Annotated in this window: 36 protein-coding genes and 1 riboswitch; of the genes, 9 read left to right on the top strand and 27 right to left on the bottom strand. The window is 47.6% G+C overall.

Annotated elements, in window-relative coordinates; all coding sequences use genetic code 11:
• Positions 1-507: 507 nt before the first annotated feature.
• From chrA to chrS, 3 genes are read right to left on the bottom strand one after another with little or no spacing between them, the layout of a single operon-like run.
• Entirely contained in the window at positions 508-1,050 is a 543-nt protein-coding gene (gene chrA / locus GBH70_RS04745; protein WP_151679957.1) for a chromate efflux transporter ChrA, read from the bottom strand.
• Positions 1,047-1,640, bottom strand: a complete 594-nt coding sequence (gene chrB, locus GBH70_RS04740) for a chromate efflux transporter ChrB (RefSeq protein WP_151679956.1) — start codon at positions 1,638-1,640, stop codon at positions 1,047-1,049. Before chrB ends, chrA begins: the two co-directional genes overlap by 4 nt.
• An 18-nt stretch (positions 1,641-1,658) precedes the next feature.
• A complete protein-coding gene (gene chrS / locus GBH70_RS04735) occupies positions 1,659-2,114 on the bottom strand; it encodes a chromate efflux transcriptional regulator ChrS (RefSeq protein WP_151679962.1) in 456 nt (151 codons plus the stop codon).
• 354 nt (positions 2,115-2,468) lie between these two features.
• Here chrS and GBH70_RS04730 point away from each other — a divergent pair, with 354 nt between their 5' ends.
• Both GBH70_RS04730 and ggt read left to right on the top strand, forming a co-directional pair.
• Positions 2,469-3,713, top strand: a complete 1,245-nt coding sequence (locus tag GBH70_RS04730) for an MFS transporter (RefSeq protein ID WP_151679955.1) — start codon at positions 2,469-2,471, stop codon at positions 3,711-3,713.
• A 42-nt stretch (positions 3,714-3,755) separates the two neighbouring features.
• A complete protein-coding gene (ggt, locus tag GBH70_RS04725; RefSeq protein ID WP_151679954.1) occupies positions 3,756-5,339 on the top strand; it encodes a gamma-glutamyltransferase in 1,584 nt (527 codons plus the stop codon).
• Positions 5,340-6,376: 1,037 nt separating this feature from the next.
• Here the strand turns inward: ggt and GBH70_RS04720 are convergent.
• The 6 genes from GBH70_RS04720 to tatA all read right to left on the bottom strand — a co-directional run bounded on the left by GBH70_RS04720 (position 6,377) and on the right by tatA (position 11,161).
• Complete coding sequence (locus GBH70_RS04720) at positions 6,377-7,084, bottom strand: amino acid ABC transporter permease (RefSeq protein WP_151679953.1); 708 nt, start codon at positions 7,082-7,084, stop codon at positions 6,377-6,379.
• 22 nt (positions 7,085-7,106) lie between these two features.
• Complete coding sequence (locus tag GBH70_RS04715; RefSeq protein ID WP_151679952.1) at positions 7,107-7,760, bottom strand: amino acid ABC transporter permease; 654 nt, start codon at positions 7,758-7,760, stop codon at positions 7,107-7,109.
• Between the two features lie 69 nt (positions 7,761-7,829).
• On the bottom strand, positions 7,830-8,633 hold the full coding sequence (locus tag GBH70_RS04710) for a transporter substrate-binding domain-containing protein (protein WP_151679951.1): 804 nt from the start codon (positions 8,631-8,633) through the stop codon (positions 7,830-7,832).
• Positions 8,634-8,656: 23 nt separating this feature from the next.
• Positions 8,657-9,385, bottom strand: coding sequence for an amino acid ABC transporter ATP-binding protein (locus GBH70_RS04705; RefSeq protein ID WP_151679950.1), 729 nt, complete (start codon positions 9,383-9,385; stop codon positions 8,657-8,659).
• Positions 9,386-9,821: 436 nt separating this feature from the next.
• Positions 9,822-10,844 carry an AI-2E family transporter gene (locus GBH70_RS04700; RefSeq protein ID WP_151679949.1) on the bottom strand — a complete coding sequence of 341 codons (1,023 nt, stop codon included), beginning with the start codon at positions 10,842-10,844 and terminating at the stop codon, positions 9,822-9,824.
• A 131-nt stretch (positions 10,845-10,975) separates the two neighbouring features.
• Positions 10,976-11,161 carry a twin-arginine translocase TatA/TatE family subunit gene (gene tatA / locus GBH70_RS04695; protein WP_151679948.1) on the bottom strand — a complete coding sequence of 62 codons (186 nt, stop codon included), beginning with the start codon at positions 11,159-11,161 and terminating at the stop codon, positions 10,976-10,978.
• A gap of 294 nt (positions 11,162-11,455) precedes the next feature.
• Here tatA and GBH70_RS04690 point away from each other — a divergent pair, with 294 nt between their 5' ends.
• Positions 11,456-12,292: an undecaprenyl-diphosphate phosphatase gene (locus GBH70_RS04690; RefSeq protein ID WP_151679947.1), complete on the top strand. Its 837-nt coding sequence runs from the start codon at positions 11,456-11,458 to the stop codon at positions 12,290-12,292.
• Between the two features lie 334 nt (positions 12,293-12,626).
• Here GBH70_RS04690 and kimA read toward each other — a convergent pair whose 3' ends face one another.
• The 4 genes from kimA to GBH70_RS04670 all read right to left on the bottom strand — a co-directional run bounded on the left by kimA (position 12,627) and on the right by GBH70_RS04670 (position 19,585).
• Positions 12,627-14,447, bottom strand: coding sequence for a potassium transporter KimA (gene kimA / locus GBH70_RS04685; RefSeq protein WP_151679946.1), 1,821 nt, complete (start codon positions 14,445-14,447; stop codon positions 12,627-12,629).
• Between the two features lie 99 nt (positions 14,448-14,546).
• Positions 14,547-14,690, bottom strand: a riboswitch (cyclic di-AMP (ydaO/yuaA leader).
• A gap of 1,153 nt (positions 14,691-15,843) precedes the next feature.
• Positions 15,844-17,226 carry a glycine--tRNA ligase gene (locus GBH70_RS04680; RefSeq protein ID WP_151679945.1) on the bottom strand — a complete coding sequence of 461 codons (1,383 nt, stop codon included), beginning with the start codon at positions 17,224-17,226 and terminating at the stop codon, positions 15,844-15,846.
• 766 nt (positions 17,227-17,992) lie between these two features.
• Positions 17,993-19,015 carry an HD-GYP domain-containing protein gene (locus GBH70_RS04675; RefSeq protein WP_151679944.1) on the bottom strand — a complete coding sequence of 341 codons (1,023 nt, stop codon included), beginning with the start codon at positions 19,013-19,015 and terminating at the stop codon, positions 17,993-17,995.
• Positions 19,016-19,117: 102 nt separating this feature from the next.
• The gene (locus tag GBH70_RS04670) at positions 19,118-19,585 is read right to left on the bottom strand and encodes a hypothetical protein (protein ID WP_253693483.1); all 468 of its coding nucleotides are present in this window, start codon (positions 19,583-19,585) and stop codon (positions 19,118-19,120) included.
• 364 nt (positions 19,586-19,949) lie between these two features.
• On the opposite strand from GBH70_RS04670, the gene GBH70_RS04665 reads away from it, so the two are divergent.
• The 3 genes from GBH70_RS04665 (at position 19,950) to ric (ending at position 22,799) form a co-directional block, all read left to right on the top strand.
• Positions 19,950-21,068: an NADH-dependent flavin oxidoreductase gene (locus tag GBH70_RS04665; protein WP_151679943.1), complete on the top strand. Its 1,119-nt coding sequence runs from the start codon at positions 19,950-19,952 to the stop codon at positions 21,066-21,068.
• 167 nt (positions 21,069-21,235) lie between these two features.
• The gene (locus GBH70_RS04660) at positions 21,236-21,772 is read left to right on the top strand and encodes a YceI family protein (protein ID WP_151679942.1); all 537 of its coding nucleotides are present in this window, start codon (positions 21,236-21,238) and stop codon (positions 21,770-21,772) included.
• Between the two features lie 322 nt (positions 21,773-22,094).
• Complete coding sequence (gene ric / locus GBH70_RS04655) at positions 22,095-22,799, top strand: iron-sulfur cluster repair di-iron protein (RefSeq protein ID WP_151679941.1); 705 nt, start codon at positions 22,095-22,097, stop codon at positions 22,797-22,799.
• A gap of 483 nt (positions 22,800-23,282) precedes the next feature.
• Here the strand turns inward: ric and GBH70_RS04650 are convergent, their stop codons facing one another.
• The 9 genes from GBH70_RS04650 to helD all read right to left on the bottom strand — a co-directional run bounded on the left by GBH70_RS04650 (position 23,283) and on the right by helD (position 34,937).
• Complete coding sequence (locus tag GBH70_RS04650; RefSeq protein ID WP_253693479.1) at positions 23,283-23,975, bottom strand: Crp/Fnr family transcriptional regulator; 693 nt, start codon at positions 23,973-23,975, stop codon at positions 23,283-23,285.
• A gap of 23 nt (positions 23,976-23,998) precedes the next feature.
• On the bottom strand, positions 23,999-24,949 hold the full coding sequence (locus tag GBH70_RS04645) for a methyl-accepting chemotaxis protein (RefSeq protein ID WP_172967542.1): 951 nt from the start codon (positions 24,947-24,949) through the stop codon (positions 23,999-24,001).
• A gap of 190 nt (positions 24,950-25,139) precedes the next feature.
• Positions 25,140-26,408: a C4-dicarboxylate transporter DctA gene (gene dctA / locus GBH70_RS04640; protein ID WP_151679939.1), complete on the bottom strand. Its 1,269-nt coding sequence runs from the start codon at positions 26,406-26,408 to the stop codon at positions 25,140-25,142.
• Between the two features lie 243 nt (positions 26,409-26,651).
• The gene (locus tag GBH70_RS04635) at positions 26,652-27,008 is read right to left on the bottom strand and encodes a hypothetical protein (protein WP_151679938.1); all 357 of its coding nucleotides are present in this window, start codon (positions 27,006-27,008) and stop codon (positions 26,652-26,654) included.
• A gap of 474 nt (positions 27,009-27,482) precedes the next feature.
• Positions 27,483-29,108 (bottom strand): glycerol-3-phosphate dehydrogenase/oxidase, encoded by a 1,626-nt coding sequence (locus GBH70_RS04630; RefSeq protein ID WP_151679937.1) that lies wholly within the window; start codon positions 29,106-29,108, stop codon positions 27,483-27,485.
• Between the two features lie 236 nt (positions 29,109-29,344).
• Complete coding sequence (glpK, locus tag GBH70_RS04625; protein ID WP_151679936.1) at positions 29,345-30,835, bottom strand: glycerol kinase GlpK; 1,491 nt, start codon at positions 30,833-30,835, stop codon at positions 29,345-29,347.
• A gap of 12 nt (positions 30,836-30,847) precedes the next feature.
• A complete protein-coding gene (locus GBH70_RS04620) occupies positions 30,848-31,648 on the bottom strand; it encodes an MIP/aquaporin family protein (protein WP_151679935.1) in 801 nt (266 codons plus the stop codon).
• Between the two features lie 247 nt (positions 31,649-31,895).
• Entirely contained in the window at positions 31,896-32,456 is a 561-nt protein-coding gene (locus GBH70_RS04615; protein ID WP_151679934.1) for a glycerol-3-phosphate responsive antiterminator, read from the bottom strand.
• A 189-nt stretch (positions 32,457-32,645) separates the two neighbouring features.
• Positions 32,646-34,937 carry an RNA polymerase recycling motor HelD gene (gene helD, locus GBH70_RS04610; protein WP_151679933.1) on the bottom strand — a complete coding sequence of 764 codons (2,292 nt, stop codon included), beginning with the start codon at positions 34,935-34,937 and terminating at the stop codon, positions 32,646-32,648.
• Positions 34,938-35,169: 232 nt separating this feature from the next.
• Between helD and GBH70_RS04605 the strand changes: the two genes are divergently transcribed.
• Both GBH70_RS04605 and GBH70_RS04600 read left to right on the top strand, forming a co-directional pair.
• Entirely contained in the window at positions 35,170-36,177 is a 1,008-nt protein-coding gene (locus GBH70_RS04605) for a glycosyltransferase family 2 protein (RefSeq protein WP_151679932.1), read from the top strand.
• Between the two features lie 22 nt (positions 36,178-36,199).
• Positions 36,200-37,096, top strand: coding sequence for a cation diffusion facilitator family transporter (locus GBH70_RS04600; protein WP_151679931.1), 897 nt, complete (start codon positions 36,200-36,202; stop codon positions 37,094-37,096).
• Positions 37,097-37,617: 521 nt separating this feature from the next.
• Here GBH70_RS04600 and GBH70_RS04595 read toward each other — a convergent pair.
• Complete coding sequence (locus GBH70_RS04595; RefSeq protein ID WP_151679930.1) at positions 37,618-38,919, bottom strand: CitMHS family transporter; 1,302 nt, start codon at positions 38,917-38,919, stop codon at positions 37,618-37,620.
• Between the two features lie 129 nt (positions 38,920-39,048).
• On the opposite strand from GBH70_RS04595, the gene GBH70_RS04590 reads away from it, so the two are divergent.
• Positions 39,049-39,390, top strand: a complete 342-nt coding sequence (locus tag GBH70_RS04590; protein ID WP_151679929.1) for a hypothetical protein — start codon at positions 39,049-39,051, stop codon at positions 39,388-39,390.
• Positions 39,391-40,107: 717 nt separating this feature from the next.
• Here the strand turns inward: GBH70_RS04590 and GBH70_RS04585 are convergent.
• The 4 genes from GBH70_RS04585 to GBH70_RS04570 form a co-directional block, all read right to left on the bottom strand.
• Positions 40,108-40,788: a response regulator gene (locus tag GBH70_RS04585; RefSeq protein ID WP_151679928.1), complete on the bottom strand. Its 681-nt coding sequence runs from the start codon at positions 40,786-40,788 to the stop codon at positions 40,108-40,110.
• A 6-nt stretch (positions 40,789-40,794) separates the two neighbouring features.
• On the bottom strand, positions 40,795-42,387 hold the full coding sequence (locus GBH70_RS04580) for an ATP-binding protein (RefSeq protein ID WP_151679927.1): 1,593 nt from the start codon (positions 42,385-42,387) through the stop codon (positions 40,795-40,797).
• A gap of 325 nt (positions 42,388-42,712) precedes the next feature.
• Complete coding sequence (locus GBH70_RS04575) at positions 42,713-43,966, bottom strand: ammonium transporter (protein ID WP_151679926.1); 1,254 nt, start codon at positions 43,964-43,966, stop codon at positions 42,713-42,715.
• 360 nt (positions 43,967-44,326) lie between these two features.
• A complete protein-coding gene (locus GBH70_RS04570) occupies positions 44,327-44,950 on the bottom strand; it encodes an NUDIX hydrolase (RefSeq protein ID WP_151679925.1) in 624 nt (207 codons plus the stop codon).
• Between the last annotated feature and the right edge of the window lie 46 nt (positions 44,951-44,996).

Raw genomic sequence — 44,996 nt, 5'->3', positions numbered from 1 at the left:
AAAATCAGCGGGAATACTTAACATATCAGCGGGAAGACCCAAAGAATCAGCGAAGCTAACAAATTGAATGAAATTGAAACGTTAGAGGATCGGTCAAATTACAGATAAACAGCTCTGGACTCAGAAATTTTGACCCACCGCCCCACTCTGTACCGTGGAATCAGCGGAAACCGGGGAGAAATCGGCGGACTTCTCCTAGAAATCAGCGGGAATACTTAACATATCAGCAGGAAGGCCCAAAGAATCAGCGTTGACATGAAAAACAGAGGAATAAGATGTGTACCCTTTGCTTAATTTCCAAATAATGGGTCCGAACTTAGAATTTTTGGAACCACCGCCCCACTCTGTACCGCGGAATCAGCGGAAACCGGGGAGAAATCGGCGGACTTCTCCTAGAAATCAGCGGGAATACTTAATATATCAGCGAAAAGGTCTAATAAATCAGTTTTGTATGGAACGCACTCCCGCGAAAAAATAATGCGGGGTTGCCTTTGACAACCCCGTTCTTTATACAACATGGCTGAGGACGATGCCGCCGTATGCAAATGCCGCGACAATTACAAGAGCGGGGTGGATTTTGCGGATTTGCATGGCCCAAAAGGCGACAGCGGCAATGCCGAGCGCCTGCCATATGCCGATTTGCGCAATGGAGTTTTTCGCCATCTGCCACGTCAGGACGGCCATCATGATGGCGATCACCGGCTGCACCAAAAGGGACATGCCTTTTACAACCGGAGACTGGCGGTACTTATGTAAAACTTTTAATAACAAGATGAGCGCAACGGCTGACGGGAGGATCGTGCCGGCCAAAGCAGCAAACAGGCCAACCCATCCGCCTGCACCGTAGCCGACAAAAGCTGCAATTTTTGTGGCGATCGGGCCCGGGAGTGCATTGCCGAGCGCCAGCATATTGGAAAATTCGCTGTCATTGAGCCAATGGTAATGAGAAACAATTTCATTATACATCAACGGAATCGATGACGGCCCCCCGCCGTATCCGAGCACATTTGCAATAAAAAAACCAACCATTAACTGAATCCATACCCTCATCCTGCGACATCCCTTTCTTTTTCACGATTTTCCCGCTTCCCAGCCAGCCGGAAGTGGACACTCCCATATGCCAAAAAAATCATAATGACAATCGCCGGATGGATATGGACGGTTTCCAGCAGGAGAAAAGAAACCGCAAACATCGCAATCCCAAATACAGTTCCCAAGCCTTTAACCGTTTTTTCTCCAAAATTGTAAGCCATCTCGCCCAGCATCACCGCAACGACGGGCATGACACCGGCGATCATCCCGATAACAACCTTGGAATGGCTTAAGACGGTGACAAGCGACAATAAAGCAATCATAGCGATACTACTTGGAAAAATATGAAATAAAACGGCCACCACCGCACCGCTTGTTTTTTTCAATTTATAGCCCAAGTATGCCGCCATTTTTGTGGCAATGGGCCCCGGCAAAGCGTTCGCAATCGCCAATATTTCCCCAAATTCTTCATCATCTGTCCATTTGTAGCGCGTAACCGCTTCATATCGGAACAGCGGCATAACGGACGGGCCGCCGCCGTATCCGAGAATGCCGGTACGGAGCATGGCCATCGCCAGCTGGACATACGCGTTTTGTTTCTTTTCCAAAACATAACCTCCTCGAAATTACAGTTTCATGCCGATCCTGCTTTTGTAGCGTTTGATTAAAATTTGGCAATCCACGCTCGTGATCCCCGGCAGCGGATACAGTTTTTCTTCCAAAAACGCCTCCATTTCCCGGTTGTCTTTGAACAAGCCGTGCATATGGAGCTTGCTTGGGCCTGTCATGTGATAAAGGCTTGAAACTGCCGGTTCTTCGGCCAAAATGGCGGCGACTTCCTGCAGATGTTTCGGTTCGACTTCGACATTAAAAAAGGCAGAAACGGTGATGCCCGTTTTCTCCGGGTTAATCACAGCGGTGAACCGTTCTATAACGCCGTTTTCAATAAGCGTATTGATGCGTGCCTGCACGGCAACCCGTGACAAATTCACTTCTTTCGCCAAATTCGTGTAAGAAATTCTCCCATTTTGGATCAAAATCTGGATAATTTGGCGGTCAATATCGTCCATACAATCCGACATCCGAATCCCCCATTTCCCATTACGATTTGCAATCAAAATGCAACTCCTGCTTTCTATATGACTAAATATATATAAATTTATTTGTACGTTCAACTAAAAAATAATAAAAATATTTTAATTACTTCAAAATTTATTGTGGTTTCGTTTTCATTTCTTTGTTAGATTACAGTTTGCAGCAAAAATGCCCTCTTTCTCTTACAAAAAGAAAGGAAAGTGTATGGTGAAGGAATCGTTTTAAAACAGGCATTCATTGACAATTTTTTGATGTGATATTACATTACGTGAAAAAAGGAAAAACGTTTCTTTTTGGATTTTATGTTACATAATTTTACACAAAAAAAGAGGAGGAAAATCATGAAGAAAAACCATCCAATTTTATTAATTATCCTTTTTTCACTGGGCTGGGCTTTTATGTATGCTGACCGCAATATTTTATCCCCGGTTATGGGTACGATCCAAAGTGAATGGGGGCTGTCAAAAAGCGAACTCGGATTGATGTCAACCGTATTTTTTATTACCTATGCTTTTATGCAAATTCCTGCAGGCTTTCTGGCCGACCGGTTTGGAAGATTAAAAATCTTGGTCAGTGGATATGTATTATTTGGCATCGGTACTTTTTTAAGCGGCCTGGCTCCCGGTTTTCTTGTATTTCTTTTGGTGAGGGCATTGACCGGCTTAGGTGAAGGGACTTATTACGGACCGCAATACGGCATCTCTTCCAACAGCATTCCTAAAAAATACCGGGGGATTTCATCCGCAATGATTAACAGCGGAATGGCGTTGGGGATTTCCTTAGGCTTTATCGCATCCAGTTACTTTACCTTTACATTAAAAAAAGATTGGCAGTTTTCCTTCTATTTGTTTGGGATTTTAACAGTTTTCGTTGCAGCGCTTATCGGCATCTTTATAAAAGATACTAAAAACCATACGACACATTTGCAAGAACCGTCAAATTTTCATGAAATCCAAAATATAAGAGTACTCTTCAGCCGCAATCACATTTTGACTTATATCTTAATTTTCTGCTCGCTATACGGTTTTTTCAGTATGATGACCTGGCTTCCATACTACTTGCAGACAGCAAGAGGAATCGATGCTTCTAAAACGGGGATTATTGCATCGCTTGTACCATGGGCGTCTATCCCTGGTGCTATTTTCTTCGGTCATCTTTCGGACCAGGTTAAAAATAAGAAGCCGCTCATTCTCGTTCTTGCATTGTGTGGTGCTATTTGCCAATTTATGATTCCGTATGTCCATAGTTATTTTTTGATGCTGGCAGGTCTAGTGATTTACGGCCTTATTGGAAAACTTGCGCTTGATCCTGTTTTAATCTCCTTTGTGGCGGACAATACACCTGCGCATATGTATGCCCGTGCTTACGGCATCTTTAATTTCGCGGGGATGTTATCCTCTATTTTCGCGCCATATATTACAGGATATTTTGCGGAATTAACCGGCAAAATCGAAATTGGGTTTTACATATCCGGCATATTGCTACTGGCAGGTAGCTTCTTATTCTTATTGGCCCAAACAAAATACTCCATGTCTGCTATGCGCGTTAAAAATATAGAATTAGACTATACTGATATTTCCAAATGATTTAAAATTTATTACAAGATGATTCGAGAAAGGAGTAAAAAAATGGGGAGTAAACCGGTCATTGGCACGAAAACGATGGTTGTCAGCCCGCATTATTTGGCTTCCATGGCAGGGGCAAAAATATTGGAAAAGGGGGGAAATGCTTTTGACGCAGCGGTTGCTGTGAGCGCGTGTTTGGCTGTTGTCTATCCGCATATGACAGGGCTTGGCGGTGATTCTTTTTGGCTGATCTGGAATGAAGCTGAACAGCGTCTCAATGCCTTTAACGGGAGCGGACGCAGCGGTTATCAGGTAAACTTATCGTGTTACGAAGGGGAACAGTCGATCCCGTTGAGGGGAACAAGGAGCTGTATCACGGTGCCCGGTATGGTGGACAGCTGGGATGCAATTTTAAAAACTTACGGGCGGCTGCAGCTAGGGGACGTGCTGGAGCCGGCGATCGGTTATGCTTTAAACGGCTTTCCCTTGTCCACGCACCAGGCGAAAAACACCCGGACTGCTTACGGGGCATTGGCAGGCAGCCGGCCGGGATGCGACATCTATCTTCCAAGCGGGCAAATCCCTGCGCCGGGTTCCCGGTTCGTCCAAAAAGAGCTCGGCCGGTCTTTGCAGCAAATCGCCGAACTGGGGCGCGATGCATTTTATAAAGGCGGTATCGCAAAGGAAATCGTTTCTTATTTAAAAGAAAACGGCGGTTACTTAACAATCGATGATTTTGCCGACCATCACGGGGACTGGGTGGATCCGATTTCGACCGATTACCGCGGTTATACCATTTACCAGTTACCGCCGAATTCGCAAGGTTTTTCCGCGTTGATGGCGCTTAATATATTGGAACATTTTGATTTTTCTTCCATACATCCGCGCTCGTTTGATTATTTTCATTTGCTGGCGGAAGCTTTGAAAAAAAGTTTCCGCGACCGCGACCAAGTGCTGACGGATCCGGAATTTTATGATATTCCGTTAGATCAATTGCTGAGCAAAGCATACGGGGCCCAGCTTGCCGCAGCAATTGACCGGAACCGGGCAGCTGAAGCGGAATCTGAGCCGCTCGGGCGCGATACCGCTTATGCAGCGGTGGTTGATGAAGATGGAAATGCCGTTTCGTTTATCCAAAGTCTTTATTTTGAGTTCGGCTCCGGAGTGGTGGCCGGCAGCACCGGCATCCTGCTGCAAAACAGGGGGTCTTATTTTTCTTTAGATCCGCAGCATGTGAACCGTCTTGAGCCGCACAAACGGACATTCCATACGCTGATGCCTGCGATGGCCTTTTTGGACGGAAAACCTGCAATTTTGTACGGGACACAGGGAGGCGAAGGCCAGCCGCAGACACAGACGGCTGTGATTACAAGAATGATTGATTACGGGATGGATCCGCAGCAGGCCGTCAGTGAACCGCGTTTTGTGTGGGGACGGACCTGGGGGGAAGCTTCCAATGATTTAAAAGTGGAAGCGCGTGTGGGCGACGAAGTTTTGAAGCAATTGGCCGATGCTGGACATTCTGTAAAAAAAGTCAAAGATTTTGACGGTGTGATGGGCCAGGCGCATGCCATTCAAATTGATGAAAACGAGTTCCGGATCGGGGGAACCGACCCAAGAAGCGATGGAGCTCCGATCGGGTGGTAATGAGTTTGGTGCTGCCCCGGCGATACAGGCTGGGGCAGTTTACTTTTTTCAAGACCGCTTTGGGTTGGTTCGAGTTGGTTTTTGGGCTTTTATAATGACATGTTCGCTGGTGGCTTTGCTGCGAAATGGCCTTTTCGGGCGTTGTCAAGACCATTTTGTGAATTTCCACATTATTTCAGATTGTGATATTCAAATTATTCCAGATGTATAATATTCAATACACGGCTTGATATGGAGTGGTGAACATGGTAGGCTAGTTAGCTTTGGCGATTTTCTTTTTTCTCCTAACCCCATCGCATCGCCATCAAGCCATGCCCACAGAGGCTCCATGTCAAGCCACCAAAGAGCATCATTATTCGTAATATACAGTGCATATGCTTAATTTTTCGTGAAAAATCTGGAGTAATTTGAAAAAAACCGACTGTTTTTTGCCGAAATAATGTGCCCATTTACAGCTGTTTCAATGTCGGTTTTGACCCGAAATGGACCTTAGATGGCTTATAAGGGACGTTCGAAGCTTATTTCTTCCTCCCAATGGTCCTTAGCTTGCTTATAAGGGGACGTTCGAAGCTTATTTCTTCCTCCCAATGGTCCTTAGCTTGCTCCTAAGGTACGTTCGAAGCTTATTTCTTCCTCCCAATGGTCCTTAGCTTGCTCCTAAGGTACGTTCGAAGCTTATTTCTTCCTCTCAATGAACCTTAGATGGCTTATAAGGTACGTTCGAAGCTTATTTCTTCCTCCCAATGGTCCTTAGCTTGCTTATAAGGGACGTTCGAAGCTTATTTTTTCTTCTCAATAGACCTTAGATGGCTTATAAGGTACGTTCACACTTATTTTTTGCCTCGTTATGAACCTTAGCAAGCTTCTAAAGGCTGTTTTGAAAAATTTACACATTGAAATATTCTATTGCGCCCCTGTAAAAGGCCTGGTTTTGCACGGTGGGTTTGCTCCGAAGCGGGTTGTAACTGCAAGTGCTTGAGAAGGCCTTGTTCAAGATGTCCAAAACCAAAAAGGGTATCCCAAAAGCCGGGATACCGTTAAAGCAAGTTTTCGGTTGTGTTGGCGAGCTGTTTGGCGGCGGAGCGGTCCGGATCGAGGCGTTTTTCCAACCTCCGCGCCAAAATCGACAACAGGTAGTTGACAATAAAATACATAAATCCGGCGAGCAGCAGGATCGGGATGATGTATTTCGCACCGCTTTCCCCGCTGTAGACGCCTTTTGCATTATGCAACAGTTCCGGCAGCGAGATGATGATTGCAAGCGAAGTGTCTTTTAACAGTGAGATGAACTGGCTCACGAGCGGCGGGATCATTTTTTTCAAAGCCTGCGGCAAGATAATGTACCACAGCGTTTGGATATAACTGAGGCCTGACGAACGGGCGGCTTCGATCTGCCCCTTTGGGATCGAGTTCAAACCGCCGCGTACAATTTCGGCAATCATCGCCGATTCAAACACGGTCAAAGCCGCAATTGCAGCCATCGTGACACTCATTTTGATGCCGATTTCCGGCAGGGCAAAATATGTAAAAAATATAATTAAAATAAGCGGCAGGTTCCGGATTACTTCGACCACAAGCGCCACCACGTGAGATACCACCGGGATTTTTGCGTAGCGCAAAATGCCGAGTATGCAGCCGAAAATGAAGCTTAACACAATCGCGACAATGGCAACTTTCAAAGTAACCGCAAAGCCCTGCAGCAAATAAATCAAATTACTGCTTGAATATGCTCCGGCAAAGTCCATGATGTTCCCCCTCCTTGTAAGATTAATCGGTCTTTGCCAGCCGGCGTTCCAAGAAATTCACGAGCAGGCTGAGCGGAATGGTCAGGACAAGGTAAAACATACCGACAAAAATATACGTATCAAACGTAACCCAAGTTTTTTCGTGGATAATATCGGCGTAGTACATAAGGTCGAGACCGGCGAAAACCCCGAGGATGGAGGAGTTTTTGACCAGGTTCAGGAATTGGTTGCCAATCGGCGGGATGACGATTTTGATCGCTTGCGGCAGGATCACATAGCGCATCGCCTGGATATACGTCAGGCCCGTGGAACGCGCTGCTTCGAGCTGGCCCTTGTCCACCGATTGGATACCGGCGCGCACGGCTTCTGCGATAAAGGCGGCGGTATAAATGGAAAGCGCAATGGTGCCTGCGGTAAATCCGCTGAAGTTAATGTGGAAATAACTGAGCCCGTTGTAGAAAAAGAAACCGGTCAGGATTAATGGAATGTTGCGGATAACTTCCACGTAGACGGTACCGATCAAATTCAGCAGCTTGACAGGGGCAAGGCGGAAAACGGCAATGATGTTGCCGAGGATGAAACTGGCGATGAGGCCGATAATGCTGATTTTAATCGTGTTGACGAAACCCTGCATGTATAGGTCGAAATTGTCGGTGAGGATCGAAAAATCAAGCATACCTGTTTCACTCCTTTAATGTTCCATTAGCGGAAAGGGATGGGCGATTTTGCCCACCCCTTATCCTGATCATTGTTCTTTGATCCATTTGTTTTTGATTTTGTCGTATTCCCCGCTGTCTTTCAGTTCTTTCAACGCTTTGTTGACGGCTTTCACGAGTTTCGTATTGCCTTTTTTCATCGCGATGCCATACGGTTCATTTGTGAATGTCCCGCCAACAACCTGATAGTTCGGATCCTGGGCAGCCATGCCGTAAAGGATCGAGTTGTCGGTTGTCAGCGCATCCCCTTTTCCGGATTTCAAAGCCGTGAACGCCTCCTGATAGTTTTCATATTCCAGCACTTGCGTATCCGGTGCGGCTTTCTTGACGTTGTCCCCGGAAGTTGCACCTTTTACCGTCAATACTTTTGTGCCTTTTGTCAAATCTTTGACGCTTTTAATCTTGCTGCCTTTTTTCACAAGGAGCGACTGTCCGGCATCAAAGTAAACATCCGAGAAGTCCACCACTTTTTTCCGGTCCGGCGTGATCGTCATGGTCGCGACAACCATGTCGACATCGCCGTTTTGAAGCATCGGAATCCGCGTTTTGGACGTGACTTCCTTCAGTTGCACTTTTACCTTGTCGCCGAAAATTTTCTTGGAGATCGCTTTGGCAATGTCCACGTCAAAGCCTTCCACTTTTCCGGTTTTCGGATCTTTGTAGCCAAATAGATATGTATCATATTTGACCCCAACAACCACTTTTCCCCTTTTCTTGATTTGCTGGACCGGATCGCTGCTGCTTGTCGTTTTTGACTTGCCGCAGCCCGCCATCAAAGCAGCCGCCAAAACAAAAACCAAGCCCACTGTGAACCATTTCTTTAATTTTCCCATGCTAATCCCCCTTATATATTTATTTAATGATTGAGAACACGATTTAAAAAGGTGCGCGCCCGTTCTTCACGCGGGTTTTTGAAAAATGCTTCCGGCGTATTGTCTTCGATGATTTTCCCCTGGTCCATAAAGATGACGCGGTCTGCCACTTCGCGGGCGAATCCCATTTCGTGCGTGACGACCACCATTGTCATGCCGTCTTTTGCAAGTGACTTCATAACATCGAGCACTTCCCCGATCATTTCCGGGTCGAGCGCGGAAGTCGGTTCGTCAAACAGCATGATGCTCGGTTCCATCGCAAGCCCCCGGGCAATCGCGACACGCTGCTGCTGACCGCCCGATAATTGCGAAGGGTACGCATTCGCCTTATCCGGGATGCCGACCCTTTCAAGGTAATGCATGGCCTTTTTCTCCGCTTCCTCTTTGCTCATGCCGAGCACTTTGACCGGCGCCAGCGTAATGTTTTGCAAAACGGTCCGGTGCGGATACAGATTGAAATGCTGGAAGACCATGCCGATATTTTTACGCAGTTCGTTGATGTTGGTTTTTTTGTCGTTGACTTTGATATTCCTGACGAAAAGCTCGCCGTCGGTAATCTCTTCCAACCGGTTGATGCAGCGGAGCATCGTGCTTTTCCCAGACCCGGAAGGACCGATGATCACGACAACTTCCCCTTCATCGACTTCGAGATTGATATCTTTTAAAACATGGAAATTTCCGTAATACTTGTTCACATGACGGAATGAGATCACATCATCACCTCCCCGGCTGTTTTCCTTCATGATGCGCTTCCATTTTTTAGAAACATGACACTACTCTCTATTTTAGAGTATATCAGTCTATTTGAATAACATCAATATTTTTATAAATGGAATTTTTCTGTTGGCTGGTGCCGGTTTATAGGAGCAAAATACTTTTTCAGAAAAATGTTGGGTTGCATTTTATTGTTTCACGATCATCCGTATTTTCAATAGTGGATGTCTCATCCTGGAATTTGCAGAACAGCGGTCCTGTAAGCTGCAGGAAGCTGTCCAGAAATCTCTTTTTCCTCTGACGGTCATGATAAAACTTCACAGTGCCGGTTCCTCAGGGGAAATTTGTTTTAAATGAAAAAACCCGTTGAGAAAAATGATTATCTCAACAGGTTTTCTTGTTTTAATGGAGCTTTTGGGCAGCTCCCAATGGTGTTTATTTTCTTTTCTGCTGCGCATCCTGGCCGGTAACTTCCAGCACGTCGAGGAAGAACATAACAATCGGGATGCCGAGGATCAGCCCCCACACGCCGAAGAAATGTTCGCAAAAGATTAAGATCAGAAATGTAAAGAAGACAGGCAGATTCGTCTTCGATGACATCAACTGCGGATTTAGAACATACGCTTCAACCGCGTGCACGATTACAACCAGGATGAGGACGTACAGTACTTTCATCCCTCCGCCGATGCTGTAGGCAATGACGCAAAGCGGAATAAGTGAAATGAATACGCCGGCAACAGGGATCAGACCGAACCCAAAAATAAGAATCGCCAGGCCGAACAGCTGAGGGAAGCCGAGAATCCACAGCCCGATCGTAGTGAGCAGGCAATTGACGATCGCGATAATGAACTGCGCTTCGATCACTTTCCCAAATGTTCCCACAAATTTGATGCCGAAATACTCCATTTCATCGTAAAACGCCGCAAGCTTGCTTGTTTTAAACTGCTTCGTAAAGCGGATAATCCGGTCTTTTTCGAGCAGGAAAAACAGGCTGAGGATAATCGCCATCAACACTTGCAGGCTGACTTTGCTGACGCTTGTGAAATAGTCGAGCAGGATGGAAACGCCCTGCTGCATGTAATCCATAACTTTCTTTTCCTGGATATTTTTTACCAAGTAATTTAAAATTTCGTTGTGCTGAGGCTTCGTGTAGAAGTCGGAGATTTGCATGACAAGCTGGGTTATTTCATTGATTAAAATCGGCAAGTATTTGACGATCCCAAATGCGAGTCCGCCGACGATCAAAATGTACAAAATGAGAACCGCCAGTCTGCGGTTCATCGGGAACCATTTGGTCACGATTTTTTGCAGTCTGTTCACCAAATAGGAAAAAATAAAGGTAAGCAAGATCAAGTCCATCATGCTACGCAAAAGATAAAGCACCAGCGCGATCAGCACAAAGATGGTGATCCTTCTTACCCCTTTTCTTTGGAAAAAAGAAAACAAACGATCCTCCATAATATTGATTTTGCCCCCTTCAGCATTCAGACAACCGCTTCTCTTTTATTCTTATCTTAACATATTTAAAGCCCGCTAAAATATTTTTTTCAAACAGCAAAACAGCCGCTGCCCGGGACAGCGGCTCATGTTTATGATTCGCTCTTTTTCACCTTCGTTTTTTCTTCATCTTCCATGACCTCATGGACACCTTTTTTGAATTCGCGCAGCGTCTGGCCGGCTGCCCTGCCGAGTTGCGGGAGTTTTGATGGGCCGAAAATTAACAATGCCACCACAAGAATAACCAAGACTTCGCCAAAACTGAGATTCCCGAGCATTTTTTCCCCTCCCTGAACTTCTTTGTATTCATCTTATAGTGTATTGTAAACATTTTCAACTTATAATTGCAGAAATCAATTTATTTTCTGGAAAATCTGTCCGTATAATTTTTCAAAGATCGCGTGGGTACTTGCTGAACGAGTATCCGGCCGTGAAATTATTGTGGGGTATGCACAGCACCCATCCCGATATTTCTAAAAATGCCCGCTTGTACATATAATCGTTTTGTGAAAAAATTTTATTCGCTTTGTCCGGTGTACATGGTAGAATAAAAAAGTCTGGAGGTGACGCATTTGCATTTATGGAACATGTTTGTCGCCGCAATCCTCGGGCTTGTGGAAGGGTTGACGGAATTTGCCCCGGTTTCTTCCACCGGCCATATGATTATTGTGGACGACCTGATTTTGAAATCGAACCATCTTTATGGTGTTGAAGCTGCGAATGTATTTAAAGTTGTCATCCAAATGGGCTCCATTTTGGCGGCGGTTGTCGTATTTTGGGACAGGTTCCTGAATTTGCTCGGGCTGAAGAAAAATATAACGAAAGAGCAGTTGTACGGCGAACGGCTGAAATTGACCCAGGTCATTGTCGGGCTGCTTCCGGCGGCGGTGCTCGGGTTTTTGTTCGAGAATTATATTGATTCCCACTTGTTTTCGATCAAAACAGTGCTCTTTGCCCTTGTCGCCGGCGCGATTTTAATGATTGCCGCTGATTTGCTGCGCCCGCGCAGGCCGAAGACGGAGACAGTTGATCAGATTACGTATACGCAGGCGTTTTTGATCGGGCTTTTCCAATGCCTGTCCTTATGGCCGGGGTTTTCCCGCTCCGGCTCCACGATCTCGGGCGGCGTCCTGCTCGGATTGAGCCACCGGGCCGCATCGGATTTCACGTTTATTATGGCAGTGCCGATCATGTTCGGCGCCAGCTTTCTTTCGCTTGTGAAGCACTGGGATGCTGTGACGGCGCAAACAATCCCGTTTTTTATTGTCGGGTTCATCAGTGCCTTTATTTTCGCGCTGCTTGCGATCCGCTTCTTCCTGAAACTGATCAACAAGGTGAAGCTGATCCCGTTTGCGGTCTACCGTATCATCGTAGCGGTCGTTTTGTTTGTTTTGTTTGTCTATCAATAAGGTTTGGGCTGCGCACCGTTGCGCAGCTTTTTTTGTGGAATGCCGGCGGGCTTGTGGATAGTACAAGCTGGTCATGCCGCTAAGAGACATTTCCCGTATGATTCCCGGCATTTTGTCTTGTTGAAAACTGCCAATTAGACATTTCGCACCGCTCTCTGGGGTCTTTTGTCTTTTTGAGACTTTCAATTAGACATTTCCCGTATGATTCCTCGGCATTTTGTCTATTTGAACGCACCAACAGACAAATCCCGCCGTAAGATCTCAGCATCTTTACAGTCCCAGCTAAAGTTTGCCCGTAAAGAAAGGGGCTGCCCGAGATGACAGCCCCCTTCTTTTACTTTTTAAAATGATACGGCAAAGTTGCGACGACGATGTCTTTTTCCCAAAGGAGGCGCATCCGGATGAGGAGCGCGGATTGGTTGTGCAAAATGTTCTGCCAGCGTTTTTTCGGGATAAATTGCGGGATCAAAACCATAACCTGGTATTTGTTTTCCTTTGCTTTCCGCTCAATAATTTCCAAAAATTTCGAGAGTGGCTGGATAATGCTCCGGTATGAAGAATGCAAAGTAACAAGGCGGACACCGTTATTCCACTTTTCCCATTTTTCTTCCATTCTCTTTTCATCTTCGTGGTCAAAAGCGACATAAACTGCGATGACCTGGTCAGATAAAGATTTTGCATAGTTAATCGTCCGTTCCACCACTGTCGTAATGCCGGCTACCGGAACAATGATGACATTGTCGCGGATTTCTTCCTGGAACATGCCTTCAGTCCGGAGCTGCTCGCCGACATCCTGGTAGTGCCGGTTCACTTTCTTGAAAACACTCATGACAATCGGTAAAAAAATGAGCACCGGCCAAACTTGGGTGAATTTTGTAATAAATAAAATCACCAAAACGCTGAATGTAATAAAGGCACCGACACAGTTCACGGACATCCTTCCGATCCACCCTTTTGGTTTTTGGCGGACCCATTTCACTATCATACCGCATTGCGCGAGCGTAAACGGAATGAAAACACCGACCGCGTATAACGGAATAAGGCGTTCCGTATTGCCTCTGAACGCAATGATCAAAAGTATCGAAGCCACGCCGAGAAAGATAATCCCGTTCGAATAACCAAGCCGGTCGCCGCGGATCGTAAACATGCGCGGCATGAATTTATCCCTTGCCAGGTTAAAAGCAAGCTGCGGGAATGCCGAAAACCCGGTATTTGCCGCCAGAACAAGGATCAATGCAGTTGTTGCCTGGACAAAATAATACAATATCCCGTTCCCGAATGTCTTGTGGGCCATTTGCGATACAACGGTTTGTTTTTCTTCCGGTGCAATCCCGAACCAGTAGGCAAGGAAACTGATCCCCGCCAAAAGGCTTGCCAGGATGATCCCCATCATGAAAAGCGTACGGGCCGCGTTTTTCGGCGCCGGTTCCCGGAAGTTCGGGATCGCGTTGGAGATTGCTTCAACCCCTGTTAAAGCCGAACACCCGGACGAGAAAGCTTTTAACAAAATAAACAGCGAAATGCCTGCTACCGGCGTGCCGATTTGCGGATGCAGATCAGGCGGAATTTGCCCTGTTACGATTTTATACAAGCCGACGACAATGACGAGGAAAAGCGCCAGCACAAATAAGTAAACCGGATAAGCGAGAACATTGGCCGATTCCGTCAATCCGCGCAAATTTAAAATGGTAATGACAAGGACAAGAAAAACGGCAATGTACACATTGTACGGGTGCAGACTTTGGAACGCGGAAGTAATGGCATCCGTGCCGGCCGATATGGAAACGGCCACGGTTAAAATATAGTCGACCAGCAGGGATCCGCCTGCAAGAAGGCCGGGACTGACCCCAAGGTTTTCTTTAGAGACGAGGTATGCCCCGCCGCCCTGAGGGTAAGAAAAAATAACCTGACGATAAGATACGATAAGTGCTGCCAATAAAATTAAAATCCCGACTGTAATGGGAATCGAGTACCAAAAAGCCAATGCCCCCACTGTTGCCAGTACGATTAAAACCTGCTCAGGACCGTATGCGACAGATGAAAGCGCATCGGATGAAAGGATCGCCAAAGCCTTTAATTTGGTAAGTTTCTGCCCTTCGAGTTCATTCGAACGCAACGGCCTCCCAATTAAAAATCGTTTAATAGTGGTGAACATTTGAATAGTCTCCTTTTATCTCATATGTTTCATATTGTAGCAAACAGAAAAACCACAAGAGAATTATTCCCCTGTGGTCAAAAGCCCGATCACAGTTTCACATCCTCTCTTATCACGCTGACGAGGTTAGCTGTCGGGTTCGGACATAAGAGTGGCCCTACCTTCGAAAGGATTCACCCCAAAGCGGCGCAGTGCCGCAACATGGTTCCCCCGCTCCGTTTCCGGACTAAGCGGTCCAGTTATGAAACATATTTTTACGTACGACATCCTATCTTACTCCCGTTGCCGCGGTTTGTAAAGACTATTTCGCTTTGCTTATCGGGCTTTCTCCAATTTTTTGCGGGACTATAAAAAATATTTACCCGGCGCGCTCCCGGTCAAACGCACCCTGCCCGCCCTTCTTTTTATTTATTGATGGCCGGGCATAATTCGTCTTGCGGGCCCTGCTCCGGGTTGCTCAATGTACGGCCGCATCATTATCTTAAATCAAACGATGATGATTTCGTAAGTGATAAAACCGCTCCTTTTTGTATCATAACCGAACTTGCCGGAAAGAATCAGGAAATCAGCGATAACATGAAAAAGAAAAGCTTCCCTTTGTAAAATAACTGGCTTCGGAGACCCTGTCTTCGGCTGAACACCCGACCCTTTTCCACCGAATCAGCGGAATCTCCCGGGATATCGGCGGAAAGAATCAGGAAATCGGCGAAACAAAAAAATACAGGGAGAAGAGCTGCTGTTCCTTCGTAAAAAATTTCTAAACAAGCGGTGCCGGGCTCTTAACTTTGGACAGCTGCCTACCTTGTTCTACCGAATCAGCGGAAACCGCGGGGAAATCAGCGGACTTTCCAGGGATATCGGCGGAAAGAATCAGGAAATCGGCGAAACAAAAAAATACAGGGAGAAGAGCTGCTGTTCCTTCGTAAAAAATTTCTAAACAAGCGGTGCCGGGCTCTTAACTTTGGACAGCTGCCTACCTTGTTCTACCGAATCAGCGGAAACCGCGGGGAAATCAGCGGACTTTCTAGGGATATCGGCGGAAAGGTCAAAAATATCGGCGGAAAGAACCAGAAAATCGGCGAATCGAAAAAATACAGGGAGAAGAGCTGCTGTTCCTTCGTAAAAAATTTCTAAACAAGCGGTGCCGGACTCTTAACTTTGGCCAGCTGCCCACTTTGTTCTGCCGAATCAGCGGAAACCGCGGGGAAATCAGCGGACTTTCCAGGGATATCGGCGGAAAGGTCAAAAATATCGGCGGAAAGAATCAGGAAATCGGCGAAACAAAAAACAGAGAAGTCCGGGAAACCGTACCCCCCCCTCTGCATGTTTGGTAAAAATTGGATCCTTTTACAGTGGCAAAACCCGCAGAAAACAATTTTCCTGCGGGTTTGCATCATTAAAATTGGACTTTTTCCTCCAAAAATGCTTTCAGTTCGGTGATCGGCAGGCGGGTTTGCTCCATCGTGTCGCGGTCGCGGACGGTTACCATGTGGTCGTCGCGCGAATCGAAGTCGAACGTGATGCAGAACGGTGTGCCGATTTCGTCCTGGCGGCGGTACCGTTTCCCGATCGAGCCGGTTTCGTCAAAGTCGACCATAAATGATTTCGACAAATCAGTGAAAATTTCGCGCGCTTCACCGGAAAGTTTTTTCGACAGCGGCAGAACGGCGGCTTTGTACGGCGCGAGTGCCGGGTGCAGGTGCATCACCGTGCGGCTTGTGCCGTCTTCGAGTTTCTCTTCGTCGTACGCATCAATCATAAAGGCAAGCGCCACGCGGTCTGCGCCAAGCGACGGCTCAATGCAGTACGGAATGAAGCGTTCGTTCGTTTCCTGATCAAGGTACGTGAAGTCTTCGCCCGAATATTCCATATGCCGCCGCAAGTCATAATCGGTGCGGGATGCGATGCCCCACAGTTCGCCCCAGCCGAACGGGAATTTGTATTCAAAGTCGGTCGTCGCGTTCGAGTAGTGGGACAATTCTTCTTTTTCATGGTCGCGCAGACGCAGGTTTTCTTCCTTCATGCCGAGGTTCAGCAAAAATTCGCGTGCATACTGCTTCCAATAGTCGAACCATTTCAGCTCTTCGCCCGGCTTGCAGAAAAATTCAAGTTCCATCTGTTCGAATTCACGCGTGCGGAAAGTAAAGTTCCCCGGTGTGATTTCGTTCCGGAAGCTTTTGCCGATCTGCGCAATCCCGAACGGTAGTTTTTTTCGCATCGTCCGCTGTACATTTTTAAAATTGACGAAGATCCCCTGGGCGGTTTCCGGGCGTAAGTAAAGCTCGTTGGCGCTGTCTTCGGTTACACCCTGGTACGTTTTAAACATGAGGTTGAACTGGCGGATGCCGGTCCAGTTTTTGCTGCCGCAGTCCGGGCAAGCAATGTCATGTTCTTTGATGAGTTCTTCCATTTTTTCAAACGGCAGGCCGTCGACGATCATTTCGATCCCCTTTTCCTGGAGGGCGTTTTCGATCAGTTTGTCGGCGCGGTGCCGGGATTTACAGTTTTTGCAGTCGATCATCGGGTCGTTGAAGTTGCCGAGGTGGCCGCTCGCTTCCCATGTGCGCGGGTTCATCAAAATTGCGGCGTCGAGCCCAACATTGTATGGCGACTCCTGGATGAATTTTTTCCACCACGCCTTTTTGATATTGTTTTTAAATTCGACGCCAAGCGGGCCGTAATCCCATGTGTTCGCAAGTCCCCCGTAAATTTCCGAACCCGGGAAGATAAACCCGCGATGTTTGGCGTGCGACACAATCTGTTCCATTGTTACGCTCATTGTAAAAATCTCTCCTTTTTTCATTGAAATGGTTTCCCTGGGGACGGGAATTTTTCCAATATAAAAAGCTCCCGGCTCCAGGCAACAGCCTGGGGACGAGAGCTTGTATTCCCGCGGTTCCACCCCAGTTGATGCAGATTTTCCGCACCCACTTTCCATGAAAAAATAACTCCGGACTGCCGTTTCGCCGGTTTCCTTGCCGGGCTTCCACCATCCCCGGCTCGCTTTGAAAAGGAGCCCTCCGGTTACTATTGATCCTTCATCGTCGCGTATTGAATTAAATTTACTATATCAAAGATTAGAGACGCAAGTCAATGGGCGCAGAAGTTGGATCTGTTTTTCAAATTCGATAAGGCTGTTTGTATCTTTTAATAGCTCACCAATTTTTGACATCATATTTCCCATGGGAAGACCTATCTCTAAATGTACTCGCCTGCAAGCGTACATTTTTCCACACTTTGACCTCCGGAAAGTATTTTGCTTTGTTTTTAAATTTTCAGGACTGCATTGGGCAGGAAATATCATGGTCAAGAAAAGCATCCTCCTTAAAATGGCGCTTCTGTTTTCACAACTTATATCATCTGCCCGCTGAAAAAACGGATGGAACAGGCACGCTCAGCCTCACGGAAGGGGCGGCCGGCTTGACGGGAACCCAAAACAAACTTACAGCGGATGGCCGATGCCTTGAAAAAAGCGGCTGCCCAGTTTAAAACTTCATAAAAATTGCGGGCGGCCCCGGCTCCCGTTTTTATACGGGGCCGGACGATTATTGCATGTTTGCAATTTGAAACAGGGTCAGTTTTTGTTCCTTGAGGTTTAACAACGGATAACCTTCTATTTTAAGGATGGGCTGATTCGGATAGAGGGGATGAATATGGACAATTTTTCCTCTGGCACCATTTCGCATGGTGATCGGCTGATTCCGGTAATTTTCCATCAGGAAGTTGGCAAAAGGAAGGACGACCTCGGAATCCAGGCGGCCGGCTTTTGCATCGGCCATCAATTCGTCAATCGCATAGAATACCGGTTGCCTCCGGCGGTATGCGCGGTTGGAACAGATCGCATCAAACGTATCTGCCACGGACAAGATTCTGACAAGAAAAGGGATATTTTTCCTGCCTTCCGGGTAACCCGAACCGTCCAACCGTTCATGGTGCATCAGCGCACCTTTTAAAATCATCGGATCCAAAGAAGTATTTTCAAGCAGCCGGTATCCCGCCGCAGGATGCGTTTTTATCACCGCGAACTCTTCATTCGTCAATTTTCCAGGCTTATTGAGGATGCGCGGATCAATGGTGAATTTTCCGATATCGTGGAAAAGCCCCATTTGAGCCAATAGATTTTGCTTCTCGTGCGGCAATTTCAGCATTTTTCCGATGCTGGCGGCAATCAGGCCGACATGGATACAATGCTTGAACAAATATTCATCCGATGAAAAATGTTCCATCAATTCCAAAAAAGAGGTATGGGTGGCGAGCACTTCTTTGTACAGCCTGTGGAAATTTTTCTCCATATCCTGGATTTCGGCATCGCACAGTTCCGCTTTGACTCGAATCGTTTGCTGCAGTTCTTCCATGGAACGGTAAATATTTTCATATAAAACATCATGGAAAATGCCCGTCACTTCCGCGGCAATCCTTCTCCCTTTGAGCGAAGGATCCGGTACGACTTCATATTTATTTAAAATGGAAGCCAGTTTTGCAGTGAGAAACGTTCCTTTCCGCAACAGCAGGATGCCGGTATTGGAGTATAAATCTTCCTTTAGCCTTGCACCTTTCTGAAACTTCATCGAAAAGAGATCCCCCTTCCTTTTTGGAGAACAGGACAGGAAAAAATTTCTTTTCTCTATTTTAACATAGGAAAGGGGAAATGGAAGTCTTTTCCACAAAATTCACTTTTCCGCTTTCGCTTTCAAAAACCGTACCACTTCCGCATAATTGCTTGTGACCAGGGACGGGTTTTCCAATGTTTCATCTATTCTTTTTGTGTCATCCGTTTCCACTAAAATAAAGCCGGGCAGCTCCTGCAGCTGAATCTGCGGGTTGATGCCGCGGATATCGTCATATTGGTAATGCAATTCCAAAGAAACGCTATCCATTTCAAAAAAAGGTGCGTCCTCCTCATCATCCCAAACTTCATCGCTCACGACAATCAGGGTGTACCAGCGTCGATCGCTTTCCGGCCCACTGCATTTTTCTTTGATGATCCGGCCAATGCAGAGCAAACATCCCGCAATGATCAGCGCAATGACGGTATACAGCCATAAATGGGACAACAACAACAGCACTGCCGCAAAAAGCGAAAGGACACTCAACCTTTTTGCCACCATTTGAAGCAGTAGAAGGACATCACTCATCATACACGTCCCCCAATCTAAGATGTAAAGCGTGCTTTCCTCTATGATATGCGCATTTTTTGTCCGTTGTGCCGCTTCGTTTTTTGCAGTTTTATTACGAAATCGGATTTTTGCAAAAAAGCGCCGGGGCATTTGCTTCGATTTTTAATGAAATGGGACTATTCGGTACGAAATCTCCCTGGTGCGTTTCGTTTTCATTTTTCATCAACAGGGAATGTTGTATGAGAAAACCGCAGCATATTTCATTCGCATTGAATTGCGAACCGGAGCGTTTTCCGAAAAAGGTCCTGGTGCGTTTCGTTTCAATTTTTTTACAAATTGGACCATAATAAAAAAGAACGAAATTACAGGAAAGGAGCATCACAAGTTGGACAAATACAGCAAATTGTTTGAACCGATGACGTTTAAAAGCGGCGTAAAGACGGACAACCGCATTGTGATGGCGCCGATGACCCACTATTCCTCCAACGATGACGGAACGGTTTCCGAGGCCGAACTCCGCTATTATGCGGAACGTTCCAATGGGCCGGGTGTCGTGATTACAGCATGCGCCAACGTAACGGCCAACGGGAAAGCTTTCCCGGGGCAGCCCGGCGCCCATGTTGACAGCATGATCGAAGGAATGAGGAAACTTGCGGAAACCATTCAAAAGAACGGATCAAAAGCCGTGCTGCAAATCCATCATGGCGGCCGCGAATGCCCGCCAGAGCTCGTTCCGGACGGGGATGTCGTCAGCGCAAGCGCAGTGGACTCTTCAAACGGCAATGTGCATGCACGCGCATTGACGGACGAAGAAACCGCGGAAATTGTGCGGGCGTACGGAGAAGCTACCCGGCGCGCGATTGAAGCGGGCTTTGACGGGGTGGAAATCCACGGTGCGAACGGCTATCTCATTCAGCAATTTTTCTCCCCGTTTACAAACCGGCGTGATGATCGCTGGGGCGGCAGCCTGGAAAAACGGCTCGCTTTTCCGCTCGCCGTTGTCGATGCAGTGAAAAAAGCGGTCTCCGAACATACCAGGCGGCCGTTTTTAGTCGGGTATAGGCTTTCTCCGGAAGAACCGTACGAACCGGGCATTACAATGGACGAAACTTTTGCGCTTTTGGATGCCCTCGTTGAAAAAGATCTCGACTATCTGCATATTTCACTGCAGGATTTCTGGTCGAATGCCCGCCGCGGCGGAGATCCGGGCCGCTCCCGCATCGAACAGATTTTGGAACGCGTAGACGGCAAAGTGCCGGTGATCGGCGTCGGTTCGCTGCATACCGGCGAAGATGTTTTGAAAGCAATGGAAACAGGTGTGCCGCTTGTTGCCCTCGGACGTGAGCTGATTATGGAACCGCACTGGGTGGAAAAAATCCGCGCCGGAAAAGAAGATGAAATCCAAACGGCGCTCCGAAAAGATGACCGCGAACGGCTTGTTATTCCGGAACCGCTTTGGAACGGGATCGTGTCCAGGCCCGGCTGGTTCCCGTTTGAATCCTGATTTTTTAAAACTGAACTCCATATCTTAGGCAGCACGCTTTTGATCAACTTTGGAACCGAACCGGCTTTAAAAAGTTGGTTCGGTTTTCTTGACTTTTTTTACTTACGATATTAAACTAGGTTACGAAAAGTAAGTTTTGAGAAATAAATGACCGGGAGGAATTTTTGATGGCAAATGCAAAATGGGCAGTAGACTATGCGCACAGTTCAATTGATTTTACGGTAAAACATATGATGATTTCGAAAGTGAAAGGGTCTTTCCAAAAATTTGAGGCGGACATCGAAGCCGATCCGCAAGATTTAACTTCCGCGAAAATTTCTTTTACAGTTGATGCAAGCAGCATCCATACAAAAAATGCCGACCGCGACAATCACCTGCGTTCTGCTGATTTCTTCGATGTGGAAAACTACCCGAATATTACGTTCGTTTCCAAATCGGTTACGAAAACGGGCGCCAATACGTATGATGTTACCGGCGACTTGACGATCCACGGCGTGACAAAAGAAGAAACATTCAAAGTCACGTTTGAAGGGTTGTCGAAAAACCCGATGAGCGGTGCAGAAACGGCCGGCTTCAGCGCCGAAGGATCCGTAAAACGGAGCGACTACGGCCTCACCTGGAACGCAGCGCTTGAAACAGGCGGCGTACTGGTCGGTGATGAAATTAAATTTACAGTTGAAGTGGAAGCAAGCAAAGCGGAATAAGTTCTTAGGGCGCCAATGTGGTTGGCGCTCTTTTTATTTTTCAGGCAGATATACTTATATAACGTCTTTTTCATTTTAGGATGCACGATAGCGGTCACCAATGGGTTTTGCACTCTGTTTATTTGGGGTTGTGTACCCCGTCAGGTATTTGGAACCATTCGTGGATATCTTTCCTTGGCCCGGATTTTTTCTGCAAGGATACCCCGGAATTTTTAGCAAAGACCCAAATAAGAATTTTTCTCAATTAATGTGATATGCATCACAAACAAGCGGGAGCGGATGCATTATCATAAGATTAGCAAACCGAAAAGGAGTGGATTGGATGGAACGTTTTACGACGAGCCAGACCGTGGGGGAAATTGTGACACTGTTTCCGAAAGCAGCGGATCTGTTTAAAGCAAACCGCATTGATTTTTGCTGCGGCGGCAATGTTTCTGTGAAAGAAGCGGCGGAAAAACGCAATCTTTCGGCAGATGAACTGATTGCGGCGATTCAGGAAATATACGACAAACATGCCGGCAGCGGCAATGAGAAAAATTGGAATGAAGCAAGCTACACGGAAATTGTCAACCATATCCAGGAGACCTACCACGCATTTTTGCGTGAGGAACTGCCGAATTTGAGTCCGTATGTGACAAAAGTAATGCGCGTCCACGGCGAGAACCATCCGCATCTCGTTGAAGTGCACGAAATGTTCAACCGTTTGAAAGCGGAGCTCTTAGAACATACCGAAAAAGAAGATGCCGAACAATTCCCGGCGATCCGCGCGTATGACCTTAATCCGACGGCGGAAAACCTGGCGACTGCAACAAAAGAATTGACCGATCTTGAAACCGAGCATGCTTCCGTCGGCGATATTTTGCACCGCCTTCGTGAGATTACGAATGACTACACGCTTCCGGAAGGGGCATGCCGGACATTCCAGCTTGTTTACCGCCGCCTGGAAAACTTTGAAAATGATACATTCCAGCACATTCATTTGGAAAACAATATTTTGTTTAAGCGCCTGCTTGAAGAAGCCGTTTAACACGTTAGAAGGCTGCCTCATGGATTTGGGACAGCCTTTGCCCCTTCATGAAAGACAAATTGCGGTTCACTGTGATTGTTTTTGTCCTTTATCACTCTTATGAAAGACATTTGGCACCCGGTTCGCCTTTCTTTTGTCTTTCATCACCTTTATGAAGGACATTTCCGTGTACAGTTCTCCCCGTTTTTGGATCTGTCCCAAAAGCCCCTTTTAAGCAGAAATTTTTCTCAAATGGTCTTGAGCAAGTTTCTCAGATCCATTTCTAAGGGGAAATCTTCCTCTAACGGTCGTGACATTGCTTCTCAGAACCATTTCTTCCGGAAAATTTTCCTCTAATGATCTTGAGATGACTTCTCAGAACCGTTTCTTCGGGGAATTAATTCTCTAACGGTCGTGACAGAGATACTCAAAACCATCACCGGGAAAATTTTCCCCCCCTAAGTCAGTTTACCGATTTTTGGAACATCTCCGCCCAATCCATTTTCAGACCCCGAGCAGTTCGTTTGTCAGTTTTTCCTGGTGGATCAGATAGGTTCCTTTTTCTTGCGGGATGATGAGGTTTTTATGTTTAAGCTGGTGAATCGTCCGGCTGACCGTTTCGCGCGTGACGCCGATCATGCTGGCGAGGTCTGAGTTGTTGAGCGGGATTTTGACGAGCACATGGTCGTTTCCGGTTTGGATGCCGTGCGTGCGGGCGAGGCGCAGGAAAAGTTTGATGACTTGCTCATAGGCATTGTTTAAAATTTGGGCTTCGAGGCGGTCCTGCAAGTCGAGGATCTCATCGCTCATCACGCCATATAAGGTCATCGTCAGCTTAGGGTTGTCAAGCAGCACTTTTTCAAAATCAGCGATTCGGGCGGCCAGAAGTTCCGTATCGGTGGCGGCCATTGAATTGGCGGGATAGCGGATTTTTCGGAAAAAGCCGACGTGCGGGAACATGTCGCCGTCGCGGAGCAGCGTGACGATCTGCTCTTTGCCGTTTGCATCGGTACGATAAATTTTCACTTCTCCCTGTTCAATAAAATACACGGCTTCCTGCGGGTCGCCCCGGAAAAAAATATGGTCTCCTTTTTCGACATGTTTCTTAACGGATACGGCGGCAATCACAGCCAAATCTGAATCTCCCATCCCTTTAAACAGCGGCATTTTTCGCAGCGACTCACTCCGGTTTTCCAAAGCACTCCACTTCCTTTCCTATTCTATTTCAGGCTACGAGCGGCAGCGGTCCTTCTGATTCCTTCTTCGAGTTTCTGATCCACCACTGTTGCGTCTTCAATATGCTGAAGGATCGTTTCGTATGCTTCCCCGAACAGGTTTGTTGCTTCTTCCACTTCTTTCCGGACTTTAAGGGCGTCATCTTTTTCCAGTTGTATTGTTTGCCGAATGTTTTCTATATTTTCCTGGCTTGTTTCGATTGTATGCAGTACTTCAGCAATTTTTTCGGCTGCAAGGGTGCTGGCCGACACGCCGTTGTCCACAAGCTCGGCACTTTTTTGTGTCGCTTCGAGGGAAGACTCAATATCTTTTTGGATGGAAAGCGTCAGCGCGTTGATATTTTCCGTACTCTTTGCCGTGCTTTCCGCCAATTTCCGCACTTCCGAGGCTACGACGGCAAAACCTTTTCCCTGTTCGCCCGCGCGTGCAGCTTCAATCGAGGCATTAAGGGCAAGCAAGTTTGTCTGTTCGGCAATTTCTTTGATGACCTGGACAATTTCCCGGATTTCACTTGATCTTGTGTGCAGCTGCGCAATCTCATTTTGCGTCTTGCGGATTTGCTCCCCCAGCCGGCGGATCGCTTCTGCCGTATTATCAACATATTGGCGGCCTGCCTGCGATTCTTTTACCATACCGGCGGCGAGCTCATTCAGCTTTTCCCCTTTTTCGCCCAAAACAATCGAATGCTCGGAGTTTTCTTTGGTGATGGAAGAAATATTTTTGAATTTATCTTCGATTTTCGTGACCAAATCGCGCAGGACGAGATGTTGCCCGTTCACAAGCTCATGCTGGGCAATGGTGGCGGAAAGCTCTTCGTGAAAACCAGCCAGCCATGTTTCTAGCTGCTCCTGCATTTTTTCTTTTTCCGCCTCCAGTTCGGCAATGCGTTTTTCAAGCTCCTGTTCTTTCTCCAATTGTTTTTTCCTGCCAATCAAGTTGCTTCTCTCCATTCTATTACCGTTTGCTTTCCTATTTTACTATAAAATCATGCCGGATTATAATGCTATGCCGCAAAAACAAAAGGCACCCCTGATTGGAATGCCGTTGAAAAAAAAGCGGCGGCCGGTTGTGGCATCTCACCGCTTTTTAACATTTCAACCCCCCCGATCGGGAGCGCCTTTCTTTTTATGATGGAATCGATTCAGTATGTTCGGCAACCGCTGCAGGTTCTGCCACGCGCTCAAATTCTTTTTCCGTTTTGGAAATGACGACGGTCGCCACCGCATTTCCGATAATATTCGTGATCGCGCGCGATTCGGACATGAACCGGTCGACGCCGATCAGAAGGGCAATCCCCGCAACCGGAATCACCGGGAATGCGGACAATGTTGCGGCCAGTGTGATAAAACCGGAGCCAGTCACGCCCGCCGCCCCTTTTGAGGTCAGCATTAAAATCAACAGCAGCATGATTTGGTGACCGATCGTTAAATGCACATTGTACGCCTGCGCAATGAAGATAGACGCCATGGATAAGTAAATGGCGGTACCGTCCAGGTTAAAAGAATAGCCGGTCGGGACAACGAGGCCGACAACAGATTTCGAGCAGCCAAAGTTTTCGAGTTTTTTCATCAGAGAAGGCATCGCCGATTCCGATGATGAAGTCCCAAGCACAAGCAAAAGTTCTTCCTTAATATAGGCGATGAATTTAAAAATGTTGAACCCGAATATCTTCGCAATGCTGCCGAGCACAAGCAAAATGAAAATGATCATCGTCAAGTAAACGGATGCCATTAATTCGCCGAGGTTGATCAGCGAGCTGGCGCCGAATTGGCCGACCGTATAGGCCATCGCCCCGAATGCGGCAATCGGCGACACCCTCATGACAATGCCGACAATTTTAAAGAAGATTTCGGTCATGTCTTCAAAAAAGCGAATGACCGGTTTCGCTTTTTCCCCCAAAGATGCCGCGGCGGCCCCGAACAGGACGGAGAAAAATAAAATCGGCAAAAGATCGCCCTGTACGAATGCGCCCGCAATGCTTTCCGGAATGATATTGGAAATAAAGCCGATAAAACCGGTTTCGTTGTCTTTCGCCTGGGTGACAAATTGCGAAACCTCGCTTGTCTTGGCTTGGCTCGTATCAATGCCGTGGCCCGGCTGAATCAGGTTGACGACAATGAGCCCGATGGCGAGCGCAATGGTGCTGACGACTTCAAAATAGATGAGCGCCTTGCCTCCGATACGGCCGACTTTTTTCAAATCGCCCATGCCGCCGATGCCGATGACGACCGTAAAGAAAATGATCGGCGGAACGAGCATTTTAATGAGTTTAATAAACCATTGGGCCAAAATGTTCAGCTCGGCGCCGAATTTCGGGGAGGCAAGCCCTACGATAATCCCCAAAATGATGCCGATAACCACTTGCACTGTAAGATTCCGAAAATTGATCTTCACGTTTCCATCCCCTTTGTTTGCGCTTACAATTTAGTGGTTCGAATTATATTTCTATTATATAACAGGTTCACTTTATTTTCATTATTTTTATATTGAAAAGGTTTTGTTTTTTTAGAGGTATGCAAAAAAACGGCGAGATGCCCTGTACGGCACGCCGCTTTTTGTGAAACAAAGTTTTTGGCTACAAATTGCGGACTTTTCCAACGCCGAATTCATTTTTTCTTAAAAATACTTCTTCTGCCATTATAGGCAAAGATCATGGATGGATGAGGAAAGCGTTGCTTTGTCGCGGTCTCCTGCCCCGAAAGCTGCTTTGCCCTGATATCGGTCGCGTCCTGAGGATACTGGACCCAGGCATCCAAATGGTTCGGCACAGTTGAAGATTAAATCCGCAGCCAGATTGGCAACGGAGACCAAGTAATTGTCAACAACATACTGGTATTCGTTCATCACTTTTTCAATCGTTGTATGGATATTTTTGTAGCTTTCCGGGGGCTCGATGTTGTTGATTTGGTCAAATTCATGCTGCATGCCGCCGAGCACGGCCACCATGTCCAATTTCCATTCCAGGTCTTTAAATTCTGCAAAATCAATCTGCATTTTTGCAATGGGGATGCGGCTCTTTTCTCTTTTTTTCTATTTTTCTCCGATTTCTTTTATCTTTCCGCTGATTTCCAAAGGATGTTCGCCGATTTTTTGGTCTTTTCGCTGATTTTTTGAGGAAGATCGCTGATTTCCCTCTAGTTTCCGCTGATTCCTCTAAAATGAGTAGACTGACCGGCTGCCGTTTCAAGTTTCACCGCCGGTTTTCAGCTATTTTCTGACGGAGATGCAGCTCTTTTCTCTTTTTTTCTATTTTTCGCCGATTTCTTGTACCTTTCCGCTGATTTACAAAGGATGTCCGCCGATTTTTTGGGCAGTTCCGCCGATTTTTTCAATGTTACCGCTGATTCCTAAAATGGATGAAATGACCAGTTGCCGTTTCAAGTTCCACTACCGATTTTTTCCGGGGGTTCCCCAAACCTCCTCACCCTGATTTTCCATTTCAGCTGCCCCCACTTTGGGTTGTGGACGCTACATTTCCGGCACGGCTTCGCGGATCGCTTCTTCCAATTCTTCCCTGTATTGTTTTTCCGTATCGGAATCCCACGAAAATTCGCGCCCCATCCAGGCAATGACAGGCTCTTTCCATTGGCGAACCCAGTTGATGTCAAAGAAAAGCGTACCGGTGCGGCGGATGAAAAAGTCAACCGGTTTAACGGCCATTTCCTGCTCCACCGCGTATTTGAGCAATGCATACACTTCCCGCGGCAGCCCGGCATCGCCCCCGTTTTTCGCATACACAAAAAGCTGGTCCGCGTTCGTGCCGTATTTTTCCACAATCGCACTGCTTGCTTCAGGAGATAAGCCGCAATCTTCCCCTTCTTTGCTTTTTGATTCAATAAAAGCCGGGAAATTTTCTGAACCGCCGACATCACCGCCGGATATCGGCAGATGTTTCGTTTGGCACGGTCGGAAATTGCCATCGAGCCTTTTCGCAACAAGATCGACGACGGTTTCCGCCATTTTCCGATAGCCCGTCAGTTTTCCGCCGGCGATCGTGATCAGGCCGCTTTCCCCTTCCCAAATTTCGTCTTTACGCGAGATTTCGGATGCGTCTTTCCCTTCTTCATAAATCAAAGGGCGGACACCGGCCCAGCTCGATTCCACATTACGGACAGCTGCTTTTACAGATGGGAACATAAAACGGATTGCTTTTAAAAGATATTCAATGTCTTCCGGCAGCGGTTTCGGATGCACCGGGTCCTTGTCATAAAACGTATCCGTTGTGCCGACATACGTTTTGCCGCCGCGCGGGATTGCAAAAACCATTCTGCCGTCCGGCGTGTCAAAATAAATGGCCTGGCGGAGCGGGAATATGCTTTGGTCAAAGACGATGTGGACCCCTTTCGTGAGGCGCAGCCGTTTTTTCCCCGGCGCATCTTTATCCCGCATTTTGTCGCTCCACGGGCCGGTCGCATTGACTACCGCTTTTGCCCGCACTTTTACAGTTTTCCCGTTGATTTGGTCGCGGACAAGGGCTCCTGTGATGCGGCCGTTTTCGTAAAGGTAATCTTCGGCTTTTGCGTAGTTTACGGCAAGCGCCCCGTGTGCAACCGCCGCTTTCATCACTTCGATCGTCAGCCGCGCATCGTCTGTCCGGTATTCAACATAATAACCGCCGCCTTTGAGCCCGTCTTTTTTAATGAGCGGCTCTTTTTCCAATGTTTCCGCGGCCGACAGCATTTTCCGCCGTTCCTGTTTTTTTACGCCGGCCAAAAAGTCGTACAGCCTTAAGCCGATGTTTGTTGTAAACGCGCCGAACGTCCCCCCTTTGTGGAACGGAAGCAGCATCCATTCCGGCGTTGTCACATGCGGCCCATTTTCATAAACGATCGCCCGTTCTTTTCCGACTTCAGCCACCAGTTTCACTTCAAATTGTTTTAAATACCGGAGCCCGCCGTGGACAAGTTTGGTCGATCTGCTCGAGGTGCCGGCCGCAAAGTCCTGCATTTCAACAAGCGCCACGGACATGCCGCGCGCCACTGCATCATAGGTAATGCCCGCCCCCGTGATGCCGCCGCCGATTACGAGCAAGTCAAATTCCTTTTCGCCCATCTTTTGTAAAATTTGATCACGCTGTTTACTTGAAAATTCCATTTCCGTCGCCTCCGTTATTTGATGATCGGGAAATTCACCCGCTTCCTAAGACGGGGTCCCGCCCGGCCCTTTTTTCCCGCGGGAGACGTGACTTCCTCGGGAAAATTGAACAGAGCCAAAAATCAAAAAGAGACCTGTAACAAGCATTATGGAAATTTTTCCATAAAACTAGCCAGGTCTCTCTGCATCTCTTGACAAGAATATGAACTTTTAACAATTATAACAAAACTTTTTTCTTATTTGAAAGCGATTGTGGCTTGGATTGCTTTTTTCCATCCGGCATACAGGGCGCCGCGTAAAGCTTCGTCGAGTGATGGTTCAAATTTGCGCTCGATTTTCCATTGTTTGGCGATTTCTTCGCGCGATTCCCAGTATCCGACGGCAAGGCCCGCCAAATACGCCGCACCGAGGGCGGTCGTTTCGCTCACGACCGGGCGCTCAACCGGTACGCCTAAAAGATCGCTCTGGAACTGCATAAGGAAATTATTTTTCACCGCTCCGCCGTCCACGCGTAATGTTTTCAGCGGCAAACCCGAATCTGCTTCCATCGCATCCAGCACATCTTTCGTCTGGTAGGCAAGTGATTCGAGGGTGGCGCGGATAAAATGCTCTTTCGTCGTGCCGCGCGTCAGCCCGAACACCGCGCCGCGCACATCGCTTTCCCAGTACGGCGTGCCGAGCCCGACAAATGCCGGCACAACATACACACCATCGGTTGATTCGACCCGTTCCGCGTACGATTCGCTTTGGGCGCTGTCTTTGATCATGCGCATCCCATCGCGCAGCCATTGGATGGCGGATCCGGCGACAAAAATACTGCCTTCAAGCGCATATTCAACCTTTCCGCCAATTCCCCAGGCAAGTGTGGTCAAAAGCCCGTGTTTTGACGCAACCGCTTTTTCGCCGGTGTTCATGAGCATAAAGCAGCCGGTACCGTACGTATTTTTCGCCATGCCTTCTTCATAGCAGGCCTGCCCAAACAATGCCGCCTGCTGGTCGCCAGCCACACCCGCAATCGGGACTTCTTCGCCGAAGAAATGATGCGGTGCCGTTTTGGCGTAAACATGGGAGGACGGCTGGACTTCAGGGAGCATCGAGGCCGGGATATCGAGCATTCCGAGTAGTTCCGGATCCCATTTTAAATCATAAATATTATAAAGCAGCGTCCTTGACGCATTAGAATAGTCGGTCACATGGGCTTTTCCTCCTGAAAATTTCCAGATCAGCCATGTATCGATCGTCCCGAAAAGGAGTTCGCCTTTTTCTGCACGTTCCCTTGCCCCGTCAACATGGTCGAGGATCCATTTGATTTTTGTGCCGCTGAAATACGGGTCGACCAAAAGCCCTGTTTTTTGGCGGATCATGTCTTCATGCCCTTTTGCTTTTAAATCGGCGCAAATCCCCGCTGTCTGCCGCGACTGCCAAACGATCGCGTTGTAAATCGGATGGCCCGTATTTTTATCCCAAACGACTGCCGTTTCGCGCTGGTTTGTAATTCCGATCGCGGCCACCTGCTTCGGCTGGATATCCGCCTCTGTTAAAACGGTTGCAACAACAGCCAGCACCGATGCCCAAATTTCATTTGCATTGTGCTCGACCCAGCCCGGTTTCGGGAAATACTGGGTAAATTCCTGCTGCGCGGTGTGTACGACTTCCCCGTTTTTGTTGAACAGGATCGCCCTTGAACTCGTTGTCCCCTGGTCAATCGATAAAATATACTGCTCCATGCCGTTTCCCCCTCATACGTTCTTTTTCTTGTTTTCTACCATCCATATTACCAGTAATAAAAGCAAACACGTTAGCAAAACATACCAAAAGGAAGGTGTCCAGTCGCCTTTAAATACAGCATGGTAAAAAACGCCTCCGAGTGCCCCCCCCAACAGCGGGCCTGCAACCGGCACCCATGCGTATTTCCAGTTGGAAGGGCCTTTTCCCGGGATCGGCAGCAAAAAGTGAGCAATCCGCGGACCGAGGTCGCGTGCCGGATTGATCGCATAACCGGTTGTGCCGCCGAGCGAAATACCGATCGCAACGATCAGCATGCCAACGATAAACGGATTGAGACCATCTGTAAATTTATTTGCGCCGATGGTAAGGATTCCGAGCACCAAAACAAAAGTTCCGATGATTTCACTCAGCATATTCGCAAAATAGTTCGGGATCGCCGGGCCCGTAGAAAATACGGCGAGTTTTATGCCGGGATCGTCCGTTTCTTTCCAGTGCGGCAAAAAGTGGAGAAACACAACAGCCGCTCCGATCATGGCGCCGATCATTTGCGCAACAATATATTCCGCCGCTTTGGACCATGGAAAGTCCCCGTTAAATGCAAGGCCAAATGTGACGGCCGGATTTAAGTGGGCTCCGCTGTATTTTCCAACTGCATAAACGGCCATCGCGACGCCAAGCCCCCATCCGAACGTGATTACAATCCAGCCACCGTTATAAGCAAATGATTTTTTTAAATTGACGTTGGCGCATACTCCCCCGCCAAAAATAATGATAATGGCAGTTCCAATCAGTTCCCCAAGAAATGGGCTCATTTCCCGCTCCCCCTTTTACAATCGTGTGATGAACGGTGAATCTTCCTCCTTTCCGCAAAAAAGAACAAGAAGACCCCCACTACCGCAATTGGATCGCTGCGAGTAAGGTGATCTCCTTGTTCTCCGTCAAAGTTATTAACTTATTTAAGATGATAACGCTTACTTCCCGTTCTGTCAATAAATGTTCACAAAAAAATTTAAGTTCCCGGCGGCCTATGATCATGGCCGCCGCTTTGACTAGCTATTTTTATTTTCTTGCCGCAAACATATCCCAAAGTTCCGTGTCCGAAGTTGTGATGCCCTCTGCCCCCGCTTTGAGCGCATTTTCCACATCTTCCCGGGTGCGGATCAATCCGCCGGCAAAAATCGAAATGCCGAGCCTTTGTTTTACTTCCGTGATCATCCACGGCACAATCCCGGGCAAAATTTCAATATAATCCGGCTGCGTCCTTTCGATCAATTTATAGCTTTTTTCAAGGGCATGTGAATCGATCAGAAACATTCTTTGGATCGAAATGACCCCTTTTTGTTTCGCCTTTTGAATGACATTGGATTTGGTGGAAATCAGCGCGTACGGTTTATATTCCTGGCATAAATACTCTGTTGCGTAATCATCGCTTTTCAGGCCTTGGATGAGGTCCACATGATAAATCATTTTTTTGCCGCTTGCCTTTGCCATTGCTGCGATATGCTTCAGCTGCGAAATGTGCAATTCCAGGAAAATTCCTGTCTCGTAATCACTTTTTAAAAATTTTTCAAACTCCTTCATGTTTGCCGAAGCCGGCAGTATTTTTTGTGACAGAACCATTTTCCTCTCCCCTTACGTTTTTCATAACATTAGTTTACCATTTGGAAGTGGTAAATGCTTCCATCCTGCCCGGGAAAAGGGGAAGCTTCGGCTGATATTCCGCCCTGTTTCACGTTTTCTGTGAAAAAACTAATCCGGTAGCGTGGAGAAGGCCCTTTTTTGGTTGCGAGCAAGACGATCATGGATGTTTTATTCCTCCACATACAAATCCTCCGGCACTTTATCGAGCAGCGGGGTCACGGGGCCGTTGCTGACCAAAACAAGGTTGTGCATGGCCCGGGTGCCGACCGTGTACAGCAGGTTGCGTTCCGCTTCATCGTGGTACGTGGCCGCTGAAACATCGAGCACAATGACACTGTCGAATTCCAACCCTTTCGCGAGATAAGACGGAATGAGGATCGTACCTTCCGGGAGGCCGCTGTATTCTTTTTCAATAAACGTCAGATCCAGTTCTTCCCGCAGTTTTTCGTAAGCCTCCTCGCATTGCTTCCGCGATTTGCCGATGATCGCGACCGTGTTGCTTTCCGCGGATAATTTTTTCACATAAGCCGTGATTTTCGCGATGGCTTCCTCTTGACTCCCCGCAACGGCCACAACCGGCAGTGCGCCTTCGCGATCGAACCATTCGATTTTTTCCCCGTCTTGTAAAATTTCTTTCGTAAAGCGAGTGATCGCGGCTGTCGAGCGGTAGCTTTTTGTCAAATAAACGACCTGTGCCTTTTCTTCCCCGAAAATGTCCTTGATCAGTTCCATCTGCGGTCGGCCGCTTGTGCCGAAAATCGACTGGTTCAAGTCGCCGAGCATTGTGAATTTACTGTACGGGAACAGATAGCGCAAATAAGCCAGCTGAACCGGCGAGTAATCCTGGATTTCATCGATAAAAACATATTTGATCGAACTGCTCATCATTTTGCCAGTTGCAAGGTCGAGCAAATACATGTACGGCACCGTGTCTTCAAACGGCAGCCAGCCTTCCTGGAATGCAGCCCGCGTTTTCGCATCGAGCGGACCTTCTGCACCACGGACAAATTCCGGCGCTTTTTTCAGGAAGTCCAGATACTGCGCCCGGATATGGAAATACCGGAACTGCTTAATATGCTTTCGGATCGAGCTGAAGCGGCGGTTGACAATTTTTCGCGCCAAAAATTCTTTTTCATAGGCAGTACCGCTGAAATCATCCCTGTTCTGGCGCATTTTTCTTTCGGCGTATTTATGGGCCGCCAAAAAAGCCTCCTGCCCGAGCAGTTCGATTTCTTCTTCCACCCACGGTTTTTTGCGCTCCTCTTTTGAAATGCGCTCCAGTTCTTTCAGCAATTGTTTGCTGACAAGCTGGAAACGGTTCGGCAGCGAATAGCTTTCATCATAGGCGTAAAACATGGCGGCAATGTCTTCTTTCGAAATGATCGTTTCGCCTTTAAAGCGGATATCGCGGAAAATGATCCCGCCTTCAAGCAGTTTTTTTGCATAGTCTTCAACGGCACGGAAAAATTCGAGGCTGCCTTTGATTTGCGCAGTTTCTTTATGTTCTGTTTTCCCTTCGAGCGACTCTTCCATCTGATCAAGCAGGCTTTCAACTTTTAAAGCTTTTCCGACGCGGGCCTGGGCATACTCGAGAAAAGTGGTCTGCTGCATATTGTTTTCCCCGAGTTCCGGCAGCACTTTTGAAACATAGTGGTTAAACAGCTGGTTCGGCGAAAACAGGACAATCTGCTCGGAATGGAGCGAGTCGCGGTAACGGTACAATAAATACGCGATCCTTTGCAGGGCAACTGACGTTTTTCCGCTGCCGGCAGCCCCCTGCACAAACAGCAGGTTGCTTGAAACGTCGCGGATGATCCGGTTCTGTTCTTTCTGGATCGTTGCGACAATGCTTTTCATATGGGTGCTCGCGTGATGCCCAAGAATTTCCTGCAGCATCTCATCGCCAATTGACAACCCGGTATCAAACATCGCTTCAATTTTTCCGCGGCGGATTAAAAATTGCCGCTTTAAATCCATGACTCCTTCGCGCCTGCCGTCCGGCGCCTGGTACGAAACAGGCCCCGGAACGCCGTCATAGTAAATACTTGAAATCGGCGCACGCCAGTCATATACGAGATATTCGTCCTCATCACGGTAGGAGGCGGTCCCGATGTAAATCGGCTCGGACGTCTCCCCTTCTTCATGGAAATCAACACGGGCAAAATAAGGCGAGTAAATGAGGCGATCCAGTTGCTTCACGTTTTTTTCCATATGGCCGTAGCTCCGCTCACGCTCGGCAAGGAGTTCTGCCTGCTGGCGGACGCTCGCGGAGGTTTCCACGACATCGTCCGGCTCGTCCAGGTTGACCGTCACATCTTCCCAGAACGTATTGCGGATTTCCTGTGCCTCGCCCCGGACTGCCCTTACTTTTGAAAGCAGCTCCTCTTTTTCTTTTTTTATTTTTCCAACCGTGTAATCAACACGTTTTTGCTCTTGTATCCATTCTTCGTCGTGTGGCATAAATTCGGCACCTTCCTAACTGTAAGCAAAATATTTGACGTTTCTATTTGATGTTTGCTATAATATAATAGGATAAATATATTTATCATTTTTATATGACTCCGTATTTTAGTATACCACATTTCCGGCTGATTTTCCACGTGCCGGATGCCTCTACCGCTCTTCTAAATTCTGCATAAAGTTGCGCATCCTTACAAAAAATATCCGTAATATTGTTTGGAGGTCCGCAACTATGGATAACCCTATACTCACCATTGTTGTTCCTTGTTACAACGAAGAAGCCGTTTTATATGAAACCGAACGGCAATTAACAGAAACGATTTTTTCCCTTATGAATGAAGGCCTCGTTTCGCCGAAAAGCAACATTCTTTTCATCGATGACGGCAGCCGCGACCAGACATGGCCGATCATTGAAGAAATGACAAAGAAAAACCGGCTTGTCAAAGGGTTGAAACTCTCGCGCAATTTTGGGCACCAAAAAGCGCTGCTCGCCGGGCTTGAAGCGGCAAAAGAAGAAGCAGACTGCGTCATTTCCATTGACGCCGATCTGCAGGACGACGTTTCGGTCATGCGCGAATTTTTGCTGAAATACCGGGAAGGCTGTGACATTGTATACGGCGTAAGGAAAAGTAGGGAAAAAGATACCGTTTTTAAAAGGGCGACCGCACAAGGGTATTACCGGATGATGAAAAAACTGGGCGTAGATCTTGTTTACAACCATGCAGATTACCGGTTGATGAGCAAACGCGCCCTCGAGGAACTTGCCCGCTTTAAAGAGCAAAATTTGTTTTTGCGTGGCGTGGTGCTGCTGATCGGCTTTAAAACAGCTGAAGTGCTTTACGACCGGAAAGAACGGGCAGCCGGCGAGAGCAAATATCCGCTCAAAAAAATGCTCGCTTTTGCCTTTGACGGCCTCACTTCTTTCAGCGTCGTGCCGATCCGCCTCATTACGCTTGTCGGCCTTTTTACATTTTTATCGAGTAGTATCGCCGGCATTTATGCCCTTTTTGTGAAATTCTTTGGCCATGTGGATGACGGCTGGACATCCATTATTATTTCGATCTGGTTTTTGGGCGGTTTTATGCTGATGAGCCTGGGCTTAATCGGCGAATATATCGGCAAAATTTACCAGGAATCAAAACAGCGGCCGCGTTATACGGTCGAGCGGGATGCAGCCCCTGAGGCAATGGGCCAACAATTGCTGCGGTCCCATTCAGATCCGGCAAAAAGAATCAATTGATGACAACGCTGGAGGTGGAAGCATGATCACGGCACGCGAATCGCTTGCCAGGAAGGTTGCGTGGATCAGCGTTTGGAGCAATATTGTGTTAATGGCCGGAAAGACGCTTGCCGGCTGGCTCGGAAATAGTGATGCCGTGTTTGCGGACGGGATCCACTCTGCGGCGGATGTTTTTGCGTCGGTCATCGTGCTGCTCGTCATTAAAGTGGCCAACAAACCGGCGGACGCCGACCATCCGTACGGGCACGGCAAAGCGGAAGTGATTGTTTCCGGCATTGTCGGCTTATTGCTCCTGCTTGTCGCATTTTATGTCGTGTTTGAAGCGGTGATCGGATTTTTCCACCCCACCGAATCCCCTTCCCTCCTTACTTTATGGGCAGCCGTTTTTTCATATATTGCCAAACTGCTTTTATACCGTTATTCTTTAAAAATTGCCCGGGCGCATAACAGCAAGGCAATCGAAGCGATTGCCTATGACCACAAGGCAGATATTGCCGCATCAATTGCCGCGGCTTTCGGGGTGGTGTTGTCTATTATCGGGGGCAAGTTTCATCTGCCGCTTCTTTTATACGGCGATAAAGTGGCCAGTATTTTTGTCGCTTACTTGATTTTCCGGATCGCCCAGGAAATTTTGGCGGAGTCGTTTAACATTTTAATGGAAAGCAATGTCGATCCTGAACTGCTCGAAGAACTCGAGCATACGATCCACTCTTTCCCGGACGTCCGGCGCATTGACCGCATCCGCGCCCGCGAATACGGCAATTACATCCTCGTTGATATCCGCATTGCCATCGATTACAACAAAACGATCCTTGAAGGCCATAACCTCGGCCAAAAAATCAAAGAGGCCCTGATGAAAAGAAACGACCATATCCGGGAAGTACTCATCCACTTGAATCCGTTTTTCGGTGAAACATAAAAAAGGGGCTGCTCCGGCCAATGCCGGGCAGCTCCTTTTTCCTATGGTTGAGGGTATACATTATAGCAAAGGCCGCGCGACGGGCTGCCATTGAAAAAGCTTCCATGTCTTTTCTAACAGATGACTGTTTTAGAAATCCCATAAGGACCATTTTGATCCTTTTTTCGTGGCATAATGGTCTGGAGGCGTATTCTCTCGACCGTTTCTTCCCTTTTCTCGAAGCTTAATGGTCATGAGGTGACCCTTCTAAACCGTTTCTTTCCGGTTTCCGAGAGTTAATAGACATGGGAGGACTTCTCTAAACCTTTTCAGAACTATCCCGCTACGAAACGGCTTTAAAAACTGTTCCATCACTATTCACCGGCCAATAAACTGGCTAATGATCGTTTTACAAGTATTCACGCACTAGCTGTTCCAAAATCCCCTTTTAAACAAGAAAACCCGGTGAGATAAAATAATTGTTCTCATCGGGTTTTCCCAGTTTCGCGAAAGGGGATCCTGCCCTTTTCGCTTAAGCCATTTTAAAACGGAATGACGCCGACGGCCAGCGCCACAACAATCATGACAAGCGCCGATCCGCATGCCCATTTTAAAAATGACCGCTGCAAGTCGCCAAACTCTGCGCCGACCATACCGACAAGCAAATAAGTGGACGGAACGAGCGGGCTCAACAGATGGACAGGCAGCCCCAATAATGATGCCCTGCCGATCACCGCCGGGTCAAGGCCGTATGATGCGGCAGCTTTTGCAATGAGTGGCAGGACGCCATAGTAAAACGCATCATTGGACATGAAGAATGTAAATGGCGCACTAATCAATGCCGTAATTACCGCAAAATGCGGGCCCAATGCATCCGGGACATGTGCAATCAGCGTATTGGCCATTGCGTCAATCATTTTCGTACCGGATAAAATCCCTGTAAAAATGCCGGCTGCGAAAATCATCGAGACGACCGACAAGGCATTTCCTGCATAAGCGGCCACCCGCTCTTTTTGCACTTCCATATTCGGGTAATTCACCATCACGGCGATTGCAAAACCGAGCATGAACAAAATTGCCGGCGGCAGCACTTCCATAATCAATCCGACAAGCAGTGCAATCGTTAACAGCCCGTTAAACCAGATCAGTTTCGGGCGTTTCAGCACATTGCCTTCCCCCACTTCAATGGCTGCCGCCTGCTCCAGAAATACCTCATTTTCCGTATTGGCAATCCCAAGGCGCTTCCTTTCTTTTCTTCCAAGATAAAAAGCGATAAATAGTACAAAGAGCAAGCCGCCGATCATGGAAGGAATGACCGGTGTAAACAACTCGGAAGACTCAAGGCTGAGCGCGCTCATTGCCCTCGCCGTCGGTCCGCCCCACGGAAGGAGATTCATCACACCGGAACCCGAAACCGCGATCCCCGCCAGTACAATCGGCTTCATCCCGATCCTTTGGTACAGCGGCAGCATCGCAGATATCGTAATCATATAAGTTGTCGTCCCATCCCCGTCCAATGAAACGAGGATCACGAGAACCGCCGTCCCGATCGCAATTTTCAGCGGATCCCCTTTCACGACCCGTAAAATCGTGGAAATCACCGGGTCGAACAATCCTGCATCAATCATCAGCCCGAAATACAAAATCGCGAACAAAATCATGATGCCGGTCGGCGCAACGCTTGATACCCCGTCGAGCGCCATTTTCCCGATCCCTTTCCAAAACCCGCCAATTACAGCAAATACAACTGGAATGACCATCAAAGCAATCATAGCGGACAGCCGTTTGGTCATGATTAAAAACATAAAAACTATGATCATAAAAAAACCCATTAACGCTAACATACAGCCACCCCTTTGTTCGTTTATCTCCAGTTTACTCAAACAAAGAAGTATTGTAAGCGTTTGCAACATTAGGGATATAAAATCCTTTTTGGACATTTTGTTCATTTTGTGCACGGAAAAGCGGCGGGATTGTCCCGTCCGGCTTCAGGCATCGCTTGCACCGCCCTGAAGTCATTTTGTCAAAAAACCGGCGGAATTGTCCGCCGGTTTTGGCAATTCTTTGCGCTCCAAATTCATTTTAGTCACGAAAAACAGCGTACCCATCACACTGGTTTGGGCAGCCCCGGTTCGTTTTGTCCACGAAAAGCCAGGGCGATTTTCCTGCAGGCCCGAGCAATCGCCTCCACCGCTCAGATTCATTTTGTCCACGAAAAAGCGGGGCTGATCCCGCCGCTTCCTCCTGTTTTTTTGCTCAGCGCCGATTATTTGGGCGTTTCCGCTGATTTATTGGCCTTTTCGCTGATCTTTTGAGAAAATTCGCCGATTTTTTCAATGTTTTCGCTGATTCCTCTAAAATGAGTAGGCTGACTGGCTGCCGTTTCAAGTTTCACCGCCGGTTTTTCAGCCATTTTCTAATGGAGATGCGGCTCTTTTCTCTTCTTTTTCTACTTTTCGCCGATTTTTTCGAGCCTTCCGCCGATTTCCAAGGGACGCCCGCCGATATTTCCAACGTCTCCGCTGATTCCAGAAAAAGAGAGGAGGAGAACGGCCGGAGTGTCAGACTATAACGCCGTTTCTAGGGGAAATCTTGCAAAAGTTCAGTGCCGCTTCCTCCTGTTTTTTTGCCCGGCGCCGATTATTTGTGTGGCACCGCCGATTTAATAGATCTTTTCGCTGATTTTTGAGGAAGTTCGCTGATTTTTTCAATGTCCTCGCTGATTTCTCTAAAATGAGTAGGCTGACCGGCTGCTGTTTCAAGATTCACCGCCGGTTTTTCAGCCATTTTCTAATGGGGATGCGGCTATCCTCTCTTCTTTTCTACTTTTCGCCGATTTCTCGTACCTTTCCGCTGATTTTTTCTAACCTTCCGACGATTTCCAAGGGAAGACCACCGATTCCCCTCTAGTTACCGCTGATTCCGGAAAAAGAGAAGGGGGAGAACGGCCGTAGTGTCAGACTTTAACGCCGTTTCTTGGAAAATCTTTCAAAAGTTCAGCGCCGCTTTATCCTTTTCTGGAGGCCCGTGCTTTACACGAGGTAATATTTCCGTTCCGGTCTTCCGACAATGCCGTATTCCACTTCTGCCCTGCAAATATGTGCCGAAACCAAGTATTCCAAATAGCGGCGCGCAGTTGTCCGAGAGGCGCCGATTTTTTCGGCGACTTGCTCCGCGGACTGCCCCTGGTCCGGAAGTAGCACCGCTTTCACTTTTCCGAGCGTAATCGCATCAATCCCTTTCGGCAGCGGCGTTTCTTTAGAAGCCGCTTCTTGCCGCGCCGCCCCGAACAGCGAATCGACCCACGCCTGGTCAACTGTATCCGCCGTTTGAAACAGGCTTTTTTTATCCAAGTACTTTTTGATCGCGCGTTTAAATTGATCCAGTGATACCGGCTTGATGAAATAATGCTCAACCCCATAATGGAGCGCTTTTTCAATAAAATCTTTTTCCGCGGCTGCCGTAATCATCATGATGTCCAAATGCGGAAACTGGAGCCTAAGGTCAGCCAGCAAATCAACGCCGAGCCGGTCGGGAAAATAAACATCCAAAAGCAAAAAGTCAGGCTTTTTTTCCCGAACCAACTGCAGCGTTTCTTTTGCATTCAGCGCTTTGCCCACGACTTTAAAGCAAGGAAATTCCCCCAAAAACTTTTCATGTACCTGCGCCACACGGAAATCATCTTCAGCAATCACCGCTTTTATAGTTTTCACGATCCGTCACTCCTCCCCTTTCGGCAAATAGACGGTAAAAACCGACCCTTCCCCGGGGTTGCTGTGGACTTCAATAAATCCCCCCAATTCGGAAACGGCGTGGTCGACATTGGACAGCCCGAATCCCCTCGCAGCTTCTCCCGTTTTCGTCGTAAAACCCCTTTCAAATATACGTCCCAGCATTGTCTGTTCTATACCGGTTCCATTATCACTGATTTCAAAAACAATATCGCTGCCCAAATCTGTCGCAAAAAACAAGACCGTTGGATTTTGCGCTTTTGCCGCTGCTTCAAAAGCGTTATCCAGCAAATTGCCGATAATGACAATCAACCGGGATAAATCGATATATTTTGGAAGCGATTGCAAAGAACTGTTCGGATCGATATCAAAATGGATTTTCTTTTCCGATGCTCTGCCCAGTTTCCCCAGCAAAACCGCCTGGACTTTTGAATCCTTAATATTTTGAAAAACACGGGCATGCTGGTTTTGCAGGCTTGCCGATTCTGCGCGGATAAATTCGACGGCATCCTCATATGCCCCCAACTGCAACAACCCGGAGATGACATGCAGTTTATTTGCGTACTCGTGGGACTGGGCGCGCAGATCTTCCGAATATTTGCGGACTTCGCTCAATGTATTGACCATCCTTTCGATTTCAGACCTGTCGCGGAAGGATGCCACGGCCCCCTGTACTTCCCCATGCTCATCCAGGATCGGGGTACTGTTTACAATCAGCGTCCGGCCTTTCCATACCATCTCCCGGTCCATCTTCGGCCGTTTCGATTCCATTACCTCATAAAAAAAGGAAGCCGGAACCAACTCATCGACTTTCATGCGCCTGACAGAACCGCCAATACGCAGCAAGTTTTTTGCCGGCTGGTTCATTGTGGTCACAAAACCTGCACGGTCAACCGCAATGATCCCTTCTTTTACCGCATGCAAAATCGCCCGTTTTTCTTTGTAAAGTGCCGCAATTTCGTACGGTTCGAGCCCCATTGTGTCTTTGCGGATATCCCGCGCAAGAAGCGCGCTCCCCAATACGGCGGCCAAAAAAGAAAGCAGCGCGACACCCCCGGCTTCTTTCGCACGGTTGTCCATTTGCTCGTGAATGTCTCTCAGCATGAAACCGACCGATACAACACCGATGATTTTCCCGTTCCGGTCACGGATCGGCGTTTTGCCGCGCAGCGACGGGCCGAGCGATCCGTTCGCTTTCGATATGTATGATTCGCCTTTTAAAATCGCCCGCTCATTGTCTCCGCCCACCATTTTCTTTCCAATCCGGTTTTTTAGCGGATGTGAGTAGCGGATGCCTTCCCTGTTGCCGACGACGATAAACTCCGCGCCTGTCTGCATGCGGATTTTTTCCGCAAGCGGCTGGATCGTTTCAGCCGGATTCTTGCTTTGAAACGCATCAATTAACGTCGGCATCGTCGCGACCGTTTTCGCAATCTCCAAAGCGAGGCGGCCGTCCTGAGCTTCAATTTGCCGGCTTTCCATGATCATAAAGTAACTTGCAAGCGTCCCGATAATGAAAAATGACATCAGGAGAACAAGCCCCAATATTTTTGTCTGTAATGAAACTCTTATTCTGCGCATCCCCATCCCCCACAAAACCCTACATGCACTTATTTTACATGATTTTGCAAAAATTTTATAATACTGCGCAAAAAAGGGGCGGTTACATAGCTACAAAAAGCGGTAATCCTGTACGCGTTATGGTATCTCACTGCTTTTTTCACAAAAGAAATTATTTCCAATCTCTATTCATATTGCGTCCGACTTTTGTACGCGTAAACAACAAGGCTGCCTGATTTTTCCCAGTGGATGACAACTGTCCGGCTTTATTACACCAAAAATAAGACTGCCAGGAAATTCCCAGCAGCCCGGAAACAGAACCGGTGTCTCCGGCTCTTTTCTCACATTATTTTGCTGCAGCATGTTCATGTGCGACTTCTTCATACGGCTCGCCATAAGCATGTTCGCCGTGCATCGTGATGTCTAGGCCTTTGATTTCAGCTTCTTCATCGACGCGGATCGGCATGAACAATTGGATGGCTTTAATGATGACAAATGAGACAACTGCGACGAAAATGTACGTGGAGACAATGGCGACAAGCTGTTTTAAAACGAGCGTCGGGTCGCCGTAGAACAAGCCGTTCGCGCCGGCTGAATTGACCGCTTTTGTTGCGAACAAGCCTGTTGCAATGCCGCCCCATGTGCCGCCGATGCCATGAATGCCGAATGCATCGAGCGTATCATCGTAGCCGAGTTTCGATTTCAAATACGTGACACCCCAGAAGCAGACGATGCCACCGACCAAACCGATCAAAATGGATGCCATTGGCGTGACAAATCCTGCCGCCGGCGTGATCGCAACCAGCCCTGCAATGCCACCGGAAATGGCACCGGACAAAGTTGGTTTTTTGTTGACGATCCATTCGATTCCGGCCCATCCAATTAAACCGCAAGCCGCTGCAGTATTCGTATTGATAAATGCGTACATCGCAACATCATTTAAAGTTAACGCGCTTCCTACGTTAAATCCGAACCATCCGAGCCACAGGAGACTGCCGCCGAGCAAAACAAGCATTAAATTATGGCGCCCGGTCTCTTCTTCTTTCCGTTTACCAAGAACAAGCGCAAGCACAAGTGCTGCAACACCGGAAGAAATGTGGACAACGTTCCCGCCTGCAAAATCCAGTGTGCCAAGGTTGCGGAGCCATCCGCCAACACCCCATACCCAGTGAGCAACCGGCGCATAAACAAGCACGCACCATAAAGAGATGAAAATCAAGTAAGCCGAGAAACGTAACCGCCCGACAAATCCACCGGAAATAATGGCAATTGTCAAAACAGCGAAAGTCATTTGGAACATCATGAATAAATTATGCGGAATGGTTGCGCTGTAATCCGCATTCGGCTTAAATGTGACATTGTGCAGCCCTGCCCAGCTTAAATCGCCCAGGATCGCGTTGCCGCCTGTGGAAAATGCAAGGGAATAACCGACAAGAATCCATAATACCGAAACAATTCCGAGCGAACCGAAGCTGTACATGGCCGTGCTCAAAACGTTTTTGCTTTTTACCATGCCCCCGTAAAAAAGCGCAATTGCAGGCGTCATGATCCATACCAGCGCTGTCGACACAAACATAAATACTGAATCTGCAGGAACCATTTACCTCTCCCTTTCTTATGTTAGTTTTTTTAACTTGTTTTTGTTATATGAATTATCATATGTGATGTCAGACAATTTTTCAATACTTTTTTCTCTAATTTTTTTAAAAATTTTTGTTTTTATTGTAAGGTTTTCTTACAAACTTTTGTGTAACCGATTTTAAACGCAAAAAAGGGCACCACTGTTCGAGTGCCCTTTATCTTAAATGATCGGCGCCGCCCGGATCCGCGGTCATAACCACCGGCCCGACCCTTGCCGAAACGGCAGCCAGAGTCCGCGGAACCGCACAGCCTTCAGACGATCTTATGTTAGACCATCATGATTAAAATATGATGAATGAATCTGGAAAAAACGCTAATGTTAGCAAAAATTTTTCCCAATTGCCTCTATCAATTTCGCATAATATGCGGATTCGTGCGGGGCAAAATCTCCCGGCTGTACGAATTTTTGCACCGGATGCCGCCGCCCGGTTTCATCGATCATAAACCCTTCGACATGCAGGGAGCGGATTTTTCTTTCGCAGTAAGCGGCAAATTCTTCAAGGCTGGCTTTTACGATTCCTGCTACTTCTTCCTTTTGCAGCCGGAAATCTTCCACTTCCCCTGACCATTTATGTAAGAAAATATGACATATTTCACGGTCAATAAAGCCTTCCCTTTCCGTCACGTTCGGAATGGTTCCAACCGGGACCAGCGAATCCATGGAGAGATCCAGCCCCAGTTCTTCTTTCACTTCCCGTATGCCGTCTTCCACGCTTTCATGCGCAAGCAAATGCCCTGCTGCCGTAATGTCGAGCTTATTCGGGAAATCTTTTTTCTGCGGGCTGCGGATTTGGAAATAAATGTGTGCAGCCCCTTTTTCCTGACCGATCAGCCACAGGTGGAAGGTTTCGTGCCACAGCCCTTTCTTGTGGACTTCCGCGCGAGTTGCCGTCCCGATTTCCGCACCATTTTCATCAAAAATTTTCAACCGTTCACTTTCCATCGTATCACTTCCGTTTTTTTCTATTTTACCACGGGATTCTGTCTTC

The organism is Weizmannia acidilactici, assembly GCF_008974225.1.
GTDB lineage: Bacteria > Bacillota > Bacilli > Bacillales > Bacillaceae_C > Weizmannia > Weizmannia acidilactici.
This window is presented reverse-complemented; position numbering and strand designations above follow the sequence as displayed.

Coding starts and splice junctions, on each gene's coding strand:
- GBH70_RS04700 (WP_151679949.1), bottom strand. CDS start 10,844: ATGGAGGATCGTTTGTTTTCTTTTTTCCAAAGAAAAGGGGTAAGAAGG.
- GBH70_RS04605 (WP_151679932.1), top strand. CDS start 35,170: ATGGATAACCCTATACTCACCATTGTTGTTCCTTGTTACAACGAAGAA.
- GBH70_RS04670 (WP_253693483.1), bottom strand. CDS start 19,585: ATGATGAGTGATGTCCTTCTACTGCTTCAAATGGTGGCAAAAAGGTTG.
- helD (WP_151679933.1), bottom strand. CDS start 34,937: ATGCCACACGACGAAGAATGGATACAAGAGCAAAAACGTGTTGATTAC.
- GBH70_RS04730 (WP_151679955.1), top strand. CDS start 2,469: ATGAAGAAAAACCATCCAATTTTATTAATTATCCTTTTTTCACTGGGC.
- GBH70_RS04595 (WP_151679930.1), bottom strand. CDS start 38,919: ATGTTAGCGTTAATGGGTTTTTTTATGATCATAGTTTTTATGTTTTTA.
- GBH70_RS04710 (WP_151679951.1), bottom strand. CDS start 8,633: ATGGGAAAATTAAAGAAATGGTTCACAGTGGGCTTGGTTTTTGTTTTG.
- GBH70_RS04615 (WP_151679934.1), bottom strand. CDS start 32,456: ATGGTTCTGTCACAAAAAATACTGCCGGCTTCGGCAAACATGAAGGAG.
- kimA (WP_151679946.1), bottom strand. CDS start 14,447: ATGTTCACCACTATTAAACGATTTTTAATTGGGAGGCCGTTGCGTTCG.
- chrS (WP_151679962.1), bottom strand. CDS start 2,114: ATGTCGGATTGTATGGACGATATTGACCGCCAAATTATCCAGATTTTG.
- tatA (WP_151679948.1), bottom strand. CDS start 11,161: ATGCTCGGGAATCTCAGTTTTGGCGAAGTCTTGGTTATTCTTGTGGTG.
- GBH70_RS04635 (WP_151679938.1), bottom strand. CDS start 27,008: ATGCAGATTGATTTTGCAGAATTTAAAGACCTGGAATGGAAATTGGAC.
- GBH70_RS04720 (WP_151679953.1), bottom strand. CDS start 7,084: ATGGACTTTGCCGGAGCATATTCAAGCAGTAATTTGATTTATTTGCTG.
- GBH70_RS04570 (WP_151679925.1), bottom strand. CDS start 44,950: ATGGAAAGTGAACGGTTGAAAATTTTTGATGAAAATGGTGCGGAAATC.
- GBH70_RS04620 (WP_151679935.1), bottom strand. CDS start 31,648: ATGAGCCCATTTCTTGGGGAACTGATTGGAACTGCCATTATCATTATT.
- GBH70_RS04580 (WP_151679927.1), bottom strand. CDS start 42,387: ATGCGCAGAATAAGAGTTTCATTACAGACAAAAATATTGGGGCTTGTT.
- GBH70_RS04660 (WP_151679942.1), top strand. CDS start 21,236: ATGGCAAATGCAAAATGGGCAGTAGACTATGCGCACAGTTCAATTGAT.
- GBH70_RS04600 (WP_151679931.1), top strand. CDS start 36,200: ATGATCACGGCACGCGAATCGCTTGCCAGGAAGGTTGCGTGGATCAGC.
- GBH70_RS04715 (WP_151679952.1), bottom strand. CDS start 7,760: ATGCTTGATTTTTCGATCCTCACCGACAATTTCGACCTATACATGCAG.
- GBH70_RS04675 (WP_151679944.1), bottom strand. CDS start 19,015: ATGAAGTTTCAGAAAGGTGCAAGGCTAAAGGAAGATTTATACTCCAAT.
- GBH70_RS04575 (WP_151679926.1), bottom strand. CDS start 43,966: ATGGTTCCTGCAGATTCAGTATTTATGTTTGTGTCGACAGCGCTGGTA.
- glpK (WP_151679936.1), bottom strand. CDS start 30,835: ATGGAGCAGTATATTTTATCGATTGACCAGGGGACAACGAGTTCAAGG.
- ric (WP_151679941.1), top strand. CDS start 22,095: ATGGAACGTTTTACGACGAGCCAGACCGTGGGGGAAATTGTGACACTG.
- chrA (WP_151679957.1), bottom strand. CDS start 1,050: ATGAGGGTATGGATTCAGTTAATGGTTGGTTTTTTTATTGCAAATGTG.
- ggt (WP_151679954.1), top strand. CDS start 3,756: ATGGGGAGTAAACCGGTCATTGGCACGAAAACGATGGTTGTCAGCCCG.
- GBH70_RS04630 (WP_151679937.1), bottom strand. CDS start 29,108: ATGGAATTTTCAAGTAAACAGCGTGATCAAATTTTACAAAAGATGGGC.
- GBH70_RS04680 (WP_151679945.1), bottom strand. CDS start 17,226: ATGAGCGTAACAATGGAACAGATTGTGTCGCACGCCAAACATCGCGGG.